Source organism: Elstera sp. (genome assembly GCF_044372965.1).
Lineage (GTDB): Bacteria > Pseudomonadota > Alphaproteobacteria > Elsterales > Elsteraceae > Elstera.
In genome coordinates this window covers 1-42299 of record NZ_JBILQX010000014.1, presented here as the reverse complement: position 1 = coordinate 42299, position 42299 = coordinate 1, and the positions used below count along the sequence as shown (strand labels likewise).

The 42299-nt window shown below is 62.3% G+C and carries 36 protein-coding genes, 1 tRNA gene and 1 pseudogene; 23 read left to right on the top strand and 15 right to left on the bottom strand.

Going from position 1 to position 42299, the window contains the following annotated elements:
- From ACIQ36_RS03800 to ACIQ36_RS03790, 3 genes and pseudogenes are all read right to left on the bottom strand, one after another.
- Positions 1 to 371 (bottom strand): annotated as a pseudogene (locus tag ACIQ36_RS03800) (ABC transporter substrate-binding protein); the annotation flags it as partial.
- 1 nt (position 372) lies between these two features.
- On the bottom strand, positions 373 to 2451 hold the full coding sequence (locus ACIQ36_RS03795) for an MFS transporter (protein WP_395826078.1): 2079 nt from the start codon (positions 2449 to 2451) through the stop codon (positions 373 to 375).
- Complete coding sequence (locus tag ACIQ36_RS03790) at positions 2448 to 3275, bottom strand: hypothetical protein (RefSeq protein WP_395826077.1); 828 nt, start codon at positions 3273 to 3275, stop codon at positions 2448 to 2450. Before ACIQ36_RS03790 ends, ACIQ36_RS03795 begins: the two co-directional genes overlap by 4 nt.
- A 234-nt stretch (positions 3276 to 3509) precedes the next feature.
- Between ACIQ36_RS03790 and ACIQ36_RS03785 the strand changes: the two genes are divergently transcribed.
- The 3 genes from ACIQ36_RS03785 to ACIQ36_RS03775 are packed head-to-tail and all read left to right on the top strand — an operon-like array spanning position 3510 to position 8347.
- Positions 3510 to 4265 carry a hypothetical protein gene (locus ACIQ36_RS03785; RefSeq protein ID WP_395826075.1) on the top strand — a complete coding sequence of 252 codons (756 nt, stop codon included), beginning with the start codon at positions 3510 to 3512 and terminating at the stop codon, positions 4263 to 4265.
- An 8-nt stretch (positions 4266 to 4273) separates the two neighbouring features.
- Positions 4274 to 6157 (top strand): hypothetical protein, encoded by a 1884-nt coding sequence (locus ACIQ36_RS03780; RefSeq protein ID WP_395826073.1) that lies wholly within the window; start codon positions 4274 to 4276, stop codon positions 6155 to 6157.
- A 6-nt stretch (positions 6158 to 6163) separates the two neighbouring features.
- Positions 6164 to 8347 (top strand): adenylate/guanylate cyclase domain-containing protein, encoded by a 2184-nt coding sequence (locus ACIQ36_RS03775; RefSeq protein ID WP_395826071.1) that lies wholly within the window; start codon positions 6164 to 6166, stop codon positions 8345 to 8347.
- A 2-nt stretch (positions 8348 to 8349) separates the two neighbouring features.
- On the opposite strand, the gene ACIQ36_RS03770 is transcribed toward ACIQ36_RS03775, so the two are convergent.
- Positions 8350 to 9462, bottom strand: coding sequence for a methyl-accepting chemotaxis protein (locus ACIQ36_RS03770; RefSeq protein ID WP_395826069.1), 1113 nt, complete (start codon positions 9460 to 9462; stop codon positions 8350 to 8352).
- A gap of 198 nt (positions 9463 to 9660) precedes the next feature.
- Between ACIQ36_RS03770 and ACIQ36_RS03765 the strand changes: the two genes are divergently transcribed.
- The 7 genes from ACIQ36_RS03765 (at position 9661) to ACIQ36_RS03735 (ending at position 15903) form a co-directional block, all read left to right on the top strand.
- Positions 9661 to 10386, top strand: a complete 726-nt coding sequence (locus tag ACIQ36_RS03765) for a GntR family transcriptional regulator (RefSeq protein WP_395826067.1) — start codon at positions 9661 to 9663, stop codon at positions 10384 to 10386.
- Positions 10383 to 10913 carry a hypothetical protein gene (locus tag ACIQ36_RS03760; RefSeq protein WP_395826065.1) on the top strand — a complete coding sequence of 177 codons (531 nt, stop codon included), beginning with the start codon at positions 10383 to 10385 and terminating at the stop codon, positions 10911 to 10913. The genes ACIQ36_RS03765 and ACIQ36_RS03760 overlap by 4 nt, the downstream gene beginning before the upstream one ends.
- 120 nt (positions 10914 to 11033) lie before the next feature.
- Positions 11034 to 12650, top strand: a complete 1617-nt coding sequence (locus ACIQ36_RS03755; protein ID WP_395826063.1) for an amidohydrolase family protein — start codon at positions 11034 to 11036, stop codon at positions 12648 to 12650.
- Between the two features lie 133 nt (positions 12651 to 12783).
- Positions 12784 to 13083 carry a hypothetical protein gene (locus ACIQ36_RS03750; RefSeq protein WP_395826061.1) on the top strand — a complete coding sequence of 100 codons (300 nt, stop codon included), beginning with the start codon at positions 12784 to 12786 and terminating at the stop codon, positions 13081 to 13083.
- Positions 13084 to 13420: 337 nt separating this feature from the next.
- On the top strand, positions 13421 to 13672 hold the full coding sequence (locus tag ACIQ36_RS03745) for a DUF2188 domain-containing protein (RefSeq protein ID WP_395826059.1): 252 nt from the start codon (positions 13421 to 13423) through the stop codon (positions 13670 to 13672).
- 184 nt (positions 13673 to 13856) lie between these two features.
- Entirely contained in the window at positions 13857 to 15116 is a 1260-nt protein-coding gene (locus ACIQ36_RS03740) for a PLP-dependent aminotransferase family protein (RefSeq protein WP_395826056.1), read from the top strand.
- Between the two features lie 157 nt (positions 15117 to 15273).
- Entirely contained in the window at positions 15274 to 15903 is a 630-nt protein-coding gene (locus tag ACIQ36_RS03735) for a LysE family translocator (protein WP_395826053.1), read from the top strand.
- A 13-nt stretch (positions 15904 to 15916) separates the two neighbouring features.
- Here the strand turns inward: ACIQ36_RS03735 and ACIQ36_RS03730 are convergent, their stop codons facing one another.
- The 8 genes from ACIQ36_RS03730 to ACIQ36_RS03695 all read right to left on the bottom strand — a co-directional run bounded on the left by ACIQ36_RS03730 (position 15917) and on the right by ACIQ36_RS03695 (position 26574).
- A complete protein-coding gene (locus ACIQ36_RS03730) occupies positions 15917 to 18010 on the bottom strand; it encodes a methyl-accepting chemotaxis protein (protein ID WP_395826050.1) in 2094 nt (697 codons plus the stop codon).
- Between the two features lie 379 nt (positions 18011 to 18389).
- On the bottom strand, positions 18390 to 18839 hold the full coding sequence (locus tag ACIQ36_RS03725) for a hypothetical protein (protein ID WP_395826047.1): 450 nt from the start codon (positions 18837 to 18839) through the stop codon (positions 18390 to 18392).
- A gap of 191 nt (positions 18840 to 19030) precedes the next feature.
- Positions 19031 to 22249, bottom strand: coding sequence for an error-prone DNA polymerase (locus tag ACIQ36_RS03720; RefSeq protein ID WP_395826045.1), 3219 nt, complete (start codon positions 22247 to 22249; stop codon positions 19031 to 19033).
- On the bottom strand, positions 22246 to 23700 hold the full coding sequence (locus ACIQ36_RS03715; RefSeq protein ID WP_395826042.1) for a Y-family DNA polymerase: 1455 nt from the start codon (positions 23698 to 23700) through the stop codon (positions 22246 to 22248). The genes ACIQ36_RS03720 and ACIQ36_RS03715 overlap by 4 nt, the downstream gene beginning before the upstream one ends.
- Entirely contained in the window at positions 23657 to 24262 is a 606-nt protein-coding gene (locus ACIQ36_RS03710; protein ID WP_395826040.1) for an ImuA family protein, read from the bottom strand. Before ACIQ36_RS03710 ends, ACIQ36_RS03715 begins: the two co-directional genes overlap by 44 nt.
- Before the next feature lie 376 nt (positions 24263 to 24638).
- A tRNA-Arg gene (locus ACIQ36_RS03705) sits at positions 24639 to 24715 on the bottom strand.
- Between the two features lie 30 nt (positions 24716 to 24745).
- A complete protein-coding gene (gene pip, locus ACIQ36_RS03700) occupies positions 24746 to 25720 on the bottom strand; it encodes a prolyl aminopeptidase (protein ID WP_395826037.1) in 975 nt (324 codons plus the stop codon).
- A 62-nt stretch (positions 25721 to 25782) separates the two neighbouring features.
- On the bottom strand, positions 25783 to 26574 hold the full coding sequence (locus tag ACIQ36_RS03695) for a carbonic anhydrase (RefSeq protein ID WP_395826034.1): 792 nt from the start codon (positions 26572 to 26574) through the stop codon (positions 25783 to 25785).
- Between the two features lie 176 nt (positions 26575 to 26750).
- Here ACIQ36_RS03695 and ACIQ36_RS03690 point away from each other — a divergent pair, with 176 nt between their 5' ends.
- From ACIQ36_RS03690 to ACIQ36_RS03665, 6 genes are all read left to right on the top strand, one after another.
- Entirely contained in the window at positions 26751 to 27440 is a 690-nt protein-coding gene (locus ACIQ36_RS03690; RefSeq protein ID WP_395826031.1) for a thermonuclease family protein, read from the top strand.
- A 61-nt stretch (positions 27441 to 27501) separates the two neighbouring features.
- Complete coding sequence (locus tag ACIQ36_RS03685) at positions 27502 to 29016, top strand: M48 family metalloprotease (RefSeq protein ID WP_395826028.1); 1515 nt, start codon at positions 27502 to 27504, stop codon at positions 29014 to 29016.
- A 31-nt stretch (positions 29017 to 29047) separates the two neighbouring features.
- A complete protein-coding gene (locus ACIQ36_RS03680) occupies positions 29048 to 29554 on the top strand; it encodes a MarR family winged helix-turn-helix transcriptional regulator (protein WP_395826024.1) in 507 nt (168 codons plus the stop codon).
- Between the two features lie 42 nt (positions 29555 to 29596).
- The gene (locus ACIQ36_RS03675; RefSeq protein WP_395826021.1) at positions 29597 to 30100 is read left to right on the top strand and encodes an arsinothricin resistance N-acetyltransferase ArsN1 family A; all 504 of its coding nucleotides are present in this window, start codon (positions 29597 to 29599) and stop codon (positions 30098 to 30100) included.
- A gap of 78 nt (positions 30101 to 30178) precedes the next feature.
- Positions 30179 to 31435, top strand: a complete 1257-nt coding sequence (locus tag ACIQ36_RS03670) for an FAD-dependent oxidoreductase (RefSeq protein ID WP_395826019.1) — start codon at positions 30179 to 30181, stop codon at positions 31433 to 31435.
- Complete coding sequence (locus ACIQ36_RS03665; protein ID WP_395826016.1) at positions 31432 to 32619, top strand: MFS transporter; 1188 nt, start codon at positions 31432 to 31434, stop codon at positions 32617 to 32619. Before ACIQ36_RS03670 ends, ACIQ36_RS03665 begins: the two co-directional genes overlap by 4 nt.
- Here ACIQ36_RS03665 and ACIQ36_RS03660 read toward each other — a convergent pair.
- Positions 32616 to 33041 (bottom strand): rhodanese-like domain-containing protein, encoded by a 426-nt coding sequence (locus ACIQ36_RS03660; protein WP_395826013.1) that lies wholly within the window; start codon positions 33039 to 33041, stop codon positions 32616 to 32618. The two genes, ACIQ36_RS03665 and ACIQ36_RS03660, sit on opposite strands and share 4 nt — an antisense overlap.
- Before the next feature lie 92 nt (positions 33042 to 33133).
- On the opposite strand from ACIQ36_RS03660, the gene ftrA reads away from it, so the two are divergent.
- Together ftrA and ACIQ36_RS03650 are read left to right on the top strand one after the other, a co-directional pair.
- Positions 33134 to 34225, top strand: a complete 1092-nt coding sequence (ftrA, locus tag ACIQ36_RS03655) for a transcriptional regulator FtrA (protein ID WP_395826010.1) — start codon at positions 33134 to 33136, stop codon at positions 34223 to 34225.
- Positions 34226 to 34238: 13 nt separating this feature from the next.
- Positions 34239 to 34835, top strand: a complete 597-nt coding sequence (locus ACIQ36_RS03650; protein ID WP_395826007.1) for a biotin transporter BioY — start codon at positions 34239 to 34241, stop codon at positions 34833 to 34835.
- Between the two features lie 97 nt (positions 34836 to 34932).
- Here ACIQ36_RS03650 and ACIQ36_RS03645 read toward each other — a convergent pair whose 3' ends face one another.
- On the bottom strand, positions 34933 to 35568 hold the full coding sequence (locus tag ACIQ36_RS03645; protein ID WP_395826004.1) for a LysE family translocator: 636 nt from the start codon (positions 35566 to 35568) through the stop codon (positions 34933 to 34935).
- Positions 35569 to 35667: 99 nt separating this feature from the next.
- On the opposite strand from ACIQ36_RS03645, the gene ACIQ36_RS03640 reads away from it, so the two are divergent.
- Positions 35668 to 36360: a helix-turn-helix transcriptional regulator gene (locus ACIQ36_RS03640; RefSeq protein ID WP_395826001.1), complete on the top strand. Its 693-nt coding sequence runs from the start codon at positions 35668 to 35670 to the stop codon at positions 36358 to 36360.
- 174 nt (positions 36361 to 36534) lie between these two features.
- Here the strand turns inward: ACIQ36_RS03640 and acs are convergent, their stop codons facing one another.
- A complete protein-coding gene (gene acs / locus ACIQ36_RS03635; RefSeq protein ID WP_395825996.1) occupies positions 36535 to 38472 on the bottom strand; it encodes an acetate--CoA ligase in 1938 nt (645 codons plus the stop codon).
- Between the two features lie 235 nt (positions 38473 to 38707).
- Here acs and ACIQ36_RS03630 point away from each other — a divergent pair, with 235 nt between their 5' ends.
- The 4 genes from ACIQ36_RS03630 to hemC all read left to right on the top strand — a co-directional run.
- Positions 38708 to 39091 (top strand): VOC family protein, encoded by a 384-nt coding sequence (locus ACIQ36_RS03630; protein WP_395825993.1) that lies wholly within the window; start codon positions 38708 to 38710, stop codon positions 39089 to 39091.
- A 131-nt stretch (positions 39092 to 39222) separates the two neighbouring features.
- On the top strand, positions 39223 to 39753 hold the full coding sequence (locus ACIQ36_RS03625; RefSeq protein ID WP_395825990.1) for a MarR family winged helix-turn-helix transcriptional regulator: 531 nt from the start codon (positions 39223 to 39225) through the stop codon (positions 39751 to 39753).
- A 153-nt stretch (positions 39754 to 39906) separates the two neighbouring features.
- A complete protein-coding gene (locus ACIQ36_RS03620; protein ID WP_395825987.1) occupies positions 39907 to 41709 on the top strand; it encodes a sensor histidine kinase in 1803 nt (600 codons plus the stop codon).
- A gap of 174 nt (positions 41710 to 41883) precedes the next feature.
- On the top strand, positions 41884 to 42299 hold a 416-nt coding region (gene hemC, locus ACIQ36_RS03615; protein ID WP_395825984.1), incomplete at its 3' end, for a hydroxymethylbilane synthase.

The following is a 42299-nucleotide window of genomic DNA, read 5'->3' as shown; positions in this document are numbered from 1 at the left end:
ACAACCGGAATATCGGTAATAAACTTGCTAGGGTCCGCCGCGTCATGAGCCCCCAAAATGGCCTGCGTGATCGGCGTGAAGATGGTGAAGATCAAATCGGGGCGCGTTTTCCGTAAGGCTTCGATGTGCCCCGGCATATCGGCCATATTAGTGACGACGCGCATGTCGTATTCGACCTTGATGCGCGCATTGGCAAAGAAATCCCGGAAGCCCGCCACATCGCCGATATTCTCGCGCGGTGTGACAATGGCGATGCGGAACGTCTTGCCGCCCGCCGCCTGCCCAAAGGCGGGCGCGGCCAAACCAGTCGAAAGACCGGCCGAGGCAACACCGGCCCCGGCAAGAAAGCGACGACGGGAAAAACTCACCATGTTAAGCGCGTCCTTCTTGTGCAGGGGCCGCGGGTTCCCGGAAGGCCACAAACAAGATGATACAAATGAAGGTACAAGCCGAGAGAATATAGCCGATCCCCGTAATCGCCCCGGCATAACCGTAGCGCGCCAGCAGCAGACCCGCGACGAAAGGCGCGATCACATTGCCGATACGCTCCATCAAGCGGAACATCGAGAGCACGGTTGTCTCACTCAATTTTTGCGTCTTCTGACCGTGCGACAGCGTCGTTACCAGGGCAAGCTGCGGCGTCATCACGAGGCCGTGGGCGATGCCAAGCACGGTGAGCCCGATTACCATCGACCAGATCGACGTATTGAGTACCGCGACGACCCCGGCAATTGCCGCAAGAATACCGCCCGCAACAACGAAGATCTTTCGATTGCCCAAGCGGTCGGAAAGATTACTCGCAACTGGCGACACGAAGATCATGGCGAGCCAATAGAGCAGCAGCACGCGGCCAATCATCGACTGACTAATGCCTTGCTCGTTGAGATACAGCGGCACGAGGAAGAAGACGAGGGCGGTCAGCGCCAGCTTGGTCGGGATCGCCGAGAACAGGACCACGCCCATGAAACGAGGGTTGGCGATGAATAAACCCAAGCTCGCGAGGCTAAACCGCTCAGATTGCGAATGGATCGGACGCTCTTGGATAGCCCGATAGACCATCACCGCCGCAACCAAGGCCAGCACCGCCGACAGGATGAAGGTGGAGCGGAAGCCGATCTGATCGGCCAAAATGCCACCAATCGCAGGCCCGCAAACCCCCGCTGTCAGAATGCCGCCCGCATAGCCCGCCATACCCTGCGCCCGGGTTTCGCGCGTCGTATTATCGATGACGAAGCCTTGCGCCGAAATGAAGACCATGGCGTAGCCGATGGCGGTAATCGACCGCGCGACCAGCAAGTGAATAAGCGTGATCGAAAGCCCCGACGCCAGAAGGCCGATGGCAGCACAGGCAGCGCCAATCAAGAATATCTTGCGCCGCCCGAATTTCTCGGAATACGCCCCGGCAAACGGCTGCGCCACCGCCCACAAAAGCATAAAGAGCGCAATCGGCGCGCCAATCACGACTTCCATGGCAAGGCCCGGAACCGGATCGAAGAGTTCTTTGATATAGACTGACAGAAAAGTGCGCGTCAGCTCTTCCGCCAAGCTGAAAACGAATACGGCGATCCGAATGAGCGCCGTACCCTGCTGACCGCTCGTGGTGATCGAGGCGGGCTTGGGCGGGAAGGCATATTCGAATTTTTCGAGCGTCGTCGAGACCCGCGCCCGCGCCTCATCGCTCCACCCCGTTACAGCTTGGGCCAAGGCCTCATATCGTTTGCGGAGTCCCGCAACGGCATCATCTAAACGCGCCGAAATGCGCCCCAACTCATCCCGCGCTTTAGGGGCAATGGGACGCCCGAAATAGCCCGAGGCCAAACGCGCCGCCAACTCGTGAATATCGCGAATGGGGCGCAGAATGGAGGCGTTGACGAAATAGAGTAGGATTTCAAAGGTGAACAGCGCCGAGACGAGCAGAATGATCGCAAGATCGTAATAAACTTCCTGCAATTGGCTGCTGACGTAATCCGCCCGCGCGCCCACATGAAGCACGCCGACAATTCCGGCCTTCGTTTCGATGGGGAGGGATTTGGTCAGAAAGACCGTTCCAAGCCGCCCCGGCGTCATCGCCTTGGCCTGAACCGTTTCCCGCGCAAGCCCCGTCAACCCCGCCTCGAACTGCGTTGGCAGCGTGCCGCGCAAATGCAGGCGTTTGCCGTTGAGATCGGTGACGGTGATGAAGCCGATATCCATATTGTCGCTCAGGATATCGTCGAAGAGCTCATCGGTGCCGGCAAGCTTTTCAACTGGAATACCCCATTCGACCGCCTGGTCCAACTGGGCCAAAACATAAGTAGCGACCTTCTCGGCCTTCTTTTCCAATTCCGGCAAAATTTGCGGCTCGAAAAGGCTACGCGAGAAAATAGAAAATCCTGCCAACATCGCCAGCAGCAGTAAGACCGCAAGCGTTAGGAGCCGGAAACTGATCGATTTTGCCAGATCGGTGTTCATGCTTTTTCTGCTGCCTGCTTCAACTCTTGATCGGCCTGCTGGATCGTTTCGACGAGGGCAATAATGTCATCACCCAGGGCACCCGTTGGTTTTGATAAGTTTTGCGCATTGCCCTGGGCCAAAGCTGCGGAGACATAAGTTTCTCCAGACCGGAACCCCGCGATGATGTTGCGGAAAACCAACCACACCCCCGCCACCGTCAACAGACTACAGGCGATAATCGCAACCACGGCCGCCGCTGCAAGTCCGGGGCGCACCGCCGTCGTGCGCTGCGTTACTGCCGTTTTAGCGTAACGCAGCATCACGGCCCCAGCGACTTGCCCGAAAGTATTGCGCAAGCTTGCGCCCAGCACGGGATTGCCTTGATAGCTTTCCTGCCAAATTCCGCCTTCAGAGCGCGACATGGTTCGAACCCAATCCTCCGGCAGCGGCGTTTCAATGCGCGTGCTATCGGTGGAAAAAAGGATTGTTCCTGATGTGTCAGCGATTTCAATGGCAAGGATCTGATCGTCACTGCGCTCTTCGCGCTCGATCAGCGCCTGAAGATCCCGCAACTCCGCCAGCGACAGCCCCAAATTCATCGCATTCTCAACATCACCTTGGAGGCCGTTGACGGTTACGACAAACCGAGACGCAATAACGTTTGTAACTGCTTTTTCAAATTTGAAATAGTTCAGCAAGGCTGTCAGAATCAGCGCCGCACCGAACACGAGCTGCAACATTAAAACGATCTTTAACGACAGCCTTCCGCGCATGATATGCCCCAAACCAGTGTACCACGACTTTAAATAGCGAATTCTTGCAGCCTCCGAAGAGGCAGGCAATCACCATATCGCGACCTTTATGAATTGAACATTAAAATCGCCCATAAACTTGGCATTTCAGCATTTTTATGGCAAGACAGAAGCGCACGTGAATCGGGCAGAGACTCTAGTGTCGAGCGACCTACACCTGTGGGTTAATTGATTCTTTATAGACAATCTCTGTTTGGTTAACGATATAGACTGGCGACATCAGGGCAATTCATTCTCCGGCTCTGGTCGATGAGGTGGTAGATAATGACCTTCCGACTGCGGATCTTTTTCGCCCTTTTGCTCTTTCTGAGTTTGATCTTTATTCTCGTTCTGCAGCTCAATCGCAGCTTGGTGGATAAAACATACGATAGGCTGGCGGAAACGCGCTTTCTGTTTGTATCCCAAAGCTTGAAGACAGCGCTGGAATTGAATATTGGCCTGGGCTTTCCTCTCGCGGAACTGCGGGTGAGCCAGGAGTTGATTGAACGCGAGAAGGCTGACGATGATCAGATTCTTGCGATCGAAGTGTTGGATGAAACGGGCCGTAGCCTGTTTAGTACCGACCGCGGGACGGTGGGAGAAGAAGCCCCCGGCAACTGGTCGCAGGCCATTCAGATGATGGGCGGGCAGCGCTGGACGGTTGTCGAACGCGATGCCATCGTTATTGGTGTGCCGATCGTTAACGACTTCGAGCGCACCGTTGGCTATGTCGCACTCCAATATGCCAAGACGTATTTCGACCAGCGCCTTGACGAGTTTTCGGAAAGTTTGACGGTCTGGGGGATCGGCATTTTTGCGGCCCTCGCCCTCGTTCTTCTCGTCAGCACGATGGGGTTCACGGCAGCCTCCGCCGCGCGCCCGCGCGCACTTCTGGCGATTTTCAACGGCGAACCTGTTCCCGACGTCAAAGACGACCCGCTGATCGATCTTGCTGCCGCCGCGCAAGAAAAGATTAATAGTGCCGCCGCCTATCTCGATTCCCGCGCCAAAGATCTTCAGCGATTGGATGACGAACTGTGAGCCGCCCCATGGACAAACAGCCCTTTTCGCTGCGTCTCACCCTGCTCTGCGGTCTTTTGCTGTTGATTGCAACGGGTGCCCTGCTCTGGGCCGCTAATCGCACCGTCACGCCGCTCTTAGTTGCAGAAATGCAAAAGAACAGTGCCGCAGTGGGCCGTTCCCTGATCAAACAGTTGAGCGGTGCCGTCGCCTCGGGCATTCCCCTGCAAAAGCTTGCCGGGGTGAACGATATGCTGGGCGAAGTACTGGACGATAATCCGACCCTCAACGGGATGGAAGTGATCGATCCGGCTGGTCGGTTACTGTTTTCGGCGGGTGCCCGCCTGCCGGCCGACGACCAAGGCGGCTTTTCGGCCCTCACGCGCCCGGTCATTAGTACGCTACCAATCCTAGTGAACGGCACTTCTGTCGGGACTTTGCGCGTCGGCAGCGATTTGAGCTTCACTGCCGATCGGCTGTGGCTTTATATCGCTGCGACCTTAGGGCTGATTATCGCCAGCCTCGTCGTCATTTTCGAAGTTGTTCGCCTTATTTTGGCGCGGGCGATTGATGCGCCGTCGAGCCAATTGGGCGGCGCGCTGCATCATGTGCTCGAGGGCGATTTCAGCGCCGCCCTCGCCGCGAATGCGCCCGGAATCATGGGGCGCGCCATTCGCCGCTTGAATGCCAATCTGCGCACAGTTGCCGATCGATTCGAGCGGTTCGCGGCCTCCGCCAATGCCATTCGTGGGCTTGATCTTGATGCCGCCTCGGCAGATCGGCTGTCGCGCATGCTGGAGGACGCCAAAACCCGCTTCCCTACACTGGCGACCGATGGCCGCCGCTTAACGCCGCAAATCGTAACCCGCCCGGATGGTCGTTGGGTCATGCTGATGCTGACGATTGTCAGTGAATCGGTGCGCCCCCTGGTCCCCGTCGTCGGCAGCGACCGCGTGTTGGGGGGGTTGGAGCCCTTGCTTCTAGCCGCCGTTCCCTTGGGGTTGGCACTGGTCGGGGTTGGGTTCGGCACCGTCATGGCCCCCTTGGTCCGCCCCCAGCGGATGAACCTGGTCTTTCTGATCAGCGTTCTTTTGTTCGCGCTGAGCTTGGTTGCAACCGCAGCCACCCACAGCGCGGTGGTTTTCTGGGCTAGCCGCCTTGTCGGCGGAATCGCGATTGGCATTGCCTGGCGCATGCTCACTGTGCGCTACCGCAGCGATATTCAGCACGATACGAATATCATTCTGGTCGCCGGGCTTGGCTTTCAGGCCGTGGGCCCGGTGATCGGCGCGGTGTTGGGCGAAGGTTTGGGCGTCGATACCGCCCTATGGTTAATTGCTGCCGCCTCGATTTTTTGCGCCTTCTACGGTTGGAATAGCCTTCGCGCCGCAACGCCAACGCCCGATACCCCCGCGCCCGATGAAATCAGCACCCTTCCCAGCCTGTGGGGACCGGCGACCCTCTCGATAATTGCCGGGGCGCTTCTGTTCCAGGCGCTGCCCGTGTTGAGCCTATCCAGCGGAACCCTTCTCGCCAGCATCCCCCATTTCGCCGCCTTTGGGATCGGCTTATTGATCTCCGCCTTTGTCTTACCAAGCTCCGAACGGCGCTTGGGGATCGGGCTTCTGCTGGCAACGCTGGCGCTGGCGGGCTTCGTCTTTTTCCCCGATGTTCTGCTCTGCGCCGTTGCCTTATTGGTTTTCGGCCTTGGTTGGGGCATGGCCCGGCCGCAGCGCCCCGTCGCGGGGTTGCTGCTGGTGGATATGGCGGGCGGATTGATCGGCGTTAGTCTTGGGGCTTTGGTGGCCTCGTCCAATATGCCGCTTGCGCTGTTGCTCTTAGGTCTTCCGGCGCTCCTCGTCGGGGCTGGCCAAATTCTTCGCCCTCAGCCCACGGCTCGACAGGAGCGCTAATCGCCCATGCTACTCCGCACCCGGGTTGTCCTGATTGTTGCCACCGCCTTTGCGCTGTTGACCGGCGGTCTCGTTGCGGCCAGTTGGCAGCGTGAACGGCTGGTAGAAGACCGCCGGGCAGAAGAGACCTTTCAAACCCAGTCGCTGCTCTGGTCGAAGATCATTGAGCGGTACGAGCAAGACCTCCGCTCGGCGCTGCGCGACCTTGCCACTCAATCATTAGCCGACGCCTTGGAAAACGAGAATCGCGCCGACGTTCAGCAAATGGTCGCCGTCGATATCGCCCGACTCCAGGCGACAAAGCGAATCGATCAGTTGGACGTGCTCGACAAGGCGGGCGATGTTCTCTTGACGACCGCAAGCGGCTTTCCACCGCCGACGTTGCTGGATGTAGGCGCAATCAATCAGGCCCTGAACGACGCGCAACCGCTGGCGCTCGTTCAGCAAGACAGTAGCCGCCGGTTCCGCATCACCGTCGCGCAGCCGGTCACGGCAAGCCTAGGTCAGGTGAGCGGGATTCTCGCCGCTGCCGTCGATAGCGACCGGGCGCTTGCCGAACTCAGTGAAGGCTTAGGGGGCGATGCGTATATTCTATCCCTCCGCAATCGCATTGCCCATGGCACCAATCAAGCCCTCGCCCAGCAGTTGGCCTTCGATCTGCCCATCCGGCAGCGCTATATCGAACATCGCACCGTTGTCGGGCGGAACTATCAGATCGCCTCCGTTCCATTACAAGATACTGTAGGGCGCGTTGTCGGCGCTTTGGTCACGGTCAAGGACGTGACCAGCACCGTTGCCCGCGTCGATCGGGTTGGCTTAGTCAGCGGGCTTCTGGTGGCCGTGGGCGTAATCCTGATCGTCGCTTTCCTGGTTTGGTATCTGCGCCGCTCGTTCGGGCCGCTCGACGATGCGATTGCCGGGCTCAATGCCCTGTCGCGCGGCGACACGTCCGTGCAGATTTTTGCGCCAAAGAACGATGAAATTGGCCGGATCGCGGCTGCCGTCGAGGTTTTCCGGGATCATGCGCGCACGCTCGACCGTTACCGCGACGAGCGCGAACGCCAACGCCGCCGCCAAGAGCGCATGATCCGCCGCCAAATGCTGGCGCTGGCCGATACGCTGGACGAGGAGGCCCGCCGCGAGGTTTTGGGCGATCTCGAAGCCATCGTGCGCGAACGGCGCGATTCGGCGGCGGCGCACGATCCCAACCGGGGCGACGAAGACCAATTGGCCCTACTCTCGTCGGTGCTCAAGCAACTCTGTAACCGCATGTTGGCGGATATTGCCGAGCGCCGCAAAGCCGAGAAAATCCGTGAGACTTTCGGTAAATACATCGATCCGCGCGTGGTCGAAAGCTTGCTGGTCGACCCGAATATTGGCGGCGAGCAGCAGGTGATGACCGTCTCCTTCGCCGATATGCAGGGCTTTACCAGCCTGTCCGAGCGGCTTAATCCAAGCGAGCTTGTGACGGTGCTGAACGATTACCTCACGCTCATGTCGCGGCCCATCAAGGACCAGCACGGCATCGTCGACAAATACATGGGTGATGCGGTTATGGCCTTCTGGGGCCCTCCCTTCACCATGGATATGTCGCAAGCCTCCGAAGCCTGCTTGGCAGCGCTGGAGCAGCGGGAAGAGGTGCGGGCCTGGGTCAGCCAGCTTGTGCGCAGTGGCCGCTTCTCCCACGAAATCGAGAGCATCGATATTCGCTGCGGCATCGCCACCGGCGAGCTGATCGTCGGCTCGATCGGCTCGGAACAGTCGCGCACTTACACCGTGTTGGGCGATACCGCCAATCTTGCCGCCCGCCTTGAAACCGCCAATAAGGCGCTCGGCACCCGTCTGCTGATTTCTGGCGCGACGCGCGAGCTTGCCGGGGCGCGAATCGAAACCCGCGAGATGGAAGAAATCGTGGTTATGGGCAAGTCGGAAGCGGTGAAGGTCTATGAGCTCCTCGCCGAATCCGGCAAACTCGACGAGCATACCGCCCGCCTGCGCGATCATTTCGAAATGGGCCTACGCCGCTATTACCGGCGCGACTGGCAAGGCGCTATGGCCGCTTTCGATGAATGCCTAACCTTACGGCCCAACGATCAATCCAGTCAGCGCTTGCTGATGCGCTGCACCGCGCTTCGCCAAGCCCCGCCGCCCGAAAGTTGGACGGGCGCCTGGACCTTGCTGGAGAAATAGGCTTACGAGGCTTCTTCGGCCCCGCTCGTTCCGCGCACCGCCTCGTCCACTGCAAGGCGGAGGCGCTGGGAGCGGTCGGCCACATCGTCGGCGGCGTTCAGCAGATCCAGCACATTGGCCCCACCGCGAATCGCCGCCGAGCCGACTTCGCTGATACCGTCGCGCACCTTCCGCGCCCCCGACGCCATCCGGTCGACCAAGGCCGTTACCTGCCCCGCCGCCCCGTGATGATCGTGCAGAATGTAAGACACTTCCTTGGTATTGCTTTGCAGGTCTTGAATCTGCGTCAGAATTTCAGCAATGACACCGCTCATTTCGCTGGTGACGGTCTGAATAATGCCAATTTGCGCGCCGATATCCTCGGTAGCTTGGGCGGTGCGGGTCGCCAGCGATTTTACTTCGCCGGCCACAACGGCAAAGCCCTTCCCCGCCGCCCCGGCCCGCGCCGCCTCAATCGTCGCGTTCAGCGCCAACAGATTTGTCTGCCCGGCGATTTCGGTGATCAGGGTCGAAACCTCGCTGATCGCCGCCGCCGCTTGGGTTAGCCCCTCCATGGTGCGTTGCGCCGTTTGCCCCGCGCCTTGCGCGGCTTCCGCCGCGCCGACAGCCTGGTCAATGTGGCTCGTGATCTGCTGAACCGATTTCACCAAGCCCCCTGCCGCCGTCGCCGCCCGGTCGCCGTGGCTCGCGGTTTCATCGGCGGCATCGGAGACGAGCAGCGCCTGTTGATTGGCCGAATTGGTGACTTCCGCCAGCCCCTCGCCGGTCGCCCGCAGGCGCTGGGCCGCTAGGGTCAGATCGTCGAGCAGCCACGCGCTATTTTGCTTCAGCCGTTGCGTGACCGCTGCCGCCAAGGCAAGCCCAGCCTGGCTTTTTATTTCGATCGGCTTTGCCGCCCCCGTCTCGGTTCGAGCCAGGCGATTGCCGTTCGCCGTATCTTGACGCCGGGTAAGCACAACCAGCCCGGCAAGGGCGAGCCCCGCCGCCGCCGCCGCCGCCAGCAGCACGATCAGCCGCTGCATCGGGTCGCCCAGGAAGCTCGTCGCAACCCCGGCGGGCAGCAGAATTGCAACGATCAGCAGCAAGCCGGTTTGGAGAAAAAAGGGGGTTAGCATGGCAGTCGGCCTTCACACCAAGAATGGCCTCCAAGATGACCGATCCGCCTGCAGCAGAGAAGATCAAATACAATCGAAGCCGGGTTTTCCCGCAAGGCGCTGCGAAAGATACCCCGGCCCGTATCGCGTGATGCCGCGTAGCGCTTGACAGGCCCGCAAATTCGGGGCATCTGTGACATGTCAGTTAATGGGGTTGCCATGTCAACTATCGTCACCCTTCCCACGCTGGGTCAGGATGAGAACGGCGAAAGCTTGGGCGACCGCGCCTATCAGGCGATCCGCCGCGCAATTATCACCTGTGCCCTGCCGCCCGGATCGGAAGTGTCAGAAACGCAGCTTGCAACGCGCTTCGGCTTCGGCAAAGCCCCCGTGCGCGCGGCCCTCTCGCGCCTCGCCCAAGACCGGCTGGTGCGCGCGCAAGCCCGGCGCGGCTGGAAGATCGCCCCTGTGACCTTACGCGACGTGCGCGATATTTTCGACTTGCGCCAACTGCTGGAATCCGAAGCCGCGCGCCTGGCTGCGGGCCAAGTGGCCGCCGACGAGCTAACCCGGCTCGATGCCGCCTGTCAGGCGCGCTATGTGCCGGGCGACCCCAATAGCGCCGACAGCTTCCTTGCCTCCAATCGCGAGTTCCATTTGCTCATCGCCCGCCGTTCCGGCAATGCCCGGCTCGCGTCGATGCTGGAGCAACTGATGATGGAATCGGAACGGCTGCTGCATATCGGCCTTGCCCTGCGCGACCGAACCGATGAAATCAGCCACGAACACCATTGCCTGATCGACGCGCTCGTCGCCGGCGACAGTGTGGAAGCCGCACGCATCGCTGCCGAACAGGTGGCCGATTCCTTCCGCATGGTTCGCGACGCCATTCTGTCGTCCGATCCCATTGACACTCTGTCCATCCGCCTGGAGACCCGGTCATGAGCCTTACCGCCCTCATTCAGTCCGTGACCGTCGAACTGGACCGTAGCGACGCCGAAAGCCTGCCCGTCGAACGGCGCATCGCGGCTCTGCTGCCGCCGCTGTTGGCGCAGCCGGATCTGCTCGCGGGGGTCGATGTCCGGTTCGATCCCAAGAACTATTCGGTCACACTGCTGCATGTAGCGCCCGAGGGGCGCTTCTCGGTCTGCGCGATTGCCTGGATGCCGGGGCAATGGTCGCGCATTCACGACCACCGCGCTTGGTGCGCTTTGGGCGTCATTGAGGGCTCAGGGGCGGAAGAATTTTACCGCCTGCGCACGCGCGTAACCCAGAATGGTGCGGCCGATCCTATCGCCGAAGCCACGGGGGGCCGGGCTTTGAGCCAGGGGATGACGAGTTTTGCCGCCCCCGGACCCCACGGCGTCCACCGGATCGGAAACCCCGGCCCGCAGCCTATGCTCTCGCTGCACCTCTATGGTTGTAACCTTGCCGAATGCGGCACCTCGGTCGATCATTGCTTCGACGCTTGAGAGATTAGATCACCGATACACCTTGAGACGATTGAAAGAGCGGGACAACTCGCCGACATATAAGGCAGAGTATGTTCTGTCTTTCGGTTTTTGGCCTGTCTCAAGGATGCGTGTGTGTCGATGACCCGTTCCGCCCTCACTCTGCCGGTCCGCCCGGACGCGCACCGCCCTTCCTTAGATCTGGATCTGGGCGAGGAGGGCACCGCATCGCTGATTCTGGCCCCCGATTACATTCTCCCCAGCAGCGACCCCGAAGGGCTGTTGCCCGATTTTGCCGTGCTTGTGCAGGAGGGCAGAATCGCCGCGATCGATCTCGTCACCAGCTTGATCGATGCGCATCCCGATGTTGCAGTTGAACGGCTGCATGATTGCATTATTCTGCCAGGGCTCATCAATGCCCACCAGCAGGGGCGCGCCCTGACCGCAGCGCCGCTGACGCCCGGTGATGATTTGCTCGATAACGCGCTGATGGTCCGGCTCGCCCGCACCTCGCTCGATCCCTATCCGCTGGCGCTGGTTGCCGCCACCGATATGCTCTCCCACGGCGTCACCACCGCCTTGCACGCAGGCGCGAGCCAGGGGACGGGGGATTATGAGGGCGAGTTGCGCGCCGCCATTCGCGGGTATCTGGAAGCGGGGCTGCGCACGGTCATTTGCGTGTCGGCGCTGGACCAGGGCCAGATCGTTTCGCCCAGCGAGGACCTGCCGGTTTTCCTCGACCGGCTATCGCCCGAACTGAGTGCCCTGCTGACCGAACCGTCGCTGCCCACCTATGCCGGGTCCGCCGAGGATACGATTGCGCTGATGGGGCGGCTCCAGGCGGAGTTTGGGGCGGAACCCACCCTGTCGTTCCGCTACGCCCTGCCCGGCCCGCAATATGTTTCCGATGCCTTCTTGAGCAAAATCGCCGCCGATGCTAAAGCGCGCGGCATCGGCCTTCATATGATTCTCTATGAAAGCCAAGTGGATTGGGCCGTTTGTCAGTGCATGTACCCCGACGGAGTGCTGACGCGGCTGGATCGGCTGGGGCTGCTGAGCCCCGATTTGACGCTGGTTCAAGGGGTCTGGCTTTCCGCCTCCGAAATTGAGCTTTTGGCGGCGCGCGGGGTTTGCACGGTTTCGACCCCCGGCTCCAATCTGCGCTTGCGCCATGGTATCGCCCGGTTGGGGCCGCTGTTGCGCGCGGGCATTCCGGTTGCCCTCGGCACGAATAACCGGGCGCTGGCCGATGACGAGGATATGCTGAGCGAGTTGCGCCTTGCCGCCGGTCTCGCCCGCGTAACCGACATTAGCCAAGGCGGCCCTTGGGATGATCGCCCGACCACGGCGGAGCAATTCGGTATGTTGACGGAGAACGGCGCGCGGGCGATTGGCCTCGCCGGGATCGCCGGGCGCTTGGTGGTTGGCGGCCACGCCGATCTCATGGCGCTGTCGCTCCAGGGCATCGAAGGCCCGTCGCTCGATCTCGACGCCAGCCTAATCGACAATATCCTCAACCGCGCCTCGGCCCGCGATGTCTGCCTGACCATGGTGGCCGGTGAAGTGCGCTACCGCGAGGGTGCCTTGCAGGGGATTGATCGGGAGCGCGTGTCGGGGTTGCTGCGCGAGGCCCTCACTTATAGCCGCGCTGCCGCCGATCCCGCCTGGCCGGAACTTTGGTCAGAACTGCGTGCCCATCTCCGCTATCATTATGGCGCAAAGATTAAGCTGGCGAGGCAACGCCTAAATTCGGCATAAATTAACTGTTTCTCGGTAAGTGGTATCACACCCCTTCGGATTAGCGCGTTTTCAGGTATTGTATGGGCCGGCGGCGCACCCCTTCGGGGGTCGATGACGCCGAGGCACCGAGCAGGGTAGCAATAGGGCCGGAATGGAAACAGTTCGCACCATCGACGGAGAGATCGAAGACATTCGGGATCGAATCTCCTCGACGGGAGACTCGGTCTGCGAGCTCCATCTCAATACCTCGGGCGGTAAAGAAAAATGCTTTGCCTATGCCGATAAGGCGACCATCGTGCAGAACCTGTTGAAAAAAATGCAGGAACTGGCCACGCGCAATGGTGCCGCCCATATCAAAGACCTTCACGTGCGCGTGGAAGTGACCGGCATTGTGAAGAATCAATCGTCTTCCAAAGACTTGATCGTCACCGCCGTTAAAATCCAGCAATAGGCCGGGCGGCGGTGGGCAAAGCCCCTCGCCACGCCGCATCTTGCACAGCAGCATCACGCCCGGTTTTACCGGGCGTTGGCTTTTTCGCGAACCTGTCGCCAAAGCGTCAAGAAGGTTAATAGTTTTTCTTAAACTTCCCCGAATACGGGGGCCTTAGCGCCAAATTTATCACCAGAAAAACTTTACCGCATCGCAATAGCGCACCCCGGCTTGCGGGGTTTCTGTTCCCCACGCAGGGGTGATGTGCAGGAATAGACCTATTTTCGTCACACTCCGCCGTTATATATGCGCCCATCACTCACCCTTTCTTGTTCATGATCTTCAGGAGCGCCGGACAATGTCCCGGACATCCAATAATCCGATTTTCTGGGTCGCCCCCCATTTCGACGAATGGCAGGTGCAGACCGATGGGGCCGACCGGCCCGAAGCCCTCTTTGATGCCCGCGAAGATGCCGTGGAGTGGGCGTGCCGCGTGGCCCAACGCCAGAGCCCCGGCATCGTTCGTGTCGTCGATTACCATGGGAATATCACAAGCCAGTTCTTCTTTGCGGACATGGCGGGCGACCTGGATCGGCGGCCCGCGGCCTAAATCCAACGTTTCCGCCGCAGGGAAAACTTGTCCCGGCGGCGGGGCAGACAATTTGGGACTGGAAAGCTGGGCGCGGCTTCGATAAGGCTCAAGGGTAAAATTTTATTTGAAGCAAAGGCTAGACGCAGACGGTTTCGTCTGCTCGGAATTTGCTCTAAAGCCCTGCCTGGGAGGGGTCTCGCCCGTGAGTATCGACTGGAACACTGCATTTGCGCCGCGCGCGCTTAAACTGACCGCGTCGGAAATCCGCGAGCTGCTGAAGCTGATCAATCAGCCCGATATTATTTCGTTTGCGGGCGGCATTCCCGATCCGGCGCTGTTCCCTCACGCTATTCTGGCCGAAACCTTCCACGAGATTCTCTCGAACCCGGCAACGCGCGACGCGGCGCTGCAATATTCGGTGTCGGAGGGCTATCAGCCCCTGCGCGAATGGCTGGCGCAAACCTATCTGCCAAAAATCGGCATCGCCACCCACGCCGATAATATCCTGATCACGAATGGCTCCCAGCAGGGCTTGGAGTTCCTCGCCAAGCTGTTCATCGGCACCGGCGATAGGATTATCGTTACCAACCCCAGCTACCTCGGCGCGCTCCAGGCTTTCAGCCTGTACGAGCCAACCTTCGTGGCGGTTCCGGTGCAGGACGACGGGGTCGATTTGGCGGCGCTCGAAGCCGAAATGGCCAAAGGGGCGAAGTTCTTCTACCTGACGCCCGACTTCGGCAACCCCTGCGGCGCGACCGTTTCGCTCGCGCAACGGCGGGCAATGCTGGAACTCGCCTACCGCTACGGCATCGCCATCATTGAAGATTCGGCCTATGACCAGCTTCGCTACGATGGCGAGCCGGTGCCGCCGCTGCTGGCGCTCGATAGCGACCGCCTGAACCAGCCCCGCCCGCTGACCGAAGCCACGGCGCAGGGCCAGGTGATCTATACCGGCACCTTCTCCAAAAGCATCGTTCCGGCCTTGCGGATCGGCTGGATCGTCGCCCCGCAGCCGGTGCTGCAAAAGCTGGTGCTGATGAAGCAGGCGTCCGACCTGCATACGCCGACGCTGAACCAGATGGCCATGTTCAAAGTGGCCCAAACCATCATCTTCGATCACGCCGCCAGCATCCGCACGGTCTACCGCGCGCGGCGCGATGCCATGCTGACCGCCCTGAACGAGTTCATGCCCGACGGCGTGAGCTGGACCGAGCCGGAAGGCGGTATGTTCGTGTGGATGACGCTGCCCCAGGGGCTGGATGCCGCCGAACTCTTGGCGCAATCGATCGCCGAAATCCGCGTCGCCTTCGTGCCTGGTGCCGCCTTCTATCCGGACCGGTCGGGCAAGAACACCATTCGCCTCAGCTTCTCGGTGCCGCCGCCCGAGCGCGTGCGCGAAGGCATTCAGCGCCTGGGCGGGCTGATTACCCAAGCCGTCGCCGCGCTAAAGGTGAACGCTTAAATTTCATTCTGTTTTCGGAATGAAGTAGAATTTTGATGGAGCCTTGTTAAAGCGGGCCGCCGCCCGCACCTGCTTGGGGAGCAAGCTCCCTGGGCGGGTTTGGGCGGCAGCCCAATAATGTTTCTTCGAGGACAACGCCCCTACAAAGGATGCTCCCATGACCGTCGAAACCCTGGCGCTGTTTTCGCTCGCCTGCCTGATGCTGGCGATCACGCCGGGGCCGGACATGATTTATGTGCTGAGCCGCTCGATTGCCCAGGGGCCGCTCGCGGGGTTGGTTTCGGTCGCGGGCTTTGCCCTGGGAATCACGTTCCACGCGCTGGCAGCGGCGTTCGGCCTTGCGAAGCTCTTCGAAACCTCGCCGCTGGCCTATGACCTGCTGCAGTACGCAGGGGCCGCCTATTTGGCATGGATGGCGTTTCAAACCTTCCGCAGCCCAGAACTCCCCTTCCTCGCCAATGGCAAAGCCCCTAAAGCCGCGCTGTGGCTGGTGTTTCGGCAAGCCTGCATCGGCAATCTGCTAAACCCCAAGGTTATCTTGTTCTTCATCGCCCTGTTTCCGCAGTTTCTGCATCAGGACGAGGGCTCGTTGCTTGGGCAAACGCTGATTTTAGTGCTGATCCTCAACATCATCGGCAGCGCGGTAAACGGCAGTATCGCCCTGTTGGGCGGGCGGTTCGGGGCGTTCATGAGCGCCCGTCCGCGCTTTCAGAAGGTACAGAAATATCTGCTCGCCACTGTTTTCGCCGGGCTCGCCCTGCGCTTGGCGGTTGGCCGGTCGAACTGACCTGCCAATTTCGTTAACTGACCCGAACGGCCTTTAGAAACGCTTCGACCTCTTGGGTCAGCTTGTCTGAATAGCCCCCCAATTGATCGGCGGCGTGCAGAACATTCTGGGCAGCGGTGCCGGTTTCATTCGCCGCCGCCGACACGGTGACGATCGTGCTCGACACTTCTTGCGTGCCGAGCGCTGCCTGTTGCACCGATTCGCTGATCGCTGCCGTCGCCGCCTCCTGCTCCTCAATCGCCGCTGCCACCATCGCGGCAATCTCATTAAGATCGCCGATGGTCGCGCCGATACGCCCGACCGCTGTTGCGGCGGCCTGGGCCGTTTGCTGAATATCGCTAACTTGGGCGGTAATATCCTCGGTCGCGCGCGCCGTTTGCGCCGCCAGTGATTTGACTTCACCCGCGACCACGGCAAACCCGCGCCCCGCTTCCCCGGCCCGCGCCGCCTCAATGGTGGCATTGAGCGCCAACAGATTGGTTTGTCCGGCGATTTCAGAAATCAGACTCACAAACGAATCGATCCGCCCCACGGCTTGATTTAACCCGCTGAGGGCCGTATTGGTGGCCGATACTTCGCCGACAGCCCGCCCGGCAATCTCACTTGAGCGCGTCACCTGCATGCCGATTTCACCGATTGAGCCGGTGAGTTGGTTTGCAGACACGGCGACCATATGAACGTTCTGCGTGGCCTGTTCGGCCGACGCCGCGACGGCTGCCGACTGGGCACTGGTTTGGCCCGCCATGGTCGACATGCGCACGGCAGTTTGGTGCATCGCGCCCGCCGCGACCGATACCGATCCCACAACCTGCTGTACGCTGGCCTCGAAGCGGTTGGCGATGGCTTGCAATGTTGCGCGCCGCTCCTCCGCCGCCTGAATCTGCGCCCGCTTGGCATCCTCATCCTGCTGAGCGGCCCGCATAGCGGTATCGCGGAAGGTGCTGAGGGCGGTCGCCATACCCGAAATTTCGTCGGTGCCGCCTGCCGGAATCCTGGCATCGAACTGCCCAAGGCGCACCTTCTCCATCGCCGCCGCCAGCGCGTGCAGCCGCCGAGCGATTCCGCGGTGAACCAGGAACCAGCCAACGATTCCGGCAAAGACGAGACCGCCCGCCCCAAGGATCAACAGCAGCAGCCGCGACGAATCGATGCCCGCATCCAGCGCGTCGATATTGGCCCCCATCCCGGCCTGCATGGCATTGGCAATCCGATCGGACTCGCGCGCGAGCCCGATCACCGCCTCGCCCGCCGCCGCCAGCGTCGCCGCCTCGTTCGCCGTCTCCGAGAGATAAGCGGTGCGCGCCACGAATAAGGCTTCAGCCGCAGCCGCGATCTGGGCGGCACCCTCGTCGAGACCGATGGAAACGGCGGCATCGCCCATGGCTTTCAACAGCTTGGTCAAAGCCACTTGGGACTTCGTGTAACCCGCTTTCGCATCGGTCAGCGCCGCCGCCGTTGGGGCCACCGCAGCTTGCAGCAAGAGCGCCCGCGTTTGGGTGACTTCCCGTTGCAATTGCAGCGCATTGCGTAAGGTTTTGAAATCACCGAGGGGCTTAACGTTTTTATCGACAATCCCGGCCTCTAACCCTTCCATCACGGTTTCGAGCGTGAAGGAGGCGCTGCGCACTAACGGATTTACTAGGCCCGACGCCGCTTCGGTCTTTTCCGTCGCATCGGCCGCAGCCTTGATGACGGCCCGGTTCGAGGCAAGCGCCTGCCGATGATTCTGCTCTAAGGTCGTCAGAATGCCAGCGAGGTCACGATAGCGGTCATTCAAAGCGTTCCAATCCGCAACCGCCAGCGCCGGACGCAGAGCCGCAACTTTCGTTTCAATATCGGAAAGATATTCGATCAGCCGCGCCTGCTCGGCTGCGAGCGCCCCCTGATCGGAGGTCACGAGCAAGGAGGGGGCCGCCGCCGCAATCGCATTTGCCTTAACCCCCAATTCCTGGGCCAAGCTCAACTTTGGCACGCTTTCCGTGGAAATGGTGGCGAGCATATCGGACAAACGCCCAAACCCCTGCATCGCCACACCCGCCGCTGCCACAGTCAATCCGGCGGTCAGCCCAAACGCCACCAGCAACTTCGTGCGAATGGTCGCTGTCATTCCCTCTAGCCTCCTCGGTCGGCCGCCCGGTTTATCGCCGGAACGTACTCGGTTCATCTGACTGAAAAGCGTAACACTAACTTTACTAACTATTCATTATTACCTCACCGAATCCCGAAACATTTGCCTAAAAGCGGTCGGTATCCCCGATAAAAAGGGGTGTGCGCTTTGATAAAATTAATGATATCAGTTAACTAGAGAAGTTCTAATTCCTAGAACATCTTCCCCGCGCCACACTGAAATCCCGCATGGGATGCGTATAAAGCCCTCAGCAGCCGTTTTTCGGCAGCCCGCAGGATGGCCTTCGCGGGCAATAGGCTCGGCGCTGAAACCTTCGTTTCTTTCGGCAGAAGATTTGCCCTCCCCTGCGATAACCCGACTATCGCTTGCGCTTGAGCCGCTTTTCGTTCGCGACTACCCGGCGGTGGATCGGTGCCAAAGCATTCCCTCCAGCCGCCATGGTTCGGCGCATAATCCGGGAGGACCGTGCAAATAGGGCCAGCATGTCCATCGGCATGGGCAGGCGTCGGCCCGAAGCGATCTGGGTCAGAAGCTGGCTATTGGCCGACAGATCTTTTTGAATGGCCTGGAGATCGCCGGAAGCAGCTTTAGCTGAGAGCGCGAAGGCCGCGCCCTTCTCCAGGACCATGCGGCTTAATTCGGCGTAATCCCCGTTCAGAGGATCGCGCACGGCGGCGGCCATAGTGTTGGTCCGGCTTTCGATCACGGACTTCGCCGCAACCATCGTCTCGTTGAGCTTGACGCCAGTTTGCGGCATGCCCAACCCCGATGCCCAAAGATTCATCCAATGCCCAAGTGCCGTCTGCATCTGCTGGTCCTCCGCGCGTAACCGACTTTCATCGACTCTAACGCGGTTGCCCGTGAATTGGTCCCCTCACGCGGTCACGATTTCTGTGTGACATTCGGGTTCCATGCCAAGACCAAGGAAATAACCTGAGGCGCGATTGCTTTTGACCGAAGGGGGAAAGCGGAAAAGCGCCGGTCGACCTTCGGTCGCGTTCAGTGAAAATCCCGGCTTTTCGGGATAATCTGCACGTCGCGCGGATGGCGGAACAGGACGGGCCGATAGCCTGACGGCGCAGCAGCGGGCGCGCCCGTCAGCGCGAGAAGATCGTCGGTGCGGTTCTCCAAGTGATCGCTCACGAGGTGCAGGATCGGCACCGCTCCGGCATCGCTACGCTGGAGTTTGCCCCGGATGAGCAGCAGGCGGGACTGCATTAGCACCGGGCGATATTCCTGCATCACCTTGGCCCAGACCACCGCATTGACGATCCCGGTTTCGTCTTCGAGCGTGATGAAGACGACGCCTTTGGCCGTGCCGGGGCGCTGGCGCACCAGCACCAACCCGGCGGCTGTTACCGGAGAGCCGTCCGGCAGTGCTGCGATTTCGGCGGATGAAAGCACCCCCTGCTTGCGGTAAGCGTCGCGCAGGAAGGTCATGGGATGATCCTTTAGTGACAGGCCGAGACTGCGGTAATCCTCGATCACCGCCTCGCCTTGGGGGGCAGGCGGCAGGTGCGGTTCGGGTTCGGCGAAGAGAGACACTTCTTCCCCCGCCGCCGCGAAGAGCGGCAGGGGCGCTTCCGCCGTCAGAGCTTTCGCCGCCCACAAAGCCCGGCGGCGGGTAAGACCGAGAGAGCCGAAGGCATCGGCATTCGCTAAAGCCTCCACCTGAGCGCGACTGAGGGTCGCCCGGTGCTGCACGGCTTCGACCGAGCGGAACGCCCCGCGCGCCCGTGCCGCCACCAGCCGTTCGGCGCTCTCCGCCCCCAATCCGTCGATGAGCCGCAGGCCAAGACGCAAAGCCCAATCGCCCCCTACCGCCTCCAAGGTGCAATTCCAATCACTGTCATTCACATCGGGCGGGCGCACCTCCACCCCGTGTTGACGCGCATCGCGGACGATTTGCGCCGGGGCGTAGAAACCCATCGGCTGCGAGTTCAGCAGGGCCGCCGCGAAAACCGCCGGAAAATGGCACTTGAGCCAGGAGGAGACATAGACCAGCCGGGCGAAGCTGGCGGCATGGCTTTCCGGGAAACCGTAATCGCCGAACCCTTTGATCTGATCGAAGCAGCGTTGGGCGAAATCCCGGTCGTAGCCCCGCTCCACCATCCGTTCGACCATGCGTTTTTCCAGCGTCTCGATCGTCCCCCGGCGGCGGAAGGTCGCCATGGCGTAGCGCAGATCATTCACCTCCGCCGCCGTGAACTCTGCCGCCACTTGGGCGATACGGATCGCCTGTTCTTGGAACAAAGGCACGCCAAGCGTACGGTCGAGAACGGCTTCAAGCTCGTTTTTCGTGTCGAGCAACCGCCCGTCCGGCGATGTGCGCGGCGGATACTCGGCTTTCTCCTTCCCTTCCCGCCGTTTGAGGAATGGGTGCACCATGTTCCCTTGGATCGGGCCGGGCCGAACGATGGCGACCTGGATGACGATATCGTAGAAACAGCGCGGCTTCAGGCGCGGCAGCATGTTCATCTGCGCCCGGCTTTCCACCTGGAAAACGCCCACCGTATCGGCGCGGCACAGCATGTCATAGACCGCCCCATCCTCACGCGGGACGGAGGCCAGCGTGACGGGTAGGCCGTAGCGGTCGGCCAGCAGATCGAAGGCACGGCGGATGCAGGTCAGCATCCCGAGGGCCAGCACATCGACCTTCATGATCCGCAGGGCGTTGATATCGTCCTTATCCCATTCGATGAAGGTGCGATCCGCCATCGCGCCGTTGCCGATGGGCACGAGTTCTTCCAACAACCCGCGCGTTAGCACAAAGCCACCGACATGCTGGGAAAGATGGCGGGGAAAACCGATAATTTCGGTGGCAAGGCGCAGCGCTGCGGCAAGGCGCGGCTCAGTCGGATCGAACCCGGCTTTGCGGACCTGCGCGTCTTCCACCCCGGTTCCGTAACTGCCCCAGACCAGCCCGGCCAGCGCCCGCGTGGTATCTTCCGAGAGCCCCATCACCTTGCCAACCTCGCCGATGGCACTGCGCCCGCGATAGGTGATGAGCGTCGCCGCTAGCCCCGCCCGGTCGCGGCCATAGCGGGAATAGAGATACTGAATGATTTCCTCGCGGCGCTCGTGCTCGAAATCCACGTCGATATCGGGGGGCTCCTCCCGCGCTTCGGAGATGAAACGGTCGAACAGCACTTCGCTTTCATTGGGATCGACCGCCGTGATGCCGAGGACAAAACACACCGCCGAATTGGCCGCCGACCCACGCCCCTGGCAGAGAATATTCCGGCGGTTTGCTTCTTCAACGATATCGTTCACGGTCAAAAAATAGGGCGCAAAATTGCGCTTGCCGATCAGGTCGAGTTCCTTGTGCAGGAGGGCCTGGACCTTATCCGGCACGCCCTCGGGGTAACGGCCCGCCGCCTTTTCCCAGGTAAGCTGTTCCAGATAGGTCTGCGCCGTTAGCCCCGCCGGAATTGGTTCGTCGGGATAATTATATTGAAGTTCATCGAGCGAAAAGCGGCAGGCGTCGGCAATCTCAAGCGTCCGGGTTAGCGCCTGGGGATACTCCCGGAACAGCGCCGCCATCGTGGCCGGGGTTTTCAAATGGCGTTCCGCATTTGGGAACAGGCGGAACCCCGCCTCTTCGATCCGGCAGCCTTCGCGGATGCAGGTCAGCACGTCTTGTAAAGGGCGGCGGCTCGGCTTGTGGTAATGCACATCGTTGACGGCAACGAGCGGCAGGCCCGCTACGGCGGCGAGGGCAGCGGTTTCGGCAAGGCGGGCGCGCGCTTCGGCGGGCAGCAAATGGCTGGCGGCAAGGGAAAGCGCCCCCGGATCGGTGAGGGTTTTTAGCCGGGTGAGCCACTCCGCGTCGAGCGACGCTTCGCTGAGGGCGATGACCTGATGGCCGGTCAAGGCCCCGTGCAAATCCTCAACCCAGAGCAGACAATCGCCCTTCGCCGCGCGGCGCTTACCCAGCGTGAGCAGGCGGCACAGACGGCCATAGGCGGCGCGGTCTTGCGGATAAACCAGCAGCGACGGCGACTCCTGAAGATCGAGACGGCACCCCGGCAAAAAGCGGATTTTCTTGCCGCGCGCGGCGATATGGGCGCGCACCACCCCCGCCATACTATTGCGGTCGGTGAGCGCAATCGCCGTTTGCCCCAGCACCTCAGCCGTCTCCACCAGTTCCATCGGATGGCTACCGCCGCGCAGAAAACTAAAATTGCTGGTCACTTGAAGGTCGGCATAGGCGGTCATGGAAAAACCCCATGCAAAAACCAAGGACCGGGCCGATCCTGCGGGCGGCTCTGGAACAGCCAGTAGCGCCCGCCCGCCGTATCCTCCACCCGCCTATAATCGCGGGCGGGCAGGTTCGAGGTGCGCCACCATTCAGCGGCGATACGCTCCGGCCCTTCGGCGTGGCGGATGCTGTGGCGACGGTTGCGCCAAACGAAATAGCCCGTGCCGTCGCCCTCAATGGGGTGCGGCGGCGCGTAAAGCTGCATCGGACGCGGCGGCGCGGTTTCGGTGAAAGGCGGCACGGGGGCAAGCGGGTTAGCGCGCCGCACCGACGCTTCCGGCCAATGGCTTTGCTGCGGGTGCAAGCGATAGACGGAATTTTCGCCTAAGCGTTGACGGAGCCGGTCGAGCAGCGGGGCCAAGCGGTCGCAGGCGGCGGCGCGCCCGTCTAAATCTGATTGACGGCGCAGAAACTCGGCTGTTTCCGTCGCGTCCAACCGCGCAGCCTCAATGCCAAAACCGGGATCCAGCCCGTCGAGCGGCTCGCGGAACAGCCGCGCCAGCACGCGGGGATCGCGTTCCGCCTGGGCCGTGCCGATGGTGAAATCCTGCCGACTGCCGTCTACCCGCTCCAAGGTGAAGACTAGACGCCGCACGCCTAGACCCGCTGCCGTCAAGCGGTCGATGAGGCGGGTGAGCAGATGGTTGAGCGCCGCCTCCACGCCCTCGCGCGTGCCGATGGGCTCGACGAAAGGGGTTCGTTCGCGGTAGGCAACCGCAGGCACCTGCCACCGCACTGGCTGCGGAACGCGCCCCAGCACCGTATCGAGCCGCGCCACGATCTCCCGGCCAAAACGGTTGGCGAGCGGGGCGCGCGGCTGATCGAGCAGTGCCCCGATCTGCCGCAGCCCGAGCCGATGCAGCCCGGCCAGGATCTCCGGCGCAAGACGTAAAGCCGCCACCGGCAAGGGGGCGAGCATCTGGCGCAGCGATCCGACCGGCAGAATGCCGCCCGCGCCGAACCCCGCCCACGCCCAGGCCGCACCGGGCGTATCGGCGAGCGCTATGCGGTAATGGAGATTGAAGCCCGTGAAGGCGGCGGCAATATCCGCCATCAACCCCTCTTCCCCGCCGAATAGTCCGGCGACACCGGTAACGTCGAGCAATAGCGCCCCCTCCCCATCCGGCGCGGTCAGCGGCGACCAGCGGCGGCAGCGCGCGGCGAGGCGGGTCAGCGCCTGCCCGGTTGCCTCGGCATCGAAAGCTTCCACAGGCAGATCAGGAAAAGCCGCCAGCGCATCGGCCAACCGTTGCCCAGACCGCAAACCCGCCCGCGCCGCCGCCGGCGTGACCCCCGCCAGTAGGAGCGTGGTGCCCTCTTTGGTCAGCAGCGCCGCGCGGCGGTCGGGCGCCCACCCCAGCCGGTCAGTCGCCCAGAAGGGTAGTTGGATAGAGACGAAGCGCGTCATGATCCCACCCCGCGATGAAGTCGGCGGACTGCCCGCCCCGGCAGCGCTGTAAGGATACCCGCCAGTGGGCATTCCCATTTCCAGCTACGGGAAAAACTTCCCACCGGGTGAGCGCGGCACTCGCCCCGCCGGTTCGGCAAAGCAACAGCGCCATGCTCTGCCCCGCCTCCGCCGCCAGATGCAGCCGCCGGGAGGCCGTGAGATCGCGGCTATCGACGACCGCCACCACAACGGCAAAGCAACCGCTCCGCAGGGATTCTTCCAAGGTCCAAAGCCGGTCGTTCTCCGCCTTTGCGTTGGCGATCAACACTCTCTCGGGGGCGATCCCGAAACGGATCAGGCCGGGCGGATAGGTTCCGAGGGGGCTTGGCGGCCCGAGGAGCAACATCTCCCCGCGCCGCTCGGCCAAGGCCCGCCCGGCGAGCGCATAGGCCCAACCAAACGCCCCATCGCCGCGGACCTCGTGCAGCCCGTCGCACGGCAAGCCGCCCCAGGGCAAGCACGCATCAAGATCGCGCGCGCCGAGCGAAACCACAGCCCGCGCCTCGGGCGGCTCGAGCACGATGCGCCCCGTTCTATCGGGAAACGAGGTTTGGGAAGCGAGAGAAGACAAAATCATGTTCTTTATTTGTTCTTATATCGCGTTCCGAGTCAACCTTTCTCAGTGTCGATATTCATGGGATTCTCCTCACCCGCGGTAACTTGATTCCATCAAGGGGGGGGGTGAGGACGGCTTCCCCCTCACGCTGTTGGCCTAGTGAAAGAGGGCGGCAGTTACCCTGAGCACCCGCTTCAGATCGCGGCGACTAAGTCGGCCCGCGAAAAGTCGGCACCGACGTAAAACAGGGGCCGCCGGGATGGTCGGCACCCTCATAGGCAGAGCAATCCGCGACGTTGAGTGGGGCGGTTTTCAACGAATCCAAAGCTTTGAAGGTGATTGGCGTCCCCGGCGGGATTCGAACCCACGGCCTGCAGCTTAGGAGGCTGCCGCTCTATCCTGCTGAGCTACGGGGACTTACCCGGAAGGTTTATACGGGATGCCAGCCTAAGGGGCAACGAGAGAGGCCAATTCCAGCTTATAGCGTTCCGTTGCCCGCACCAGGGCCGCGCGAATGCCGGGTTCAAGGGCGGCGTGGCCCGCGTCGGGGACCATCACCAATTCCGCTTCCGGCCAAGCTTGTTTCAACTCATAAGCTGAAACCGCCGGGCACACCGTATCATAGCGCCCTTGAACAATCGTGCACGGCAGGCGGCGAATACGGCCGATTTGGGCCAGCAACTGCCCGTCGCCCAAGAACAGATCATTCACAAAATAATGGGCTTCCAGGCGGCTGATCGCCAGCGTCGCGCCATTGGGTTCTTGCGGCAGGTCCGGGGCGGGTAGCAGCGTGGAGGCGCGGGTTTCGAACTGGCTCCAGGCGTGGGCGGCGGGCAGATGCACCGCCGGGTTCGGGTCGGTCAAACGGCGGTAATAAGCGGTCAGCAAATCCTGCGGCGTGCGCTGGCCTTGCTCCGCTTCGGGCAGGGCGTCGACAAAATCCTGCCAGGCATCGGGGAAAATCTGGCGAATACCCGTCAAGAACCAGTCAACCTCTGACCGACGCCCGAGGAAAATACCGCGCAGCACGAAGCCCAGGCAATGATCGGGGTGGGCTTGGCCATAGGCGAGCGCCAGGGTAGAGCCCCAGGAACCACCAAAGACCAACCAGCGGTCTACCCCAAGTTCAATGCGCAAGGCCTCGATATCGTCGATCAGGGTTTGCGTCGAATTCTCCCGCAGCTCGGCGGTCGGGCGGGAGCGACCGCAGCCGCGCTGATCGAACAGAATGATGCGGTAGGCGTCGGGGTCGAAAAACCGCCGATGGGTGGGGGATGCGCCCGCGCCCGGCCCGCCGTGCAAGAATAGAACGGGTATGCCTTTGGGATTGCCGCATTCCTCCCAATAGACCCGATGAAGGTCGCCCCGCGCCAGAATACCGTGACGATGGGGGGCAATCGGGGGGAAGAGGTCGGTCCGCATTCGCAAATTCTCCGGCAGCGAGGGGAAGGCCCACGCCTCCCCCTTCACAGAACACGGTTAAATCACAGGGTTTCAAGCAAAAAACGCCGGTTTTGCGGCTGGATTGGACGGGCATTGAGCGGGAAAAGCGCCGCAAACGCCTGAATTTGGGCTTTCGATGCCCGCACCGGACGGCGGAAAACCGTCCACAGAATACCTTCCGTGCAGGGCGGCGTGGTCAGCGACCCCGAATAGCGGTAGAAGGCGCGGTCGTCGGGCAAAAGCGCATCAAAGCGCAGCGGCGCGGGTAAGGGTTGCTCCGGGCCAGGCTTCGGCAAATTGGCGAAAACCTGCTTGAGGGTGGCATTTTCGTGCCCCTCTTCAATGAAAACGCCCAAGACGGCAAACTCCCCCGCCTCGGACTTATGGACGAAATGGCATTCGAGCGGAAAAGATTTGCCGTTCAGCTTATGCTCGCTGGGGTGATGGAAATGCGCCTGAACCAAGCCATAGCTTTTGCGCCCCACGATCAAGCGGCTCCCGGCGGGAACATTCACCTGAATCGTATGGCCGTTATTGATAATGCCCGCCGACGCCTCGCGGTACTCAACGTAGAGACCGCCCAGTTCAGCGCGAATCCCCTCTTTCAGGTCCAGCGGGCTTTGTTCGACCCCGACTTCACAGGCTTTGAAATCCGGTTTCAGTTTGCCCCACTGTTGAGGTCCTTCCATGCCGTCATAGCGCCAATGGACCTCGCCGCCGGGATGGGCGGGCGCGGTTTCGCCCCAGGCGGTGCCGCTGGCGCACAGCGGGCAGAGAGCGGCGGCGGTCAGACCTTTCAAGAAGGCTCGACGGTTTACTGGAACTGGGCGCATCTTTCTGTCTCCGTTGGGAGTTTGCGGTTCAATGGACGCAACGCCGCTGAGCGTTGCAGCCTTAAAGCTAGTCGAAACCAGAGTTCTGCCAAATGAGACGATTAACAGGGTTGTTCCTCGCATTTATTCTTCTTACCCCTGGCACATCTCACGCGAGGGCGCAAAAAATTGCCTCCGTGGACGGGCAGAACCTTGTTTTGGTCGATGGTCAGCGCCTGTGGCTTCTGGGGCTTTGGGGGCCGCAACCGGGGGCAACGCCTGATCAGAGCGAGCCGGGCGCAGCAGAAGCCGAAGCCGCGCTCGCCGCCGATGCGGTCGGACGACTGGCGACGCCCAACAGTCTGATGGGGCCGGACCGCAGCGGGCGCTTTGGGGCGATTGTAACGCTCGACGGCGATCAGGCCTCGCTGAACGAACGCCTCGTGCGCGGCGGCTGGGCGCGGGCCTATCTGGTGCCGGGCCTGCCGAAGGCAGAAGACCCCGGCGCGACCTTGCTTCCCGCGCTGCTTCGGGCGGAAGGGGCCGCGCGGGCCGAAGGGCGCGGCCTGTGGCATTTTCCCGCCTATCGGGTTCGTCAGGCAGGCAGCGAGGATCTGTGGCCACTGCGCGACCAATTCCACCTTGTCGAAGGCCGGGTTCGACGGCTGGTAAAGCGCGCAGGGTGGGGGGCCGAGCTTACCCTGGGCGAGGGGCGGTCGGCCTTAAAAGTGATCGTCCCCAGCCCCTTGGGCCGTTTGCTGAAGGCGCGCGGGCTCGATCCGCACGATCTAACCGACGCCAAACTGCGCGTACGGGGCTGGATCGGCGTGAGCGGTGGGCTGTCGATCCCATTGGAGCGCCCGGAGTATTTGGAGAAACTGCCCTAAAATTGCCGAAGGCGCGGCGCTCTGCTACTGTTCAATCGTTAAAAATACTGGGAGAAAATCCGTGAAAGCTTGGCTGTCCCCCTTCGTTATCGCCGCCGGGATCGGTGCTGCCAGCCTGCTCGCTGGCTGCACGACCAACCCCGCGACGGGCCAGCAAAGCTATACGGCCTTCATGTCCAGCGACGAGGAAAAGCGCGTCGGGGCTGAAGAACATCAGAAAGTTATCAAGGAATACGGCGGGGCGTTTAACCATAACGGCATTGCCGCCTATGTGACGGGCATCGGCAATAAGCTGGTCGCAACCTCGGAATTCGCGGGCCAGCCCTTTACCTTCACGGTTCTGGATTCGGAGATCGTCAACGCCTTCGCGCTGCCCGGCGGCTACGTTTATGTGACGCGCGGACTGTTGGCGCTGGCGTCGTCGGAAGCAGAGCTTGCCAGCGTTTTGGGCCATGAAATCGGCCATGTCACCGGGCGGCACACGGCGCAGCGCGTGAGTCAGGCCAATACGGCGAATATTCTGACCGGCGGGCTGGCCGTGCTGGCGGGCGTTCTGACTGGCTCCAGCGAACTCGGCTCAGCGGTGGGCGATATCGTCGGCACGGGGGCGGCGGCCTATGTGCAATCCTTCTCGCGCGAGCAGGAGTTTGAGGCCGATTCGCTGGGCGTGCGCTATATGACGCGCGCGGGCTATGATCCTGCGGCGGCGGGCGGCTTTCTCGCGAAGCTTCAGGCGCAGTCGGAACTCGATGCCAAACTCGCTGGGCGCGACCCCAACGCGGGCGGCGACATGATGGCGAGCCACCCGCGCACCCAAGACCGGGTGGCGAAAGCCGTGACCGAAGCCGCGCAAGGGGAAGGCGCAAAGGCCCAGGCAGCGCTCAGCAAACCCGCGACGGAAATCGGACGCGAACCCTTCCTGACCCGCATCAGCGGCCTGCCCTATGGGGCCGACCCGCGCGAAGGCGTTGTGCGCGGAAGCAGCTTCACCCTGCCGCCGCAGCGCGTGCGCTGGAGCGCACCGAGCGGTTATGCCGTTCAGAATGGGGCGGAAGCGGTGCTGATTGCAGGGCAGGCCGCCAAAGCCCGCTACGATATCGCTAAAGCTAGCACGCCCGCCGCCGATGCGGTGCGCGCTTGGGGCCAAAGTTATGGCGTGCGCGGCCTGTCGCGGATTGCCGTCCCCGGCGGGCTTGATGCCGCAACCGGGGTCATTCAAGCGCAAACCAGCCAGAAGCAGCCGGTTCTGGTGCGTCTGCTGGTGATTAAGACCGACGCCAATACCGCCCATCGCTTCCAAATTTTAGGCGGGCTGCAATCGGGGGCGGAGGTGGACCGGCTCGCCCAAAGCCTCGCCAGCAGCTTCACGCAGCTTTCCGCTGCCGAAGCCGCCGCCTTCAAGCCGCTGCGCGTGGAGATTGTCAGCGCCGGCAGCGAAGCGCAGACCCGCCAGCAAGCGAGCCAAATGCCGACGCCGAGCGGGACTGAATCGGTGCGCCTGTTCGAAATTCTTAACGGCCTCGCGCCGGGGGCCATGCCCGCACCGGGGACGAAAATCAAACTGCTGCGCTCTTGACGCATCGGGCCAGGAGGAATATGGTTGCTACATGCAACGAAACACGCCTCCTGGCCCTGATGCCCTCGCCCAAGATGGCGCTGCCCTGCACGAAGCCGTGTCGGCGCTGGTGCGCGTGTATCAGTTCCGCGACCGGGATCGGATCTGCTGCTACGATATTTCGGTGACGCAGTGCCAGGCGCTGAAGAATCTGGTGGATGGCGGCCCCACGCGCCCGCAGGCGCTGGCCGATGCGCTGTTTCTCGATAAAAGCACCACCAGCCGCGTGCTCGAAGCGCTGGAGCGCAAGGCCTATATCCGCCGCGAACCCGACCCGACCGATGGGCGCGCCCATCGCGTGGGCGTGACCGAGGCCGGGCGGGCTTTGTTCGAGCGCATTACCCAAGATTTGATCGCCCAGCAGATCGACGTGATCCGCGACCTTGACCCGGACGTGCGGCGCGCCGCGATTGACGTTGTCACCCGCCTGCACCGGCTGGCCGAAGCCCGCTTTACCAGCGGCGTTAGCGTGGGTGCGTGCCCACCGACCGCCGCGTGATTTTTTCGCCCCTATTGTTGTCACTAACAACGGATAGCTGCCATGATGACCATCCGCCCCGCCGAACCAAAAGACGCCGATGCCATCGCCCGAATTTACTCCCTCGGTATCGCCGAGCGCACGGCCACCTTCGATACCGAGCCACGCACCGCCGCCGATATTCTGCCGAAGATCGACGATTCGGCGCGCTTCCCCCAGCTCGTCGCCGTCGATGCGACGGGGGCCGTGCAGGGCTGGGTTGGCACCAGTGCCTACCGGGCGCGCGACTGCTATCGGGGTATTGGCGAATTTTCGATCTACCTCGATCCGGCGGCGCGCGGCCAGGGCATCGGCAAACTGCTGCTGAACGGGCTTGTCGATGCCGCCCACGCGGCGGGGTTCTGGAAACTTCTCTCGCGCATCTTCACGTTCAATCACGCGAGCCTCGCCGTCTGCCACGCCTGCGGTTTTCGCGATGTCGGTGTGTATGAAAAGCACGGAAAACTCGATGGGCGCTGGCTTGATGTTGTCATCGTCGAACGGTTGATCCCTGAGAATTTGACCTAAGGCCGCTCTTTAAATCTAAGCCGCCTTAACGGCCCCGCCGGGCCGAACGCTCCCGCTTTGCCTGAAAGGAACCCTGCTATGTCCCTTCCCACCGTTATCATCGGTGCCGGTCCCGTTGGCCTCGCCGCCGCCGCCCATCTGCTGGAACGCGGCCTAACGCCGCTCGTGTTGGAAGCGGGGCCATCCGTCGGCACCCATATCCGCGCCTGGGGCCATGTTCGGCTCTTCTCGCCGTGGCATTTTTGTATCGACCGTGCCAGCCGCGCCTTGCTGGAGCCGACCGGCTGGCAGGCCCCCGACCCGAAACGCCTGCCCACGGGTGCGGCCCTGGTCGCCGACTATCTCGACCCGCTGACCGCCGTGCTCGCGCCCTATATTCGCTATAATACGCGGGTTGTCGCCCTTAGCCGCGAGGGTGTCGATAAAGTGCGCAGCCGGGACCGGGCAGAAAAACCCTTCATCGTTGCGCTGGAAACGCCCCAGGGCGAAACCCAAATCACTGCCGCCGCCGTCATCGATGCCTCGGGCACCTGGAGCCAGCCGAACCCGCTGGGCGCGAGCGGCATTGCCGCGCCGGGGGAGAAAGCCGCCGCCGCCCAAATCCACTACGGCATTCCCGATAGCCTCGGGCCGGATCGTGCGACCTACGCCAATCGCCGCGTTCTGGTGGTCGGTTCGGGCCATTCGGCCATGAACGCGATTCATGATCTGGTGCGCCTGAAGCATCAGGAGCCGGAAACGCAAATTTTCTGGGCGATGCGCCACACGCCGGATGCCGTCACCTTCGGCGGCGGCAGCAATGACGCCCTCATCGCGCGCGGTCAATTGGGCAGCGAGGCAGAAACGGCGATTGCGTCGGGCTTGGTCAAACTGCTCGCTCCCTTTGCGGTGTCGGCCCTTGCCCAAGATGGCGCGGGCGTGACCGTCACCGCCGCAACGGGCGCGGCGATCGCCGTCGATCAGATCATCGCCTGCACCGGCTTCCGCCCCGATCTTGCCATCACGCGGGAACTCCGCCTCAGCCTCGATCCGTGGCTGGAAACCACGCCCGCCCTTGCGCCGATGATCGATCCGAACCTGCATAGCTGCGGCAGCGTCCGCCCCCATGGGGCCTTAGAACTGGCCCATCCCGAACCCGGCTTCTATACTGCGGGTATGAAAAGCTATGGGCGTGCCCCGACCTTCTTGCTGCTTACCGGCTACGAGCAGGTCCGCTCCATCGCCGCCGCGCTGGCGGGCGATGACGCCGCCGCCGGGCGGGTCGAGCTTGAGTTGCCAGAAACGGGCGTGTGCATCACCAACCGCGCCCCCGCCAAAACGAGCTGCTGCGGATGAGCGACGCCGCGCCCACAACGGCACGGCTCGTCTGGGGCCTTGGGGTCGGGCAGATCCTCGCCTGGGGCTCCTCCTACTATTGGCCCGCACTGTTCACGGCGGCGGTCGCGGCGGATACGGGCTGGTCGCCGACGCTGATCGTTGCCGGGCTCACGGTTGGCCTGCTGGTCTCGGGCGTGCTGGCGCGGGGCCTTGGGGCGCGGATGGTGCGTTGGGGACCGCGCGCGGTGATGATGGCGGGGGCGGGGTTTCTCGCGGCGGGATTGGCGCTGTTGGCCTTGGCCTATCACCCCGCCGTGTATTTGATCGCCTGGGGGCTGATCGGCGTGGGGATGGCGTGCGGGCTCTATGATGCAGCCTTCGCCACCCTCGCTACGGTGCTGCACGAACGCGCGCCCCTCGCCATCGCCCGGCTTACGCTGCTCGGCGGATTGGCGAGTACGATCTGTTGGCCAATCAGCCATGTTTTGATCGAAGCGATGGGCTGGCGCGGGGCCTGTCTCGTCTATGCCGCCCTTCACCTCGGGCTGACGCTGCCGCTGTACGCGCGCCTGCTGCCGAAGCACGGGGTGAAAGCTCCCTCCCCCGCCTCAACGGCCACCAATCTTACCTCCGTCAGCCGTCGCCTGATGCGGCTGATGGGAAGCGTGCTGGTGCTCCAGACCGTTATTTCGGTAAGCCTTGCCGTCCATCTGCCCGCTGTTTTGACCGAAACCGGCCTGACGCTCACCCAAGCCGTCGCGATTGCCGCCTGGCTCGGCCCGGCCCAGGTGGCGGCGCGGGCGGTGCAGACGCTACTGACCGCCCGGCTCACGCCCCTGACTACCCTGGGGGTTGCTGTCGGCAGCGTCGGTCTAGGGCTCGGTCTGCTGTTGCTGACCCTCACCCTGCTTCCGATCCCCGCCCTCACCCTTATCGGCGTTCTAATCTATGGTGCTGGCAATGGTTTGCTAACCATCGCGCGCGGCACCCTGCCCTTGCAGCTTTTTGGACGCGACCTTTATGCCCGCGTGCTCGGCCATTTGGCAGCCCCCAGCCTGATCGCCCAGGCCCTCGCCCCGATGCTGCTGGCCTGGGGCCTAACGCAGACGGCAATGCCAGGACTGGTCGGGGCGCTGGTGCTGCTCGCGCTCGCCAGCCTTGGCGTCACGGGCTTGCTCGCGCAGGCCATTGTCCGGCGCTAAAGACTCCCAGGCTCCGTTCCCGTTGCCAGCGGAAAGCCTTCGTCGGCCCAGCCGGTGAGGCCGCCGATCATCAGTTTTACCTTGCGCCCGAGTTCCGACAGGCGCAGCGCCCCCCGGTCCGCGCCGTTGCAGTGCGGCCCGGCGCAATAGACGACGAACAGCGTGTCTTGCGGATAGGCCGCAAGCCGCTCTTCGGTCATCTCGCGGTAAGGCAGGTTCAGCGCGCCGGGCACATGGCCGCGCGCATAGGCCCCCGGGCCGCGCACTTCGAGCAGCACGAAATCCGGGTTGCCCGAACTCAAGGCCGCATGCACATCGGCGCAATCGGTCTCGAATGCCAGCCGGGCGGCGAAATGGGCGCGGGCGACGGCAGGGTCGGCGGCGGGAATGGCGGCGACATAGGAAGGTTCGGTAAGAGCCATGATCTTTCTCCTGGGGAAGGTTTCGATGCCCCTAAGGTGCCCGCACGAGACGATCTTGACGATTGGCCTAAACGCCAAGTATCGTCAATATCATGCCAAAAACCGAAACCGCCCCCTTGCGCAATTCAACCGTCGTGGCCCTCGCCTACGATGGGCTGTGCCTGTTTGAATTCGGCATCGTCGCGGAAGTTTTCGGCCTGTCCCGGCCCGAGATTACCCGGCCTGATTGGTACAAGTTCCGCATCGCCGCCGTCGATCCGCTCCCTTTGCGCGCGCAAGGCGGAATGCTCAGCATCGCCACCGATGGCGGGCTGGAGCTGTTGGATGCGGCTGGAACCATCCTCATTCCTGGCTGGCGCGGCGTGAAGGGTGACGTGCCCGAAGCGCTCTGTGCGGCGCTACGCGCGGCGGCGGCGCGGGGCGCGCGGATTCTCTCCATCTGTTCCGGCCTCGTCGTGCTGGCCGAAGCGGGTTTGCTGACCGGGCGGCGGGCAACGACCCATTGGCGCTATATCGATCAAGTCGCCGAACGCTTCCCCTGGCTTAGTCTCGATCCCAACGTACTCTATGTGGACGAGGGGCAAATCCTCACCTCGGCAGGCAGCGCGGCGGGGCTCGATCTCTGCTTGCATCTCGTGCGGCGCGATTTTGGCGCGGAGATTGCTAATCTGGTCGCCCGGCGCCTGGTAGTGGCCCCGCATCGGGAAGGCGGGCAGGCACAGTTTATCAACCAACCGGTCCCGAACCGCGCGGGCAGCCTGTTCGCCGCCCTGTTCGAAACCGTGCAGGCGGAGATTGCCGACGATTGGCCCGTGGACCGGCTGGCGGACGCCGCGGGCATGAGCCGCCGCACCTTTCTGCGCCGCTTTCGGGACGCGGCCGGCACCACCCCCGCCGAGTGGCTGCTGAGCTTGCGCCTTCAGCGCGTCAAAGACCTGCTGGAAACGACGCCGCTGTCGGTGGAAGACCTTGCCACCTGCTGCGGCTTTGGCGCGGCGGGCACGTTGCGGCATCACTTCCGCCAGCGGCTCGGCATGACGCCGCAAACCTACCGGCAGCGGTTCCGCGCCTTTCCAAAAGTTTCCGTTAACGTCAAGATAGACGCGCCCCCTGCGACCGTGATTTCCTTGCGGGAGCGCGGTGAGGCGGCTATCGTCCCCGCGAATAATATTGAAGTCTCGTGAGGGAACCCGCGTCATGCTGAAATTCTCCGCCACCGCGCGCCGTCCGCTGCTCGCCCGGCACCTGTCGAACGCCTCTTGGCTGACCAAGGGCATCGCCATTCTTATCGGCTCGCTGATCCTGGCGCTCTCGGCCCAAATCGCGGTGCCGATGTATCCGGTGCCGATGTCGATGCAGACATACGCCGTGCTCATCGTTGCCGCCTTGGGTGGCTGGACGGTCGGTTTCGGCGCGATTGTCGCCTATCTGCTGGAGGGCGCGATTGGCCTGCCGGTGTTTGCGAATGGCGGCGCGGGTTTAGCCTATATGGCAGGCCCGACCGGCGGCTTCCTGATCGGTTTCGCCGTGAGTGGCGCGATTGTGGCCTTTGCGGCTGAACGTGGCCTGCTGCGCACCTGGGGCGGCGCGATTGCCCTGCTGACCGTGGCGCATCTGGCGGTCTTCCTGCCGGGCGTTGCTTGGCTTGCCGGGTTCCTGTCGATGGTGAAGGGCATGAGCCTGACCACCGCCCTGACGACCGCTTTCTTCTCCGGCTTCGTGCCCTTCATCGCCGGGACGGTGCTGAAGACCGGCCTTGCCGTGCTGACCGTGCGCGCCGCCGACCGCCGCTAAGCGCGCCGGGTGATTGATCGTCGCACGCACGACCTGCTGAACTTCGTTGGGCGGGGCTATTCCGATAGCCTCGCCCTTCGGTTTTTTGGGGCCGCGTTCAAACCCCCGCCCAGCCCTGCACGGCGGTATAGGCGGCAATCACCATCAGAAAGATCCCCGCGCCGCGCCCGATCCAAATGGTCAGTGCCGGATTGGAGACGATGGCGTCGCGGCTGCGCAGGGCGGCGAGGGCCAAGCCGCCATAGATGATCCCCTGGACTGAAATCGTCATCAGCCCCATCACCAGCCCTTGCGACCAGAGCGGGCCGAAGGCGGGTTTCATGAACTGCGGGAAAATTGCGAAGGTAAACAGCCACGCCTTTGGGTTCAGCAGGCAGGTAAGCAGCGCTTGGAAGAAGATTTTCCGCGAGGCCCCCGGTCGCGGCGCATCGACCGAGGCAATCACGATGGAACTGCGCGCCAGCGTATAGCCAATCCAGATCATATAGGCCGATCCCGCCAGCAGCATCGGGCCGGAGAGGGAGGGGATGAAGCGGGTCAACCCCGCCACGGCCACCGCGCCGAACAGCGCATGACACGCCCCGCCGAGCATGATTCCAAGGGTTGCTGACAGTCCGGCCCGCCGCCCGCCGGTGAGGGCATTGGCCAGCACGAACACCATATCCATGCCAGGGACAATCACAATTCCGGTCAGGAGGATGAAATAAAGCCATAGGTTTTCGATATACGACATGTCAGGAGCCTCTCTTGCCGAGCGGATGGTTTACCGCGCTGCCCCCTGCTATACCGAAGGCCAACTGACAGGCGTGTGTCAGCTATGATGGGGCACCCGATGCGTAAAGCCGCCCGACTGTTCGAGATCATTCAGATTCTGAAACTGGCGAAAGCGCCAGTCACGGGCGCACAAATCGCCGCCCGGCTGGAAGTCACCCTGCGGTCGATTTATCGGGATATTGCCGCCTTGCAGGCGATGCGCGTGCCCATCGAAGGCGAGCGTGGCATCGGCTATATCCTGCGCCCCGGTTTCGATCTGCCGCCGCTGATGTTCACCATCGAGGAAACCGAAGCCGTGGTGCTCGGTATGGCCCTGATCGACCGCACCGCCGATGCCGCCCTGAAACAGGCGTCCAAGCGCGTGCTCGCCAAAATCGCCGCCGCCGTGCCGCCGCCCCTGCGCGATTCGCTTGCGCCGCGCACGCTGCACGCCTGGGGCAGCGTCGCCCCCGTGCCGGAAGGGCTCGATTTAGGCTTGGTCCGCGCCGCCATTCGCGCCGAAGAGAAATTATCGCTCGACTACCGCGACGAGCAGGGCCGCGCAACCCAGCGCATTATCCGCCCCATCGCCCTCATCTATTATTCAGAAACGGCCAATATCGTCGGCTGGTGCGAACTCCGCCACGCCATCCGCAATTTTCGCGCCGACCGCGTAACAGCCTGCGCGCTCACCGGCAGCTTTTTCCCCGGCGAGGGCGACCGGCTGCGTGGCCTGTGGATGGAAGGATGGCCGCGGACGGCGAGCCCTTAATTCCGAGAGGACTATTCGTCCTCTCGGGCTCTCCTAACCAGGGCCAACGGCCCTGGACCGTATTTCTTTTAAACTTCTTGCCTCATATTCGGGATCGATAGAATCCAGAAAATGGGATTGCCAAGGGGCAAGCCCCTTGGCTGGGGTGTCGGGGCAAAGCCCTGACATAGACGACTAACCGCGATTCATCCGGTGTTCGACGAGATCCGTCACCACGCCGGGGTCGGCCAGGGTGGAGGTATCGCCGAGCGCGTCGTGTTCGTTCGCGGCGATTTTGCGCAGGATGCGGCGCATGATTTTGCCGGAGCGGGTTTTTGGTAGGCCGGGCGACCATTGGATCAGGTCCGGCGAGGCGATGGGGCCGATTTCCTTACGGACCCAGGCGACCAACTCCTTACGCAGCTCTTCGGTCGGCTCTTCGCCGCTGTTAAGCGTTACGTAAGCGTAGATGCCCTGGCCCTTCAGATCGTGCGGATAGCCAACGACGGCGGCTTCGGCGACCTTCGGGTGCGCGACCAGGGCGCTTTCGACTTCCGCCGTGCCCATGCGGTGCCCCGAGACGTTGATGACGTCATCGACGCGGCCGGTGATCCAATAATAGCCATCCTCGTCGCGGCGTGCGCCATCGCCGGTGAAATATTTCCCTGGGAAGGTGGAGAAATAAGTTTCGATAAAGCGCTTATGGTCGCCATAGACCGAGCGGGCTTGGCCCGGCCAGCTTTCGGTAATGCAGAGGTTGCCGTCGGTCGCGCCGGTCAGAATTTCGCCTTCGTTATCGACCAGCGCGGGCACGACGCCGAAGAAGGGCAGCGTGGCCGAACCGGGCTTGGTGGCAATCGCGCCGGGCAGCGGGCTAATCAGAATCCCGCCGGTTTCGGTCTGCCACCAGGTATCGACAATCGGGCAGCGCTCGTCGCCGACCACCCGATTATACCAAAGCCAGGCTTCCGGGTTGATCGGCTCGCCGACCGACCCGAGGATACGCAGCGAGGCGCGGCTGGTTTTCTTCACCGGCTCTTCGCCCTCGCGCATCAGCGCGCGGATAGCGGTAGGGGCCGTGTAGAATATGTTGACGTTATACTTATCGATAACCTGCCAGAAGCGCGACACGTCCGGATAGTTCGGCACGCCCTCGAACATCAGCGTCGTCGCGCCATTCGCGAGCGGGCCGTAAACGATATAGGAATGGCCCGTGACCCAGCCCACATCGGCGGTGCACCAATAAACCTCGCCGTCGCGGTAATCGAACACGAGCTTGTGGGTGAGCGCGGCATAGGAGAGATAGCCGCCGCTGGTGTGCAGCACGCCCTTCGGCTTCCCCGTAGAGCCCGATGTGTAGAGAATAAACAGCGGGTCTTCCGCATTCACTTCTTCCGGCGGGCAGTCGGCGGAGACTTTGGCGGTTTCTTCGTGGTACCAAAGGTCGCGGCCCGCTTCCATCGGCACCGCGCCGCCGGTGCGCTTGACCACGATGACGCTCTTAACACCGGGGCAGGTTTTCAGCGCTTCATCGGCATTCTTTTTCAGCGGAACCTTTTTGCCGCCGCGCAGGCCTTCATCCGCCGTGATAATCAGGGTGCTCTCGCAATCTTGCACGCGGTTCGCCAGCGAATCGGGCGAGAAGCCGCCGAAGACGACCGAATGGATCGCACCGATGCGGGCACAGGCGAGCATCGCATAGGCCGCTTCCGGGATCATCGGCAGGTAGATCGTTACCCGGTCGCCCTTTTTGACGCCCTGCACTTTCAGCACATTGGCGAGGCGCGAGACGGCTTCATGGGCCTCGCGGTAGGTGATTTTCTTGCTCTCGTCGGGCGAATCGCCTTCCCAGATGATGGCCACTTGATCGCCGCGCGTCGCCAAATGCCGATCGAGGCAATTGGCCGAGACGTTCAAGGTGCCGTCGCCAAACCAACGAATGCGGGCATTGTCGGAAAAATCGACGTCGCGCACTTCGGTGAACGGCTTCATCCAGGTGATATTCTGGCCGTACTCGCGCCAAAAACCATCCGGGTCTTTCACCGAGCGCTCGTAGAGGCTGCGATAGCTGGCTTCGGTCACTTGGGCTTTGGCGGCAATCGCCTCGGGTACGGGGAACAGCGTCTGGCTCATCGTCGGATTTCCTCTCCAATATCCTTAGGGGCCGGGAGCGTGCCGCTCGCACCGACCTATCTCGCCTCTTTGCCGGGCGGGTGGCGTTACTCTAGCGCAATCGGAGGGGCTTGGGAGGCCGCGCGAAATGCCGCGCCTCTTAAATTTCGGGCAGATCGCCTTAGTAGATTTTTAATCTGTTCTTTTTGTGTTCCAAAATATAGTGTTTTAGGCTCAGTTACCGGAGGCAACCGACATGACAGCCTATATCACCCTAGGGGCCAATGATTGCGGCCAATCGAATGCTTTTTACGATGCCGTTCTGCCAACCATCGGCTGGACGCTCCACGCTGATCTTCCAGGATGGCGCGCTTATGCCGAAGCCGGAAAGGGCGATGGGCTGACCCTCTGGATCGCAAAGCCTTTCAACCAAGAAGCCGCAACCGCCGGAAACGGAACAATGGTGGGCTTTATGGTCGCCTCCCACACGCAGGTTGATGCGTTCCACGCGGCGGTACTGGCGAACGGCGGGCAAGACGAGGGAGCGCCCGGTTTCCGCCCACAATATGGCCCAAAATGGTATGCGGCTTACGTGCGCGATCCCGTCGGCAATAAGCTTGCGGTCGTTTGCAACGAATAGCAATTTTGGGCGGTAGGATTATTTTCACGCCCCATAAGCGTTTAATTCTGCATGGCCAAATCACAGAGGATCGTTGCTTGAGGTATCGCCCCAGGCTCGGATAAGCTGCGCGCGATTTTCTGGGAGCCCCCATGCCGCAGCCACCCGATCCTCCCGCGCCCGATTCCCCCGTGCCCGATTCAACGCATAGTTTCGCGCTGCCGGTGGATCGGGCCAACCTGCTGCAGCACCCGGCGGCAACGGCAACCGATGCCTATGTTTTGGAAGCCCAAGTTGGCCATTTACTGCGCAAGGCCCACCAGCGCCATGTGTCGCTTTTCACGCAAATCTTCGGCGTGGATGGGCTCACCCCGATGCAATATGCCGCCCTCGTGAAAATCAGCGAGTTAGGCGAAGTTAGTCAAAATCTGTTGGGCCGCCTGGTTGCGATGGACCCTGCGACCAGCCAAGGCGTGGTGAAACGCCTCACCGATCACGGGCTCGTCAGCCGCAAGGACGATCCCCACGACCGCCGCCGTGCGCTCCTGAGCCTCACCGAAGTCGGCCGCACGTTGATCGATACTCAAATCCCCTTGGGCCGGGTGGCAAGTGCCGAAACCCTCGCGCCCCTTTCGGCAGAAGAGCGCAGTCTGTTTCTCAGCCTTTTGAGCAAATTAACGTAAATGCCTCGCGTTCCAACGCAGCACAAACGGGGTATCCGACTGCCGCAGAATGATTGCATTTGAGCATTTGCTAACAGGTTCTTAAGACTCATCGCCTACTCTCAATCACCGATCAAAGGTGGAGCTCTTCCACCTGCGCCGCAGGAGTGGGATGTGCTCACCTTTTTTGGGACCGATGGCGACCGAGTGCTGCTGCTCATAATCTTTGTGATGCTGTGGCTCGCTTGCGCCAGCGCATTGGAGTTCGGCGGACTGGCTCAGCGCACCACGGGGTGGACGCGCCTGCGCGCGATTGTCTGGGGGGCTTTGGCGCTAACACTCGGCATCATGGTCGCGCAGACGCTGGCAGCCCTGCCGGTTCTGTTGGGGGGCCATGTTCAGCTTCAGAATAAACTGATTTTCAGTCTCGGGGGCGGATCTGCGATTTTCTTTGGCAGCGCCTATGCTTTCTATCTGATGAGTCGCCCCGGCCTCACGGTCGCCTGCATTCTCAAGGCAAGCCTGTCGCTGACCGTTGGGCAAGTCGGCGTGTCGCTGCTCGTTCTCTATTACATCATGCCCTTGCAAATGATCCGCCTCGACTGGGGCCTGATGATTGCCAGTGCGATGATGGGTCTCGCCACCACCACGGGCACCTTCGCGCTGACGGCAACCGCCCTGAACCAGGTAAATCGGCTTTTCGCCGCCGCCCTTTTGGCCATCGGGCTTGCCGGAAGCCGGTTCCTCACGATTATTGGAACCAGCGGCTTGCCGCTGACCGAAGCGATTTCGGAAAGCGACCGCGTTCCCATTTTCAGCCTCGGCCTGCACGCCACCCCCGTCGTCGTGATGATTGGCATTGTGGTGATCGTCGCTGTTCTCGTGGGGCTGATGGCGCTTATGCTGATTACCCGGCCCTGGCGCGCCAATCGCGACCAACTGCGCACCCGCCGCGCGCACGATCTGCGCCGTCAAGTGCAAGAAGCGGAAATCCAGCGGCTTACGCTAGAAGATCGTCTGGCCGATATGACCCGCCAGCGCGATCTTGCCGTCGCCGACCGCGCCCGCGCGCTGGGGTCGGCCCAGGCGGTCCAGGCGAGCCTTAATCAAGAAATGGCCCGCCGCCGCCAGATTCTGGACGAGCATCGGCAGTTGCTCGACCGGCAAGCCCATCAGCACGGAAATTTCATCACCACGACCGTCCATGAAACCCGGCACCTCGTGCAAACGATCCTGGGCGACACGACGCGCGTGCTGGACCCGATCCGGAGCGATCTTTCGCCCGAACAGCGGCGCTTGCTGACCCGCATGGGCGATACGACCGATCAATTGCTGGGCCTGCTCTGCACTCTGTCGGATTTTGGTCGCCTGCAAGGCCCGGCCCCGGCTTTACCCCTCCGCGCGCTGCCGCTGGCCGATTTGATCGGACGCTTGCGCACAACGCTCGACCCCGTCGCCCAGTACGCCGGATTAACCATCGAGTGGCCTAAAGACGCGATGCTAACCGGACGCGCAGTGCAAACCGACGGCGAACGTCTCTATCAGGTGTTGGCAGAACTTATTCGCAATGGACTGCGCTTTAACCGCCCCGGCGGAACAGTGAGTATCGCCGTCGATTATCTGCCCGCGCCCGATGGCAGTCCCGACGGGGCCCGCCTGCGGCTCGTTGTCGCCGATACCGGCGTTGGCATCGGTCCCGATCTTGCGCCGGATCTGTTTTCGCCCTTCGCCCGCCGCCCGGCGGCCATGCCACTGGGGCCAAGCCTCGGGGCCGGGCTGGGGCTCGCCATTGCGCAGCGTTTGGCCCAAAGCCTCAAGAGTTCTATCGTTTTTGCCAGCGAGCCGGGCATCGGATCACGCTTCTGGCTCGATATCACGGCGCTTGAAACCGTCGCGGCCACCGCGTCGGCACCCGTTTTCACGGCCGCAGCAGAGCGCACTTATCCGCAGGATTTTGCCCTGAACGTGGCGCAATGATAGCGACCATCTCCGGCAAAGCTGACTTTACGATGCGGCATCCCCTTGAGCCCGGCGCGCGTGTGGACTAGAAACACCCGCAATCATGACCGTCCTCCTCCGCATCGGCACGCGCGGTAGCCCGCTCGATCCCCTTGAGCCCGGCGCGCGTGTGGACTAGAAACACCCGCAATCATGACCGTCCTCCTCCGCATCGGCACGCGCGGTAGCCCGCTCGCGCTCGCTCAAGCCACCCTGGTTAGGAACGCCCTGGCCGCCGCTCACCCCGAGCTGGCCGCGCCGGGCGCGATTGCCATTGAGGTCATCAAAACCACCGGCGATCTGGTGCAAGACCGCAATCTGGCCGAAATCGGCGGTAAAGGCTTGTTCACCAAGGAAATCGAAGAAGCTTTAATCGAAGGCCGCATCGATCTTGCCGTGCATTCGATGAAGGACGTGCCGACCGTTCTGCCCGATGGCCTCGCGATCACGACGATCTTGGAGCGGGACGATCCGCGCGACGCTTTGATCGGCCCTTACGCCACGCTCGCCGATCTGCCCTATGGGGCCACCGTTGGCACCTCGTCCTTGCGGCGCGGCGCGCAGGTGCT

Bases quoted from the DNA above. Each gene is read 5' to 3' on its own strand.
- ACIQ36_RS03750 (WP_395826061.1), top strand. From the start codon at position 12,784: ATGGAAACAGTTCGCACCATCGACGGAGAGATCGAAGACATTCGGGAT.
- ACIQ36_RS03650 (WP_395826007.1), top strand. From the start codon at position 34,239: ATGCTGAAATTCTCCGCCACCGCGCGCCGTCCGCTGCTCGCCCGGCAC.
- ACIQ36_RS03675 (WP_395826021.1), top strand. From the start codon at position 29,597: ATGATGACCATCCGCCCCGCCGAACCAAAAGACGCCGATGCCATCGCC.
- ACIQ36_RS03680 (WP_395826024.1), top strand. From the start codon at position 29,048: ATGCAACGAAACACGCCTCCTGGCCCTGATGCCCTCGCCCAAGATGGC.
- ACIQ36_RS03765 (WP_395826067.1), top strand. From the start codon at position 9,661: ATGTCAACTATCGTCACCCTTCCCACGCTGGGTCAGGATGAGAACGGC.
- ACIQ36_RS03715 (WP_395826042.1), bottom strand. From the start codon at position 23,700: ATGACGCGCTTCGTCTCTATCCAACTACCCTTCTGGGCGACTGACCGG.
- pip (WP_395826037.1), bottom strand. From the start codon at position 25,720: ATGCGGACCGACCTCTTCCCCCCGATTGCCCCCCATCGTCACGGTATT.
- ACIQ36_RS03660 (WP_395826013.1), bottom strand. From the start codon at position 33,041: ATGGCTCTTACCGAACCTTCCTATGTCGCCGCCATTCCCGCCGCCGAC.
- ACIQ36_RS03745 (WP_395826059.1), top strand. From the start codon at position 13,421: ATGTCCCGGACATCCAATAATCCGATTTTCTGGGTCGCCCCCCATTTC.
- ftrA (WP_395826010.1), top strand. From the start codon at position 33,134: ATGCCAAAAACCGAAACCGCCCCCTTGCGCAATTCAACCGTCGTGGCC.
- ACIQ36_RS03735 (WP_395826053.1), top strand. From the start codon at position 15,274: ATGACCGTCGAAACCCTGGCGCTGTTTTCGCTCGCCTGCCTGATGCTG.
- acs (WP_395825996.1), bottom strand. From the start codon at position 38,472: ATGAGCCAGACGCTGTTCCCCGTACCCGAGGCGATTGCCGCCAAAGCC.
- ACIQ36_RS03665 (WP_395826016.1), top strand. From the start codon at position 31,432: ATGAGCGACGCCGCGCCCACAACGGCACGGCTCGTCTGGGGCCTTGGG.
- ACIQ36_RS03770 (WP_395826069.1), bottom strand. From the start codon at position 9,462: ATGCTAACCCCCTTTTTTCTCCAAACCGGCTTGCTGCTGATCGTTGCA.
- ACIQ36_RS03645 (WP_395826004.1), bottom strand. From the start codon at position 35,568: ATGTCGTATATCGAAAACCTATGGCTTTATTTCATCCTCCTGACCGGA.
- ACIQ36_RS03730 (WP_395826050.1), bottom strand. From the start codon at position 18,010: ATGACAGCGACCATTCGCACGAAGTTGCTGGTGGCGTTTGGGCTGACC.
- ACIQ36_RS03795 (WP_395826078.1), bottom strand. From the start codon at position 2,451: ATGAACACCGATCTGGCAAAATCGATCAGTTTCCGGCTCCTAACGCTT.
- ACIQ36_RS03720 (WP_395826045.1), bottom strand. From the start codon at position 22,249: ATGACCGCCTATGCCGACCTTCAAGTGACCAGCAATTTTAGTTTTCTG.
- ACIQ36_RS03695 (WP_395826034.1), bottom strand. From the start codon at position 26,574: ATGCGCCCAGTTCCAGTAAACCGTCGAGCCTTCTTGAAAGGTCTGACC.
- ACIQ36_RS03780 (WP_395826073.1), top strand. From the start codon at position 4,274: ATGGACAAACAGCCCTTTTCGCTGCGTCTCACCCTGCTCTGCGGTCTT.
- ACIQ36_RS03625 (WP_395825990.1), top strand. From the start codon at position 39,223: ATGCCGCAGCCACCCGATCCTCCCGCGCCCGATTCCCCCGTGCCCGAT.
- ACIQ36_RS03670 (WP_395826019.1), top strand. From the start codon at position 30,179: ATGTCCCTTCCCACCGTTATCATCGGTGCCGGTCCCGTTGGCCTCGCC.
- ACIQ36_RS03630 (WP_395825993.1), top strand. From the start codon at position 38,708: ATGACAGCCTATATCACCCTAGGGGCCAATGATTGCGGCCAATCGAAT.
- ACIQ36_RS03640 (WP_395826001.1), top strand. From the start codon at position 35,668: ATGCGTAAAGCCGCCCGACTGTTCGAGATCATTCAGATTCTGAAACTG.
- ACIQ36_RS03760 (WP_395826065.1), top strand. From the start codon at position 10,383: ATGAGCCTTACCGCCCTCATTCAGTCCGTGACCGTCGAACTGGACCGT.
- ACIQ36_RS03775 (WP_395826071.1), top strand. From the start codon at position 6,164: ATGCTACTCCGCACCCGGGTTGTCCTGATTGTTGCCACCGCCTTTGCG.
- ACIQ36_RS03755 (WP_395826063.1), top strand. From the start codon at position 11,034: ATGACCCGTTCCGCCCTCACTCTGCCGGTCCGCCCGGACGCGCACCGC.
- ACIQ36_RS03785 (WP_395826075.1), top strand. From the start codon at position 3,510: ATGACCTTCCGACTGCGGATCTTTTTCGCCCTTTTGCTCTTTCTGAGT.
- ACIQ36_RS03725 (WP_395826047.1), bottom strand. From the start codon at position 18,839: ATGCAGACGGCACTTGGGCATTGGATGAATCTTTGGGCATCGGGGTTG.